The 43,226-nt window shown below is 60.3% G+C and carries 37 protein-coding genes; 26 read left to right on the top strand and 11 right to left on the bottom strand.

Annotation, left to right across the window (positions count from 1 at the left end):
- Positions 1 to 63 precede the first annotated feature (63 nt).
- Entirely contained in the window at positions 64 to 492 is a 429-nt protein-coding gene (locus tag H8S56_RS23470) for a DUF2269 family protein (protein WP_187519923.1), read from the top strand.
- Between the two features lie 12 nt (positions 493 to 504).
- Here the strand turns inward: H8S56_RS23470 and H8S56_RS23465 are convergent, their stop codons facing one another.
- On the bottom strand, positions 505 to 1,161 hold the full coding sequence (locus tag H8S56_RS23465; RefSeq protein ID WP_187519922.1) for a histidinol-phosphatase: 657 nt from the start codon (positions 1,159 to 1,161) through the stop codon (positions 505 to 507).
- Positions 1,162 to 1,303: 142 nt separating this feature from the next.
- Here H8S56_RS23465 and H8S56_RS23460 point away from each other — a divergent pair, with 142 nt between their 5' ends.
- Together H8S56_RS23460 and ptsP are read left to right on the top strand one after the other, a co-directional pair.
- Positions 1,304 to 1,783 (top strand): RNA pyrophosphohydrolase, encoded by a 480-nt coding sequence (locus H8S56_RS23460; protein WP_002555745.1) that lies wholly within the window; start codon positions 1,304 to 1,306, stop codon positions 1,781 to 1,783.
- A 21-nt stretch (positions 1,784 to 1,804) separates the two neighbouring features.
- The gene (gene ptsP / locus H8S56_RS23455; RefSeq protein ID WP_024685190.1) at positions 1,805 to 4,084 is read left to right on the top strand and encodes a phosphoenolpyruvate--protein phosphotransferase; all 2,280 of its coding nucleotides are present in this window, start codon (positions 1,805 to 1,807) and stop codon (positions 4,082 to 4,084) included.
- Positions 4,085 to 4,430: 346 nt separating this feature from the next.
- Here ptsP and H8S56_RS23450 read toward each other — a convergent pair whose 3' ends face one another.
- Positions 4,431 to 5,177: an NRDE family protein gene (locus H8S56_RS23450; RefSeq protein WP_187519921.1), complete on the bottom strand. Its 747-nt coding sequence runs from the start codon at positions 5,175 to 5,177 to the stop codon at positions 4,431 to 4,433.
- Between the two features lie 126 nt (positions 5,178 to 5,303).
- On the opposite strand from H8S56_RS23450, the gene lgt reads away from it, so the two are divergent.
- Both lgt and H8S56_RS23440 read left to right on the top strand, forming a co-directional pair.
- On the top strand, positions 5,304 to 6,116 hold the full coding sequence (gene lgt / locus H8S56_RS23445) for a prolipoprotein diacylglyceryl transferase (protein WP_024685286.1): 813 nt from the start codon (positions 5,304 to 5,306) through the stop codon (positions 6,114 to 6,116).
- Between the two features lie 51 nt (positions 6,117 to 6,167).
- Positions 6,168 to 7,139 (top strand): thymidylate synthase, encoded by a 972-nt coding sequence (locus H8S56_RS23440; protein WP_187519920.1) that lies wholly within the window; start codon positions 6,168 to 6,170, stop codon positions 7,137 to 7,139.
- Positions 7,140 to 7,190: 51 nt separating this feature from the next.
- Here the strand turns inward: H8S56_RS23440 and H8S56_RS23435 are convergent, their stop codons facing one another.
- Both H8S56_RS23435 and desA read right to left on the bottom strand, forming a co-directional pair.
- Positions 7,191 to 8,189: a GGDEF domain-containing protein gene (locus H8S56_RS23435; RefSeq protein ID WP_187519919.1), complete on the bottom strand. Its 999-nt coding sequence runs from the start codon at positions 8,187 to 8,189 to the stop codon at positions 7,191 to 7,193.
- A gap of 135 nt (positions 8,190 to 8,324) precedes the next feature.
- Positions 8,325 to 9,509, bottom strand: coding sequence for a delta-9 fatty acid desaturase DesA (gene desA, locus H8S56_RS23430; protein ID WP_187519918.1), 1,185 nt, complete (start codon positions 9,507 to 9,509; stop codon positions 8,325 to 8,327).
- A gap of 156 nt (positions 9,510 to 9,665) precedes the next feature.
- Between desA and dibA the strand changes: the two genes are divergently transcribed.
- The 6 genes from dibA (at position 9,666) to H8S56_RS23400 (ending at position 15,905) form a co-directional block, all read left to right on the top strand.
- Positions 9,666 to 11,597, top strand: coding sequence for a phosphodiesterase DibA (dibA, locus tag H8S56_RS23425; protein WP_187519917.1), 1,932 nt, complete (start codon positions 9,666 to 9,668; stop codon positions 11,595 to 11,597).
- Between the two features lie 201 nt (positions 11,598 to 11,798).
- Positions 11,799 to 11,981 (top strand): sulfur starvation response protein OscA, encoded by a 183-nt coding sequence (gene oscA / locus H8S56_RS23420; protein WP_024685281.1) that lies wholly within the window; start codon positions 11,799 to 11,801, stop codon positions 11,979 to 11,981.
- 128 nt (positions 11,982 to 12,109) lie between these two features.
- Entirely contained in the window at positions 12,110 to 13,120 is a 1,011-nt protein-coding gene (locus tag H8S56_RS23415) for a sulfate ABC transporter substrate-binding protein (protein WP_187519916.1), read from the top strand.
- Positions 13,121 to 13,217: 97 nt separating this feature from the next.
- The gene (cysT, locus tag H8S56_RS23410; protein WP_024685279.1) at positions 13,218 to 14,039 is read left to right on the top strand and encodes a sulfate ABC transporter permease subunit CysT; all 822 of its coding nucleotides are present in this window, start codon (positions 13,218 to 13,220) and stop codon (positions 14,037 to 14,039) included.
- 10 nt (positions 14,040 to 14,049) lie between these two features.
- Positions 14,050 to 14,922: a sulfate ABC transporter permease subunit CysW gene (cysW, locus tag H8S56_RS23405; RefSeq protein WP_024685278.1), complete on the top strand. Its 873-nt coding sequence runs from the start codon at positions 14,050 to 14,052 to the stop codon at positions 14,920 to 14,922.
- 2 nt (positions 14,923 to 14,924) lie between these two features.
- A complete protein-coding gene (locus H8S56_RS23400) occupies positions 14,925 to 15,905 on the top strand; it encodes a sulfate/molybdate ABC transporter ATP-binding protein (RefSeq protein ID WP_024685277.1) in 981 nt (326 codons plus the stop codon).
- Between the two features lie 145 nt (positions 15,906 to 16,050).
- On the opposite strand, the gene H8S56_RS23395 is transcribed toward H8S56_RS23400, so the two are convergent.
- Positions 16,051 to 16,575, bottom strand: a complete 525-nt coding sequence (locus H8S56_RS23395) for an Mpo1 family 2-hydroxy fatty acid dioxygenase (RefSeq protein ID WP_024685875.1) — start codon at positions 16,573 to 16,575, stop codon at positions 16,051 to 16,053.
- A gap of 84 nt (positions 16,576 to 16,659) precedes the next feature.
- On the opposite strand from H8S56_RS23395, the gene H8S56_RS23390 reads away from it, so the two are divergent.
- The gene (locus H8S56_RS23390) at positions 16,660 to 17,367 is read left to right on the top strand and encodes a Crp/Fnr family transcriptional regulator (protein ID WP_187519915.1); all 708 of its coding nucleotides are present in this window, start codon (positions 16,660 to 16,662) and stop codon (positions 17,365 to 17,367) included.
- A 59-nt stretch (positions 17,368 to 17,426) separates the two neighbouring features.
- Here H8S56_RS23390 and H8S56_RS23385 read toward each other — a convergent pair whose 3' ends face one another.
- Positions 17,427 to 18,419 (bottom strand): AraC family transcriptional regulator, encoded by a 993-nt coding sequence (locus H8S56_RS23385; RefSeq protein ID WP_187519914.1) that lies wholly within the window; start codon positions 18,417 to 18,419, stop codon positions 17,427 to 17,429.
- Positions 18,420 to 19,027: 608 nt separating this feature from the next.
- On the opposite strand from H8S56_RS23385, the gene H8S56_RS23380 reads away from it, so the two are divergent.
- From H8S56_RS23380 to H8S56_RS23365, 4 genes are all read left to right on the top strand, one after another.
- Positions 19,028 to 20,311 (top strand): MFS transporter, encoded by a 1,284-nt coding sequence (locus H8S56_RS23380; RefSeq protein ID WP_024695681.1) that lies wholly within the window; start codon positions 19,028 to 19,030, stop codon positions 20,309 to 20,311.
- A 213-nt stretch (positions 20,312 to 20,524) separates the two neighbouring features.
- Positions 20,525 to 21,106: an alpha/beta hydrolase gene (locus H8S56_RS23375; RefSeq protein WP_024685871.1), complete on the top strand. Its 582-nt coding sequence runs from the start codon at positions 20,525 to 20,527 to the stop codon at positions 21,104 to 21,106.
- Positions 21,107 to 21,186: 80 nt separating this feature from the next.
- Positions 21,187 to 22,134 carry a sigma 54-interacting transcriptional regulator gene (locus tag H8S56_RS23370; RefSeq protein WP_187519913.1) on the top strand — a complete coding sequence of 316 codons (948 nt, stop codon included), beginning with the start codon at positions 21,187 to 21,189 and terminating at the stop codon, positions 22,132 to 22,134.
- Positions 22,135 to 22,333: 199 nt separating this feature from the next.
- Positions 22,334 to 23,116 (top strand): MetQ/NlpA family ABC transporter substrate-binding protein, encoded by a 783-nt coding sequence (locus H8S56_RS23365; RefSeq protein WP_024685869.1) that lies wholly within the window; start codon positions 22,334 to 22,336, stop codon positions 23,114 to 23,116.
- 214 nt (positions 23,117 to 23,330) lie between these two features.
- Here H8S56_RS23365 and H8S56_RS23360 read toward each other — a convergent pair whose 3' ends face one another.
- The gene (locus tag H8S56_RS23360) at positions 23,331 to 26,429 is read right to left on the bottom strand and encodes an autotransporter domain-containing protein (RefSeq protein WP_187519912.1); all 3,099 of its coding nucleotides are present in this window, start codon (positions 26,427 to 26,429) and stop codon (positions 23,331 to 23,333) included.
- 354 nt (positions 26,430 to 26,783) lie between these two features.
- On the opposite strand from H8S56_RS23360, the gene H8S56_RS23355 reads away from it, so the two are divergent.
- From H8S56_RS23355 to H8S56_RS23310, 10 genes are all read left to right on the top strand, one after another.
- Positions 26,784 to 27,680: a TauD/TfdA dioxygenase family protein gene (locus H8S56_RS23355; protein ID WP_024686445.1), complete on the top strand. Its 897-nt coding sequence runs from the start codon at positions 26,784 to 26,786 to the stop codon at positions 27,678 to 27,680.
- Between the two features lie 13 nt (positions 27,681 to 27,693).
- Positions 27,694 to 28,575: an ABC transporter ATP-binding protein gene (locus H8S56_RS23350; RefSeq protein ID WP_235986855.1), complete on the top strand. Its 882-nt coding sequence runs from the start codon at positions 27,694 to 27,696 to the stop codon at positions 28,573 to 28,575.
- A 54-nt stretch (positions 28,576 to 28,629) separates the two neighbouring features.
- Positions 28,630 to 29,496 carry an ABC transporter permease gene (locus tag H8S56_RS23345; protein ID WP_024695689.1) on the top strand — a complete coding sequence of 289 codons (867 nt, stop codon included), beginning with the start codon at positions 28,630 to 28,632 and terminating at the stop codon, positions 29,494 to 29,496.
- Between the two features lie 45 nt (positions 29,497 to 29,541).
- Complete coding sequence (locus tag H8S56_RS23340; RefSeq protein ID WP_024686442.1) at positions 29,542 to 30,561, top strand: ABC transporter substrate-binding protein; 1,020 nt, start codon at positions 29,542 to 29,544, stop codon at positions 30,559 to 30,561.
- Between the two features lie 932 nt (positions 30,562 to 31,493).
- Complete coding sequence (locus H8S56_RS23335; RefSeq protein WP_024694366.1) at positions 31,494 to 31,706, top strand: DUF6124 family protein; 213 nt, start codon at positions 31,494 to 31,496, stop codon at positions 31,704 to 31,706.
- A 106-nt stretch (positions 31,707 to 31,812) separates the two neighbouring features.
- Positions 31,813 to 32,814, top strand: coding sequence for an RHS repeat-associated core domain-containing protein (locus H8S56_RS23330; RefSeq protein ID WP_187519911.1), 1,002 nt, complete (start codon positions 31,813 to 31,815; stop codon positions 32,812 to 32,814).
- 194 nt (positions 32,815 to 33,008) lie between these two features.
- Positions 33,009 to 34,016 carry an RHS repeat-associated core domain-containing protein gene (locus H8S56_RS23325; RefSeq protein WP_187519910.1) on the top strand — a complete coding sequence of 336 codons (1,008 nt, stop codon included), beginning with the start codon at positions 33,009 to 33,011 and terminating at the stop codon, positions 34,014 to 34,016.
- A 265-nt stretch (positions 34,017 to 34,281) separates the two neighbouring features.
- Positions 34,282 to 35,400 carry an efflux RND transporter periplasmic adaptor subunit gene (locus H8S56_RS23320; protein ID WP_024685711.1) on the top strand — a complete coding sequence of 373 codons (1,119 nt, stop codon included), beginning with the start codon at positions 34,282 to 34,284 and terminating at the stop codon, positions 35,398 to 35,400.
- Positions 35,397 to 36,467, top strand: a complete 1,071-nt coding sequence (locus tag H8S56_RS23315; protein ID WP_187519909.1) for an efflux RND transporter periplasmic adaptor subunit — start codon at positions 35,397 to 35,399, stop codon at positions 36,465 to 36,467. Before H8S56_RS23320 ends, H8S56_RS23315 begins: the two co-directional genes overlap by 4 nt.
- Positions 36,464 to 39,568: an efflux RND transporter permease subunit gene (locus H8S56_RS23310; RefSeq protein ID WP_187519908.1), complete on the top strand. Its 3,105-nt coding sequence runs from the start codon at positions 36,464 to 36,466 to the stop codon at positions 39,566 to 39,568. Before H8S56_RS23315 ends, H8S56_RS23310 begins: the two co-directional genes overlap by 4 nt.
- A gap of 278 nt (positions 39,569 to 39,846) precedes the next feature.
- On the opposite strand, the gene H8S56_RS23305 is transcribed toward H8S56_RS23310, so the two are convergent.
- The 4 genes from H8S56_RS23305 to H8S56_RS23290 are packed head-to-tail and all read right to left on the bottom strand — an operon-like array spanning position 39,847 to position 43,059.
- Positions 39,847 to 40,473, bottom strand: coding sequence for a class I SAM-dependent methyltransferase (locus H8S56_RS23305; RefSeq protein WP_024685722.1), 627 nt, complete (start codon positions 40,471 to 40,473; stop codon positions 39,847 to 39,849).
- 45 nt (positions 40,474 to 40,518) lie between these two features.
- Positions 40,519 to 41,163, bottom strand: coding sequence for a methionine ABC transporter permease (locus H8S56_RS23300; protein WP_024685721.1), 645 nt, complete (start codon positions 41,161 to 41,163; stop codon positions 40,519 to 40,521).
- Positions 41,153 to 42,274 carry a methionine ABC transporter ATP-binding protein gene (locus tag H8S56_RS23295; RefSeq protein WP_187519907.1) on the bottom strand — a complete coding sequence of 374 codons (1,122 nt, stop codon included), beginning with the start codon at positions 42,272 to 42,274 and terminating at the stop codon, positions 41,153 to 41,155. Before H8S56_RS23295 ends, H8S56_RS23300 begins: the two co-directional genes overlap by 11 nt.
- Positions 42,271 to 43,059 (bottom strand): MetQ/NlpA family ABC transporter substrate-binding protein, encoded by a 789-nt coding sequence (locus tag H8S56_RS23290; RefSeq protein ID WP_187519906.1) that lies wholly within the window; start codon positions 43,057 to 43,059, stop codon positions 42,271 to 42,273. Before H8S56_RS23290 ends, H8S56_RS23295 begins: the two co-directional genes overlap by 4 nt.
- Positions 43,060 to 43,226 lie beyond the last annotated feature (167 nt).

The following is a 43,226-nucleotide window of genomic DNA, read 5'->3' as shown; positions in this document are numbered from 1 at the left end:
GCCTGATCCAACAGGACGAACTGCTAGACTCAACCTGCCCCGATTCAAGAGGAAGACCCTGTAATGGAACCCGTCACGGCCCTGAAAACCCTTCACATTGCTGCGATCACGCTACTGCTGCTCAGCATTCTGTTGCTGGCCAGTGGTGTCATCAAGGTGCGTCTTGAGGGTGATGCGACCATTCAGACGCGTCTGCTCAAACGCCCACTGCTGTTTTTCTGGCTGCTGATGGCGTTGTGTCTGGCGATTCTGCCGTTCAGCGGCTGGTGGCTGGTGCACACCGTGGGGTTGTCGCTGGGGCAGACCTGGGTGCTGGGCAGCAGCGTGCTGTACACCGTAGGCCTGTTCAGTTGGGTCTGGCTGGTGGCGAGGCTAAACCGTTTGCGCCTGGGCAGCAAAACCGACAGGCGTAGTTTCACGCTCGCTCTGGCTGTGGTCAGCGGGGTGTGTTTCGTGGTGATCGCCGGTCTGATGGGCTTCAAACCGGCCTGATCACCGACTGAATCAATTGCGCAGCGTAATGACCGGCCAGCCGCGTCGCTCGGCTTCGGCGCGCAGCTTCGCGTCAGGATCGACCGCCACCGGATTGGCCACTTGCTCCAGCAGCGGCAGGTCGTTCATCGAGTCACTATAGAAGTAACTGTCGTCCAGGCTGAACGCATTCTCCTGCAGCCACAGATTGAGGCGCGTCACCTTGCCTTCGCGAAAGCACGCAATACCCGTGGTGCGGCCGGTATAACGGCCATCGACCATTTCGCATTCAGTGGCCAGCAGCGTTTCAATCCCCAGTCGCTCCACAATGGGCGCGGTCACGAAGCGGTTGGTCGCCGTGATCACCACCAGCTTGTCGCCTGCCTCGCGATGCTTGGCGATCAGTTCCATGGCCTTGGGCAGCATCATCGGCTCGATGCAATCGCGCATGAATTCGCGGTGCCATTGCGCCAACTGATCCATCTCGGTAGCCCCGAGAATCTCCAGCGTGAAGTTCAGGTAGTCGGTCATGTTTAACGTGCCGGCCAGGTAATCCTGATAGAACTCATCGTTACGCGTCTTGTAGGACGCGGTATCAAGGATGCCGCGTTGGCACAGGTAATCGCCCCAGGCGTGATCGCTGTCGCCACCCAGAAGTGTGTTGTCGAGGTCGAATAAAGCCAGGCGCATGCGGTTACTCGCTGAATTAGCTGAAAAAAGAGCCCAAGAATACGAGGTTTTCACAAGTCTTCACATAAGGTGATAAGCCTCGTTGCTGGTTTGATCGCCTTTGTGGAACAATGCGGCGACATGCGTCTGCGAGGTTGTTGCCGTGATCGACCCCGATGGTTTCCGTCCTAATGTCGGGATAATTCTGACAAACGATGCCGGTCAGGTCCTATGGGCCCGACGCATCAATCAGGACGCCTGGCAGTTTCCGCAAGGGGGAATCAACCCGCAGGAGACGCCGGAAGACGCGCTGTATCGTGAGTTGAATGAAGAAGTCGGGCTCGAACGACATGATGTGCAAATACTTGCCTGCACTCGGGGCTGGTTGCGTTATCGTCTGCCGCAACGACTGGTGCGTACCCACAGCCAACCGCTGTGCATCGGCCAGAAGCAGAAGTGGTTTCTCCTGCGCCTGATCTCCAACGAGCAGCGGGTGCGGATGGATTTGACCGGGAAACCGGAGTTCGATGGCTGGCGCTGGGTCAGCTATTGGTATCCGTTAGGCCAGGTGGTGACATTCAAGCGCGAGGTGTATCGACGCGCACTCAAAGAGCTTGCCCCGCGCCTTTTATCGCGCGACTGACACGGAGTTCGACCCCGAGCCATGCTCAATACGCTGCGCAAGATCGTCCAGGAAGTTAACTCCGCCAAGGATCTCAAGGCGGCGTTGGGCATTATTGTGTTACGCGTCAAGGAGGCCATGGGCAGCCAGGTCTGCTCGGTCTACCTGCTCGATGCCGAAGCCAACCGTTTTGTGCTGATGGCCTCCGAAGGCCTCAACAAACGGTCTATCGGCAAGGTCAGCATGGCGCCGAACGAAGGCCTCGTGGGTCTGGTCGGTACGCGTGAAGAACCGCTGAACCTCGAAAACGCTGCCGATCACCCCCGTTATCGCTACTTCGCCGAAACCGGTGAAGAGCGTTACGCATCGTTCCTCGGCGCGCCGATCATCCACCACCGTCGTGTAGTCGGGGTGTTGGTCATCCAGCAAAAGGAGCGTCGCCAGTTCGACGAGGGCGAAGAAGCCTTTCTGGTCACCATGAGCGCGCAACTGGCCGGCGTTATTGCCCATGCTGAAGCCACTGGCTCGATCCGCGGTCTGGGTCGTCAGGGCAAGGGTATTCAGGAAGCCAAGTTCGTCGGCGTGGCCGGTTCGCCCGGCGCTGCAGTCGGCGTGGCCGTGGTCATGTTGCCGCCTGCCGACCTGGAAGTGGTGCCGGACAAGACGGTTACGGACATCGCAGCCGAGCTGGCGCTGTTCCAGAACGCGCTGGAGGGCGTGCGCAATGATATGCGCACCCTGTCCGCCAAACTCGCCACGCAGTTGCGCCCAGAAGAGCGCGCGCTGTTCGACGTCTACCTGATGATGCTCGACGATGCGTCCCTGGGCAGCGAAGTCACCAACGTTATCAAGACCGGCCAATGGGCGCAGGGCGCGTTACGCTCGGTGGTCAACGAACACGTCAAACGTTTCGAGCTGATGGACGACGCCTACCTGCGCGAGCGGGCGTCGGACGTCAAGGACCTGGGCCGCCGTCTTCTGGCCTACCTTCAGGAAGCGCGGCAACAGGCGCTGGTCTACCCCGACAACACGATTCTGGTCAGCGAAGAGCTTTCCCCGGCCATGCTGGGCGAAGTGCCTGAAGGCAAGCTGGTCGGTCTGGTCTCGGTACAGGGTTCCGGTAACTCCCACGTTGCGATTCTGGCCCGGGCCATGGGCATTCCGACGGTCATGGGCCTGGTGGATTTCCCGTACTCCAAGGTTGATGGCATCGACCTGATCGTCGATGGCTATCACGGCGAGGTGTTCACCAACCCCAGCGACATCATGCGCAAGCAGTTCGGCAAAGTGGTCGAGGAGGAGCGACAGCTTTCCCAGGGCCTCGATGCGCTGCGTGAGCTGCCGTGCGTGACCCTCGACGGGCACCGCATGCCGCTCTGGGTCAACACCGGCCTGCTGGCCGACGTGGCGCGCGCGCAACAGCGCGGGGCCGAAGGTGTTGGCCTGTATCGCACTGAAGTGCCGTTCATGATCAACCAGCGCTTTCCAAGTGAAAAAGAACAGCTGGCGATCTATCGCGAACAACTGGCCGCGTTCCATCCGCTGCCAGTGACCATGCGCAGCCTGGACATCGGTGGTGACAAGTCGCTGTCGTATTTCCCGATCAAGGAAGACAACCCGTTTCTGGGCTGGCGCGGCATTCGCGTCACCCTTGATCACCCGGAAATCTTCCTGGTCCAGACCCGCGCCATGCTCAAGGCCAGCGAGGGCCTGAACAACCTGCGCATTCTGTTGCCGATGATCTCCAGCACCCATGAGGTCGAAGAGGCACTGCACCTGATCCACCGCGCCTGGGGCGAGGTGCGTGACGAAGGCACCGACGTGCCGATGCCGCCGGTAGGCGTGATGATCGAAGTCCCGGCCGCGGTCTACCAGACCCGCGACCTGGCCCGTCAGGTGGACTTCCTGTCGGTCGGCTCCAACGACCTGACCCAGTACCTGCTCGCTGTCGACCGCAACAACCCGCGTGTCGCCGACCTCTACGACTACCTGCATCCAGCGGTGCTACAGGCGTTGCAAAGCGTGGTGCGTGACGCCCATGCCGAGGGCAAGCCGGTCAGTATCTGTGGCGAAATGGCCGGTGATCCTGCAGCGGCCGTGCTGTTGATGGCGATGGGCTTCGACAGCCTGTCGATGAACGCCACCAACCTGCCGAAAGTGAAGTGGATGCTGCGTCAGATCAACCTCAGCAAGGCCAAGGATTTGCTGGCGCAACTGATGACCAACGACAACCCGCAAGTGATCAGCAGCTCGCTGCAACTGGCGCTGAAGAACCTGGGCCTGTCGCGGATGATCAACCCTGGGTCCGTGAAGGGGCACTAGGGTCTATTGATCGTCTGATCGCTCCGCTCCTGCGTGGTACGCCGCCCAAGGCGCTCCGCGTCCGCTCTCGAGTGTGATGCGGAGCGACGGGCATGATCAGTATCGAGGCAGGCTTGTGTACAGCAGTGATCTTCAGGAAAAGCCTTATTAAACAACCTGTTAAACACTGACGAAGCTCAATGTGTGGGAGCGGACTTGTCCGCGAAAAGGCCGGTACATCCGATGCAGATTCAGTCGCTGAAATACTGCATTCGCGGACAAGTCCGCTCCCACGACGCGCGGTGTTTGCTGCGCGACAGCGCTACGTCGAGGATGTGGCGGAGCCTCCCAAGGCGCTCCGCATCTGCTAAACCCTCAGTTCAACTTCACCCAACTGTCCACCCTGCGGCCCGAAGCTGTGTTCGATCATCTGTCGCGTGCCGTCAGCATTGACGATCAGCACGGTGCTGGCGCGGGTGCCGTAGTTGGGGCTGGCGATGAATACGCTGGACAGCAGCTTCTCGGTCACCAGGCCAACGCCTGTTTCAGGCAGCTCGGCGTCGGCGGCGGGCTCAGCATCGCGCAACAGGTTCAGCAACGCCTGAGGCTGTGGGTCATGCAACTGCGCAGTCAGCGCAGCTCTGGCCTTGAGCAGCTTGGGCCAGGGTGTGTTCAGTCCTGCATTGGACAGCCCGTACACGCCTTCACCCAGTAACTGAGGCGTCGGGTCGGCCGAGTTCAGGTAATACAACCGCCCGGCGTCACCCATCAGCAGGTTAAACCCGGTGTATTCACCCGCCCGCGCCGCAATCTCGGCCACGTAATCCTCAAGCACGTGTTCGCCCGCCAGAAACTTCGCGACCAGCTCGCCCCGGGAGCGCAAACCCAGGGTTTGACCCGGATCGCGAATGTTGGTCACGGCGGCGAAGCGGCCGTCCGCAGCGATACCCATCCACGTACCGCCCGCCTCAAGATCCCGGCCGGCATAAATGTTCGGCGCGTCCTCCCATTGGCTCAGGGGCCGGGCAGGGCGCGCATAAAATTCGTCACGATTGGCCGCCACAATCAGCGGTTGGGCCCGGAAGGGGTGCCAGGCGAATACGATCAGACACATTCGGTTCTCCTTTTTCCTGAACTGTACGCAGCTTTGATCGGTGTCTGCTAGAGCAACCGGCCGGGGTCCGGTAACATGCCCGCCTGATTCAGTCGCCCGCAAGGGCGTTCCAATTGAGGATTCGCAATGCTGCCTTACCCGCAGATTGACCCGGTGGCCGTCGCCATCGGCCCGCTGCAAATTCACTGGTACGGTTTGATGTACCTGGTCGGCATCGGCGGCGCCTGGCTGCTGGCGTCGCGTCGCTTGAACGCATTTGACCCGACCTGGACCAAGGAAAAGCTTTCCGACCTGATTTTCTGGCTGGCCATGGGCGTGATCGTCGGCGGGCGACTGGGCTACGTGTTGTTCTACGACCTGTCGGCCTATATCGCCAATCCATTGCTCATCTTCGAGGTGTGGAAGGGCGGCATGGCGTTCCACGGTGGCTTTGTCGGTGTGATGATCGCGGCCTGGTGGTTCGGCAGACGTAACGGCAAAACCTTCTTCCAGCTGATGGACTTCGTCGCGCCACTGGTGCCGATTGGTCTGGGTGCCGGACGCATTGGCAACTTCATCAACGCCGAATTGTGGGGCAAGCCGACCGACGTGCCGTGGGCCATGGTGTTCCCGCCGTTCAGCGACCCTGCTCAGCTGGCGCGCCATCCGTCGCAGCTGTACCAGTTCGCGCTGGAAGGTGTGGCACTGTTCATTATTCTTAATCTCTATGCGCGCAAACCTCGCCCGACCATGGCCGTTTCCGGCATGTTCGCGCTGTTTTATGGCATTTTCCGTTTCGTGGTCGAGTTCGTCCGCGTGCCGGATGCACAGCTGGGCTATCTGGCGTGGGGCTGGGTCACCATGGGTCAGATCCTGAGTCTGCCGATGATCATTGCCGGTCTGTTCCTGATCTGGCTGGCCTACAAGCGCGCTCCCGCGGCGACCAACGCAGCGGTCTAACACCGAAACGCCGGGTCACACGCCCGGCGCTTTCACCAATGCAGGTGATTTATGAAGCAATATCTGGAACTCGTCGCTCACGTGATCAAGCACGGGACGTTGCAGTCCAACCGTACTGGCGTGAACACCATCAGCTTTCCGGGTGCGATGCTGCGTTATGACTTGCAGGAAGGTTTTCCGGCGATCACCACGCGTCGCATGGCGTTCAAGTCGGCCATCGGCGAGATGGTCGGTTTTCTGCGTGGCGTGAGCAATGCGGCCGAATTCCGCGAACTGGGCTGCAAAGTCTGGGACCAGAACGCCAACGAAAACGCTCAGTGGCTGAACAATCCGTTCCGCAAGGGCGAAGACGATCTGGGTGAGATCTACGGCGTGCAATGGCGCAAATGGCCAGCCTACAAGCGTATCGATTCGTCCAATGTCGCGGCTATCGAGCTGGCGCTCAGCCAGGGTTATCGACAGATTGCCGAGTCCGAAGAAGACGGTCAGGCGTTCGTGGTGCTGTACAAGGCCATCGACCAGATTCGTCAGTGCGTCGACACCATCATCAACGATCCGGGCAGTCGCCGGATTCTGTTCCACGGCTGGAACTGCGCGCAGCTCGATGAAATGGCGCTGCCGCCGTGCCATCTGCTCTACCAGTTGCACCCGAACCCGCAGACGCGTGAAATCTCGCTGACGCTCTACATCCGCTCGAATGATCTGGGCCTGGGCACACCGTTCAACCTGACCGAGGGCGCTGCCCTGCTGAGCCTGATTGGCCGCCTGACAGGCTACACGCCGCGCTGGTTCACCTATTTCATCGGCGACGCCCACGTTTACGAGAACCATCTGGACATGCTCAACGAGCAGCTCACCCGCGAGCCGTTCCCGATGCCGACACTGAAAATCTCCGACCGCGTGCCGGAGTTTGCCAAGACGGGTGTGTATCAGCCGGAGTGGCTGGAACTGATCGAACCTTCGGATTTCTCACTGGAAGGCTACGAGCACCATCCGGCGATGACGGCGCCGATGGCGGTCTAAGCCCTGATGACCGGGCCCTGATGATCGTTCCCGCGCATGGGAACGATCAGGTCAGGCCAGGACGATCTGGTTCTTGCCCTGACGCTTGGCCTGGTACATCGCAGCGTCGGCGCGGCCGTAGAGGGCTTCCAGGCTGTGGTCGTCTTTGGTCAGGTTGGTCAGGCCCTGGCTGGCGGTGATGCTGAAGGTGCTGCTGCCGCACTGGAAACTCTGGCGCTGGATCTCACGTTGCAGGCGCTCGGCGATCTGCATGGCCATTTCCGGGGCGCAGCCGGGGAACACCGCCGCGAATTCTTCGCCACCAATACGTCCAAACAGGTCCGCGCGCCTTAGGGCAGAGCGGCCGCTTTCCGCAATCCGTTGCAGTACAGTGTCGCCTTCCTGGTGCCCGTAGGTGTCGTTCACCAGCTTGAAGTCATCGATGTCCAGCAACAGAAACGCCAGCGGCGTGCCATTGAGGCGCGCCAGTTCGAATTCTCGCTGAGCGCATTCGAAGAAATGGCGACGGTTGCTGCTCTGGGTCAGCACGTCGGTGGTCGCCAGGCGCTGCAGTTCGTCTTCGAGGTGCTTCTTTTCGGTGATGTCTTCGGCGATGCCTACCACGACCAGGCGCTGGGCATCATCGGTCTTGCGGCTGACAAAACACTTGTCGCTCAGCCAGCGCACCTCGCCGTCGGCGCGGATGATCCGGTACTCGCGGTCTTCGATGGCACCCTTTTCGATCACTTCGCTCAGGCTGCGCTCAGCGTAATTAAGGTCGTCCGGGTAGATGCTGTCGCGCCATTCGCTGTAATCCGCCAGCAGCAGCCCCGCAGAGCGTCCAAAGATGCGCTCGTAGGCAGGGCTGACATAGATCATGCGCTGGGTTTCCCAATCGAACGCCCACAGCACCGCATTGACGCTGACGAGCAGCGAGCTGAACAGTTGTTCGCGTTCGCTCAGCCGCGCCACCTCTGCCTGCGCGTGCATCAGGGCCAGCAAGGTCTCGGCGGCAGCAGGTATTTCGGTGATGGGAGTGTCGGGTGAAACGGTAGGGCTGTGCTTATCCATAGGGCGATGTCTCAAGCGGCGTACGGCAGGTGCCGCACCCTTTCCCGATCAGGTGTGGGAAAGTGAATGAGAGGCTTTTTGGGGCGGGAAGTTCCGAAATCGGCGCGCCAGCACGGGGCGCGCCGATCAATGGTGTCAGGCCTGAGCCGGACGCAGCGAGTAGGTTTTCAGCTGGTCGGCGAAGTCGCGCAGTGACTGAATGCCACTGGCTTCGGCCTCGTGAATCCACTCTTTCATGGCCGACAACATGTCGTGACCGTTGCTGCTGGTCTTGGCCCAGATCTGCTGCAATGCCAGGCGTTTTTCGTAGATCACCTTGAGGGCATGGCTGTGCTCCAGCATGGTCTGGATGCGCAGGTGGTGCTTGTCGTCCAGCAGGCTGGTCTCACGGGACAGCAGGCGCTTGGCGCGATGGAACTGATGACGGACCGACGCGTCGGCCTTGGCCAGTTCCTGTGCGACCAGCGGGCCGATCACGACCTTGCGGTACTGGGCCATGATCTGAAAGCGGTTGTTGAGAATCGCCATCGCGGTGTCCATGTCCAGGTGGCCCTTGCCCTCGACCCGATGGGCGATGGGCGCGACACGCTGAACCTTGGCCAGACCCAGGAAGCTGAACACCTTGATCCACGCCCAGCCCATGTCGAACTCCCAGCGCTTGACCGACAGCTTGGCCGAGTTGGGGTAGGTGTGGTGGTTGTTGTGCAGTTCTTCACCACCGATGATGATGCCCCACGGCACCAGATTGGTGGCCGCATCGCGGCATTCAAAGTTGCGATAACCGACCGCGTGACCCAGGCCGTTGACCACGCCTGCGGCCCAGAACGGAATCCACATCATCTGGATCGCCCAGACCGTGATACCGATAGCGCCGAACAGCGCCAGGTCGATGACCGCCATCAGGGCGATACCCAGCATCTTGTAGCGTGAGTACAGATTGCGCTCGATCCAGTCCTCGGGGCAGTTCTTGCCGTAGATACGCAGGGTGTCCTGGTTCTGGGCCTCTTCGCGATACAGTTCGGCGCCCTTGCGCAGAACGGTCGACAAGCCTTTGACGACCGGGCTGTGCGGGTCATCGACGGTTTCGCATTTTGCATGATGCTTGCGGTGGATGGCGGTCCACTCGCGTGTGTTCTGCGCCGTGGTCAGCCACAGCCAGAAACGGAAGAAGTGCTTGAGCCCCGCGTTGAGTTCCAGGGAGCGGTGAGCTGAGTAGCGGTGCAGATAGACCGTGACGCCGACAATGGTCACATGGGTCATGGCCAGGGTGACTGCTATTACCTGCCAGACGGAAAGGTCGAGCAAACCGTTGTACCACATAGGCTGTTTGGCCCTCGAAAAGATACGCGTGAAGAAAAAAGTAACAAACGCATTATCACTGACATCCCACAGAAAACCAGTCACGCTTTTAGATAAGAGTCGCAGGATGTTTCTTGTTCTATAATCCCTTGTTTTCGTAAGGCTGTATGTTTTCTTATGACGCAATCAACGTCCGGCGCGCTGCGAACCGCCATTCTGTACGGGCTGCTGTCCGTTGTATGGCTAGTGGCCTGCGATGGTCTGCTGCCCCTTCTTATCGAAGATCCGGTCCAATTGGCCATTGCGCAGCGGACAGGCGGTTATGGATGGGTATTGCTGAGCGCGGTCATGCTCTTCGTTGCGCGTGACCGTTTGATGAAGGCCATTGGTGGCAAGGCGCGGGCCGAGCGTCGGCAGGAAGACCTTGACCGGCTGCGACTGGCGGCAGCGGTGTTCGACAGCACCCTTGAAGGGGTGTTGGTCAGTGATGCCGAGGGCCGGATCATTCACGTCAACCGCGCTTTTGTGGACATCACCGGCTATCAGCCGGAGGAGGTGCTGGGTTTCAACCCCAGCACGTTCAAGTCCGGCCGACACGGACCTGAGTTCTACCGGCAGATGTACCGCTCGATTCTCAGTGCCGGGCAGTGGAGCGGCGAAATCTGGAATCGGCGCAAAAGCGGCGAGGTCTATCCGCAGTGGCAGACCATCCGCAGTATCAAGGGCGACGACGGCCAGCCCCGGCATTTTGTCGCCGTCTTTTCCGACATGACGGCGATCAAGCGCACCGAGCGTGAACTGGCGCAACTGGCCCATTACGACGCCCTGACCGGTCTGCCCAATCGTTTGTTGCTCACCGACCGCATCAGCCAGGCGCTGGTGTCCGCGCGCTCCAGCAAGCGCGGCTGCGCGTTGCTGCTGATCGACCTCGATCATTTCAAGATCATCAACGACAGCCTGGGTCACCGCGCTGGCGATGAAGTGCTCCGTGCCGTGGCCGAGCGCCTCAATGGGCTAGTCGAGAGTGACATGACCCTGGCGAGGCTGGGTGGCGACGAGTTCGCCTTGCTGGCCAGGCACTGCCAGCAGATGGTGCAGGCTGCGGCACTGGCGCAGCAGGTGATTGAATTGATGAAGGCTCCGTTCGTCATTGACGGCCAGCCACTGTTCATCAGTGCCAGTCTGGGCATCAGCCTGTTTCCCGGTGACGCGCTCACCGACGGGCAATTGCTGCGCAATGCCGACTCTGCATTGTTCAAGGCCAAGAGCAACGGGCGCGACGGCTATGCGCTGTATACCGAGGAACTGACGGCTCACGCCCGCCAGCGTGTGCAGTTGGCCAGCGAGTTGCGTCGCGCCATCGAGCAGCAGGAATTGCGCGTGTTTTATCAGCCGGTTCACGACCTTGCGACTCGCCGGATCGTGGGTGTCGAGGCGCTGGTGCGCTGGCAGCATCCTTCGCGCGGAATGGTTTCGCCTGCCGAGTTCATTCCCATCGCCGAGCAGAGCGGGCTGATCGCCGATATCGATGCCTGGGTGCTGGACGCCGCGTGTCGACAGATGCAGCATTGGCTGGCATCCGGCGCTGCGGTCAACTTCGTTGCGGTGAATGTTTCCAGTCGGCTGTTCAGTCAGGGCAATCTGGACCACAAGGTAGCGCGGGTCCTGCGTGACACGGGCCTGAACCCTGCTTTTCTTGAGCTGGAAGTGACCGAAAGCGCGGTCATGGATGACCCTGAGCAGGCGATTGAGCAACTGCATCGTCTGCGCGAGCTGGGCCTGAGGCTGGCCATTGATGACTTCGGCACCGGTTATTCCTCGTTACTCAGGCTCAAGCGGATGCCGGTCCAGAAACTGAAAATCGATCAGGGTTTCGTGGCCGGGTTGCCGGGTGATGAGGACGATATCGCGATTGTCCAGGCGGTTATCGCGCTTGCCGGCAGCATGAACATGCGCGTTCTGGCCGAAGGCATCGAGCAGGCAGATCAGGCCGCCTTCCTCCTGGACAATGGCTGCGAGCTGGGTCAGGGCTACTGGTTTGCGCGGCCCATGCCGCCTGAATCGATTGACTGGACGCACGCTCCGGCCTTCGTTGCCGCCACCCTTTGACCGCCTGACGGCGCCAGAAACACAGGTTTGCGGGGCGTGCAACGCGCTGCGCAGATGCCTGGCAGTCGTTAATTTCTTTTGGTTATATCTGCATTCTTAAATAGTCTTTTTAAGAATATCCGCGCCTCACTACTATTGCCTCATCGCCATACGCCAACGCCCGGTCGCGACGGCAGGCTCCCATATTCAAGGAATACGATAATGAGCGCATCTCTACGTAGTGTTGACGGTCAGGACGAAGCGGCAATTTTGCGTGAAATTCAGAGTGCGTTGCGTGACCTGCGTTTTGGCGCCGTCGAAATCACCGTGCATAACGCACAAGTGGTGCAGATCGAGCGCAAGGAAAAGTTTCGTTTGCAAAACCCCGCTAACAAGCCGAGCTGATAGAGCGCCGGACGAATTAACGCGATGCGATGCACCCTGACAAGCAGTGCGCCAATGTGACTAACGCCCTGGCGTGCGACGAAGAAATCAAAAAAAGCCGACACACAGCATTTCCAGGAGCTTCACCTATGTCCATTCGCCGTTTTGCGCTGGCCGCGCTCGCCAGCGCCGTATTTGCAGGTTCCGCAGTCGCCAAGGACTACGAGCTGCTCAACGTGTCGTATGACCCGACGCGTGAGCTCTATCAGGAATACAACGCAGAATTCGTCAAGCACTGGAAACAGGCTCACCCCGATGACAGCGTGAAAATCCAGCAATCGCACGGCGGCTCGGGCAAGCAGGCCCGTGGCGTGATCGACGGCCTGCGCGCCGACGTCGTGACCCTGGCACTGGCGGGTGACATCGATGAAATCGCCAAACTGGGCAAAACCCTGCCCGAAAACTGGCAGACCCGTTTGCCGGATGCCAGCACGCCTTACACCTCCACCATCGTCTTTCTGGTGCGCAAGGGCAATCCCAAAGGCATCAAGGACTGGGGTGACCTGATCAAGAAAGACGTGTCGGTGATCACGCCCAACCCGAAAACCTCGGGCGGCGCGCGCTGGAACTTCCTGGCTGCCTGGGCCTATGGCCTGAAGGCGGGCGGTGGCGACGAAGCCAAGGCCAAGGAATACGTGCAGACCCTGTTCAAGCACGTACCGGTTCTGGATACCGGTGCACGCGGTTCGACCATTACCTTCGTCAACAACGGTCAGGGTGACGTGTTGCTGGCCTGGGAGAACGAAGCTTTTCTGGCGCTGAAAGAAGATGGCGGCGCGGACAAGTTCGACATCGTCGTGCCTTCGCTGTCGATCCTGGCCGAGCCGCCTGTCGCCGTCGTCGACAAGAACGCGGAAAAGAAGGGCAACACCGCCATCGCGACCGAGTACTTGAAGCACCTGTACAGCAAGGAAGGTCAGGAAATCGCCGCGAAAAACTTCTATCGTCCACGCGATAAAGAGATCGCCGCCAAATACGAGAAGCAATTCCCGAAACTGGATCTGGTCACTATCGACAAAGACTTTGGCGGCTGGAAAACTGCGCAGCCGAAGTTTTTCAATGACGGCGGCGTGTTCGACCAGATTTACCAAGCGCAGTAAACCGAGTGACGATACCGCCTGTGCAGGCGGTATCGCACGTTGCTTAAACAGCCCGGATTGACGTCCGGGCTTAGTGCAAGTGAAACCAGGGACTTTTATGTCGCGTCGTATCTCCCCCGTCATACCCGGCTTCGGGCTGACGCTGGGCTACACCTTGGTGTACCTCAGTCTGATTGTGCTTATACCGCTGGCCGCCATGTTCGTGCATGCGTCACAGCTCACCTGGGATCAGTTCTGGACCATCATCACCGCGCCCCGCGTGCTGGCGGCGCTGAAACTGAGTTTCAGCACGGCGTTTTACGCCGCTGTCATCAATGGCGTGATCGGTACGCTGCTGGCATGGGTACTGGTGCGCTACACCTTCCCGGGCCGCAAGATCATCGATGCGATGATCGACCTGCCATTCGCCCTGCCGACCGCCGTGGCCGGTATCGCCCTGACAGCGCTGTACGCGCCTAACGGCTGGGTCGGGCAGTTCGCCACCGACCTGGGCTTCAAGATCGCCTACACACCGCTGGGTATTACCCTGGCGCTGACCTTCGTCACGTTGCCCTTCGTGGTGCGCACGGTTCAGCCGGTGCTGGCCGATATCCCCCGTGAAGTCGAGGAAGCCGCCGCCTGCCTGGGTGCGCGTCCGTTTCAGGTGTTTCGCCATATCCTGGTGCCTGCGCTGCTGCCTGCGTGGCTGACCGGTTTTGCACTGGCATTCGCCCGTGGCGTGGGCGAGTACGGCTCGGTCATCTTCATCGCCGGCAACATGCCGATGAAAACCGAAATCATGCCGCTGTTGATCATGGTCAAGCTTGACCAGTACGACTACACCGGCGCGACCTCCATTGGCGTTCTGATGCTGGTGGTTTCCTTCATTCTGTTGCTGCTGATCAACCTGCTGCAGCGGCGCATCGAAACCCCATCCTGAGGAGGCGAGCATGTCTTATTCATCAGTATCCGCTGCGGCCTCCGCCAACGACGCACGTCGTGGCAGCGCTGTAGCACGTCGTATCCTGATCGGTCTTGGCTGGCTGATCTTCGCTGCTTTTCTGGGCCTGCCGCTGTTCATCGTGGTCTCGCAAGGCCTGAAAAACGGTCTGGGGGCGTTCTTTGCGGCAGTGCTTGAGCCGGATGCATTGTCGGCGCTGAAGCTGACCGTCATCGCCGTCTTGATCTCGGTGCCGCTCAACCTGGTGTTCGGCGTCAGCGCCGCGTGGTGCGTGAGCAAGTACTCGTTCCGCGGCAAGAGCATTCTGGTCACGCTGATCGACCTGCCGTTCTCGGTGTCGCCGGTCATTGCGGGTCTGGTCTACGTGCTGATGTTCGGCGCACAGGGCCTGTTCGGGCCATGGTTGCAGGATCATGACATCCAGATCGTCTTTGCTCTGCCGGGCATCGTGCTGGCGACCATCTTCGTGACTGTGCCGTTCGTGGCGCGTGAACTGATCCCGCTGATGCAGGAGCAGGGCACGCAGGAAGAAGAGGCGGCGCGCCTGCTGGGTGCCAATGGCTGGCAGATGTTCTGGCACGTCACGGTGCCCAACATCAAGTGGGGCCTGATCTACGGCGTGGTGCTGTGTACGGCGCGGGCGATGGGTGAGTTCGGCGCAGTGTCGGTGGTGTCCGGCCACATTCGCGGCGTCACCAACACCCTGCCGCTGCACGTCGAGATCCTCTACAACGAATACAACCACGTCGCAGCCTTCGCGGTGGCGAGTCTGTTGCTGGTCCTGGCGCTGTTCATCCTGCTGCTCAAGCAGTGGAGCGAATCCCGTATTAACCGTCTGCGCCAAAGCGCGGCGGAGGAATAATCATGTCGATCGAAGTCCGTAACGTCAGCAAGAACTTCAACGCCTTTCGGGCCTTGGACAGCATCAATCTGGACATCCAGAGTGGCGAACTGGTCGCCTTGCTCGGCCCGTCAGGCTGCGGCAAGACGACATTGCTGCGCATTATCGCGGGTCTGGAAACACCGGACCTGGGCAGCATCGTGTTCCACGGCGAAGACGTCTCCGGGCATGATGTGCGCGATCGCAATGTCGGGTTCGTGTTCCAGCACTACGCATTGTTCCGCCACATGACAGTGTTCGACAACGTCGCGTTCGGCCTGCGCATGAAGCCCAAGCGCGAGCGTCCCAACGAGACGCGAATCGCCGAGAAAGTCCACGAACTGTTGAACATGGTGCAACTGGACTGGCTGGCCGACCGTTATCCCGAGCAGCTTTCCGGTGGTCAGCGCCAGCGCATTGCCCTGGCGCGCGCGCTGGCGGTCGAGCCCAAGGTGTTGCTGCTGGACGAGCCGTTCGGTGCGCTGGACGCCAAAGTCCGCAAGGAGCTGCGTCGCTGGCTGGCGCGCCTGCACGAAGACATCAACCTGACCTCGGTATTCGTGACCCACGATCAGGAAGAGGCCATGGAAGTGGCGGACCGCATCGTGGTGATGAACAAAGGGGTGATCGAGCAGATCGGCTCGCCGGGTGAAGTCTACGAGAACCCGTCCAACGACTTCGTCTACCACTTCCTGGGCGACTCCAACCGCCTGAGCCTGGGCGACGAGGGCCACGTGTTGTTCCGCCCGCATGAAGTGTCTCTGTCACGTCAGGAACTGGAAGACCACCACGCCGCTGAAGTCCGCGATATCCGCCCGCTGGGCGCGACCACGCGCGTCACGCTCAAGGTCGAAGGGCAGGGCGAACTGATCGAGGCCGAGGTGGTGAAGGATCACGACAGTCTGGTGGGTCTGGCGAGGGGCGAAACGCTGTTCTTCAAGCCCAAGGTCTGGCAGAAGTTGTGAGGCATTCAAGCTCATCGTGCTCTCTGCTTGAGTGAATAACCTGCGGGAGGCGGCTTGCCGGCGATGCATTTTCCGGCGCGACGTATCAGTAACTGAACGGACGCCATCGCCGGCAAGCCGCCTCCCACAGTGCATTGGCTGTGATTTAAACCGCAGCCTTGCGTACGTTGCGCCCTACCGGTCCTGAGCGTTGTTCGATGGCGTGCTGCAAGGGTTTGAGGAGGCCCATCAGAAAAGCCAGTTCTGCCACCACGAACAGCGGGCCGATGATCAGGCCGGTCACGTCGTCGATGAACGCCGGTTTACGGCCTTCGTAATAATGGCCGATGAACTGGATGATCCAGCCGATCACAAACAGGCCCACGCCTGCACTCAGCCAGACCATGGTCGTCTGTTGCGCCAGATTCGCCCCCGCCCAGATGCACAGCAGCAAAAGCGCAGCCATCACCACGCCGAGTACACGATCCAGTCGCAGATAGAAAACCGTTGATGCCAGTGCCACCAGTGCTGCAGGCGACATCCACAGACCGCCCACCGCCCAGCCTGGCCGGGACAACAGCACGGCGACCGCCAGGACAATCAGTGGGATGCCTATGAAGTGGGTCACGATATTGCGCGAGTCTCGGTGGTAAGACGCATATTGGCTGAGATGATCGACAAGGGTTTTCATTATTATTCCTGCCTGAGACGATGATCGGATCAAGTGCCGAATCGTATTCTGCGACGCGAATGCTTGGAAAAAAAGGGAGCAAACATGACAAATGGAGTGCTTTGGCGGTCAAGACTGCTGTCTGACTACTGGTTTTCTCAATTGCCTGCTGGTTTGCAGGATAGCCTGCTGGACGCGGCCCGCCAGGTTCGCAAGACGCCCGGGAAATCTTTGATCGAAAAAGGCGCTTCGCCCTGCGGCCTTTATGTGTTGCTCGAAGGGAATGTGCGCGTGGGCGATGCGCATGAGCAGCGGCTGGTGCCTCGTCTGGAGCCGGTCCGGCTGCCGTACTGGTTTGGTGAGGTTTCGCTGTTTGACGGGCTGCCGCGCCGGCTCGATGTGGTGTCGCTGGACCAGACCATTTTTCTCCACGTGCCTCAGCCGGTGCTGGTCGAGTTGCTTGATCGGCAACCGGCCTACTGGCGCTCGTTCGCGGGGTTGCTCAGCCAGAAACTGGGCCTGCCGATCCTGTCCCCCGAAAAGCTGGACCAGTTGCCCGACAGGCCCTGGGTTGCCTGGCGGTTGTTGATGCTGTGCGAGGGCTACGGCCACCTGAGCCATGCCCGGCGTCTGATCACGCTCGATGAACTTCAGTCGCCCCGCAACCTTGCATCTGCAGTACTGCTTGAGGTGCTAAAGGACCTGCACGAGCGCAAGATCGTGCGTCTGGACGACGGTCAAGTGGAAGTCTTCGATGTGGACAAACTGCGTAAGGTGGCGAACTTCTCCAAGGCTAAAGCGGTATGCCAATAGCCCGGACTGTTGATGCAGGTTGATGATGTCGACGCGTGCAGGGCGCAACCCCTGCCAGGCTAGCGCATCATCTCGTTTCGGTACTGCCCCGGCGTCAGGCCGGTCCAGCGTTTGAAGGCGCGGCTCAGGCTGTCGGCGTCGGCAAAGCCCAGCAGATAGGCGACTTCGCTCAGCGAGCTGCGCGGATCGTTCATGTGCAGCAAGGCCAGATTCTGGCGGCATTGATTGAGCAGCAGGTCATAACGACAACCTTCATCAGCCAGGTGGCGCTGCAGACTTCGTGCGCTCAAATGCAGTGCATCGGCAATGCTTTCGGCAGACGGCTCACCGTCGGGCAGCAGGGTCTCGATGGCCGAGCGCACGCGCTGCTCCCATATCATTGAGGGTAAAGGCTCGCCGTTCGCCACGTGCTCGGTCAACTGAACCGGCCCGTCATCCAGATGGCTGTCGAAGTCATCACCGGCGAACTCCAGCAGGTTTTCCTGTGCCGAAAAAAACAGCGACGAGCGGAACAGGTCATGCCAGGGTTGAGGGTTTGCGGGTTCGGGACGCCGCAGGTGGACCGCCAGCGGCGCGTAGTTCTTGCCCAGCCGGCTGCGGCACGTGCGCACATAAATGGCTGCGAAGGCATCCAGCACTTCATGGGTCGTCGACTGGCAACTGCGAGGGGCGTCGAAGCGAAAGGCGTAGCGCTCCTCAACAGGGCGGAAATCCAGTTCCAGCGAGTCCTCGGCCATCGAGTGGTAGCGCACGATGCGCTCGAACACTTCACGTAGCGAGCCGCTGGCCACCAGCGTGTAACCCAAGGCATGAAACGTGGTGGGGCTGACAAAACGGGCCACACGCAGGCCAAGTGCCGGGTCGCCACTGGCCTGTACCGCCATGTGCCAAAGCCGGGCGCTGGCGTTTGCCGGGAAGGCCGCAGCCGGATCATTGATCAGATCTGGATCGACGCCTGCGGCCTGACACATCCCGGCGCTATCAAGCCCAAGCGCGTCGAGTTGCCTGCGCAAGGCGCGGTTCCAGCTGGCGAGGCTGTTTGGCTCAGGCATGCGGGCGACCTTTCCTGTCATGGGTGGGCGATCAGCGTCGGTCCAGGCCGACAGGGCATCAAAGGGCAACTCCTTTGCCTGACGCCGCCTTCAGAGAATGAAAGCATTTATGACATTTGTGCAAGTCCTCCTTGACTGAATGCATCGGCAAGATGCGCAACACACGCGCTCGTCACAGGGTTTTTGCGGATATTTTTTCAGTCATCGTATGACAGCTGCTCAGCGCCTTTGTCGCCATTACAGCTTTATAGGTGCGTCATCGGGCGATCTATGCGAATCCGTCATTTGACACCGTGTGGGCAAATGACTATAAATGCGCCATGTTGTACGACAACGTACGGCTTTTAAAAATTACAACCATAAAAATAATTCCAAGAGTAACAAAGCCCATGGCTACCTCACATTTCTCCTTTTCAGCAGTAGACACATTGATCGATAAGGCCTTTATAAAGGCCAATCCTCGGCAATCGTGTACGCAAAGACCATCCATAATTTCCGTAACCTGAAGTTACAAAATCCAGCCGACTCACGTTCATGATCGTGAGGCGCTCGTCGCCAATCCAAGAACAAAAGGTGAAGAGATGAAAGTAAAAGGCATTCGGTGGTGGATGGTCGGGCTGGTCACAGCCGGTCTGGTCGTCAATTACCTCGCTCGCAACACGTTGTCTGTCGCAGCGCCGACGCTCATGAGTGAACTGAGCATCTCGACCGAGCAGTACGCACACATCGTGGTCGCCTGGCAGATGTGCTACGCGCTGATGCAGCCGGTGGCCGGTTACATCATCGACGCCATCGGCACCAAAATGGGCTTTGCGATCTTCGCCGTGGCCTGGTCTGCGGCCTGCGCGGCTGCTGCGTTTGCCACCGGCTGGCAGAGTCTGGCGATCTTTCGCGGCCTGCTTGGCCTGACCGAAGCTGCGGGGCTGCCGGCAGGCGTGAAGGCCACCACTGAGTGGTTTCCGGCCAAAGAGCGTTCGGTTGCCATCGGCTGGTTCAATATCGGCTCCTCGTTCGGTGCCTTGCTGGCACCGCCGCTGGTGGTATGGGCGATCCTGCACAGCGGCTGGGAACTGGCGTTCCTGATCGTGGGCGGTCTGGGGATTGTCTGGAGCGGTGTGTGGCTGCTGCTGTACAAGCACCCTCGTGATCAAAAGCGTCTGAGCGATGCCGAGCGCGATTACATCCTCAGCGGCCAGGAAGCGCGTCTGAAGGATGCACCCGCGCAAAAGGGCAGCTGGAAAAAACTGTTCAAGAACCGCAACTTCTACGCCATCGCCTCGGCACGGATTCTGTCCGAGCCCGCCTGGCAGACCTTCAACGCCTGGATTCCGCTGTACCTGATGACCGAGCGGCACATGAACATCAAGGAAGTCGCGATGTTCGCCTGGCTACCGTTCCTGGCGGCAGACATCGGCTGCGTGCTGGGCGGCTACCTTAGCCCGCTGTTTCACAAGTACTGCAAGGTCTCGCTGTTCACCTCGCGCAAGATGGTCATGCTGTTCGGCTGCTCCTGCATGATCGGCCCGGCCTGCATCGGGCTGGTTGAAAGCCCGTATACCGCCATCGCCCTGCTGTGCATCGGCGGCTTTGCCCACCAGACCCTGTCGGGCGCGCTGTACTCCATCACCTCGGACTCGTTCGGCAAGAACGAAGTCGCCACGGCGACCGGCATGGGCGGGATGTTCGGCTTTCTGGGTGCCGCCGCGTTCACGATGGTGTTCGGCGTGCTGGTGACCAAGATCGGCTACAGCCCGCTGTTCGTCGTGTTGGCCATCTTTGACGTGATCGCAGCCATCGTGGTGTGGACCGTGGCGCGTGAAGTGACCCAGAAAGACGATCCGGTGATCGTAGACTCGATCGATCCAGGCAGTCGTTCTCTGCCCGCCACCTGATTGGCCGTCGCAAGGTTGTCACAAAGACCGGTTAACCTTTGCTCAATGTGATTTTTTATTCAGGGTCGTTCCTTCAAGGCAGGGAGCGGCTCTTTTTTTGCGTTCAGGTTTATATGCCTTTTGGGAATTAATAAATAGCTTCTTATTCCTTAAAGAATATATGTTCACGCCCTATACTCGCCCCATGAACGCATACGTGCAGGAGGCGAATCCATGCATAACGAGTCGATCCGGTATCTGATCCTGCCAGGCTGGCAGGGGTCTCCTGATGATCATTGGCAAACCCACTGGCAGAACAGCCTGCCCAATAGCGTGCGCGTGGAGCAGGCTGACTGGCTCAAGCCGCGTCGCGAAGACTGGGTGGGTGAATTGCAGCGCACCATTGCTGCGCAAGACACGCCGGTGATCCTGATCGCTCATAGCCTGGGTTGCATCACGGTCGCGCATTGGGCGCAACTGGCGCCGCTGGAAACCCTGCGTCAGGTGCAGGGCGCGCTGCTGGTGGCACCGGCCGATGTGGATCGCCCGAACTGCCCGCCTGCGTTGCGCAATTTTGCCCCGATACCTGCCGACCTGCTGCCGTTCCCGACCCAGATTGTCAGCTCCGACAATGACCCTGCCGTCAGCTCGCAACGCGCGCTGGAAATGGCGCGTCACTGGGGCGCGGAACTGGGCTTTCTGAGCGAGGCCGGGCACATCAACGTCAAGTCCGGTCATCAGCGCTGGGAGCAGGGGTTCGCCTATCTGTACCGTCTGCAAAACCGTCTGGAACAGCACGCGCGTCGTCGCGCATGACCGGATTGCCTTGTACTGCGGGCCATCCGGCCCCTTTTTTTAACGCCTGAGACCCTGTGCGGCTCGGGCGGGAGTGCGTCATGAGTCACGAAACGTTCGGCCAGCCGCTGTTGACCTTCCCCGATGCCGAAAAAAGCCCGCTGAGCATACGGGCCAAGGCACTGGTATTCATCGACCCGCGCTCACGCCAGTTGCGTGAAGAAATGGAACTGCTCGCGCCGCGTTCGCTGCCGGTGCTGATTCGTGGTGAGTCCGGGACCGGCAAGGAATTGCTGGCGCGGCACATTCATCGCGGCAGTGATCGTTCTGGCCTGTTCGTGTCTGTGAACTGCGGTGCCATCAGCCCGACCTACGCCGATGCCGAGCTGTTCGGCTATGCAGCCGGGGCGCACAGCGGTTCGGTCAGCAGCCGTGCAGGCTGGTTCGGTTCGGCCAATGGCGGCACTTTGTACCTGGATGAAATCGGCGATCTGCCGTTGCCCATTCAGGTCAAATTGCTGGCAGCGCTGGAAAATCACGAAGTCACCCGAGTTGGTGCGCATCAGCCGAGCCCGGTCGATGTGCGGCTGGTGGCGGCTACCAGTATCGATCTGGCCCAGGCTGTGGCAGCGGGGAAATTCAATGAACGGCTCTATCACTACCTGAGCGAAGGGCGACTCGACTTGCCCGCATTGCGCGAGCAGCCCGGCAACATTCTGCCGTTGGCCGAATACTTCGTCGGTATCTACAGCCAGCGCCTGAACCTGCCGGTGCAGCTCATCAGTGAAGCGGCGCAGAAAACGCTCGAGGCGCACAACTGGCCGGGCAACACCCGTGAACTGGAAAACGTGATTCACTTTGCGTTGCTGGTCAGCCGTGGCGACGAGATTCAGTCCGAGGATATTCACCTGCCTGAGCCTGGCAGCCCGTTGACGCAAATCGAGCATCAGGCCCAACGACTGATCGCCGAGGGCGATCCTGAGCAGCTCGCGGCACTCAAGCGTTTATTACAGGCCGTGACGCATAGCGTGGAGCAGCATACGGCGTAACCCTTGCTCTAGAGCGCTGCGGACGAGTCGGAAGCCGGGTTTGCGAAAAAAAGCATAAGCATTAACTTAAAAAGTATTTTCTCGGAATAAGAAATCTCGGTAATGTCCACATGATGTCGCAGCGCGGGATAACGTTGCGGCAAACCACTGAAAAAACGTCATTTTTTGTGACGCTCACGGATTCGCTAAGGACATTTGCATGAAAAAGACGTTGTTGATGACCGCGCTGGCGGCTGCATTCTCGATTGGCCTGGCGCACGCCGGCGAAAAACTGGTCGTGGGCGCAACGCCTGTGCCGCACGCGGAAATCCTTGAGCTGATCAAGCCGACCCTGGCCAAAGAAGGCGTGGACCTGGAAATCAAGGTCTTCACCGACTATGTTCAGCCGAACGTGCAGTTGAACGAAAAACGCCTGGACGCCAACTACTTCCAGACCAAGCCTTACCTGGACGGCTTCAACAAAGGCAAGGGCGCCAAGCTCGTGACCGGCGTGGGTGTGCACGTCGAACCGTTCGGCGGCTATTCCAGCAAGTACAAGACCCTCGCCGAACTGCCTGAAGGCGCCACCGTTGCCATCCCTAACGAAGGCAGCAACGCCGGCCGTGCACTGCTGCTGCTGCAAAAGGGCGGTCTGATTACCCTGAAAGACCCAACCAATGCACTGGCCACGCCGAAAGACATCGCCACCAACCCGAAAAAACTGAAATTCCGCGAACTGGAATCGGCTGTACTGCCGCGTGCGCTGAGCCAGGTTGATCTGGCCATGATCAACACCAACTACGCGCTGGAAGCCAAGCTCAATCCGAAGAAAGACGCGCTGATCATCGAAGGTGCCGATTCGCCGTACGTGAACTTCCTGGTCACCCGTGAAGACAACGCCAACAGCGACGCCATCCAGAAACTGTCCAAGGCCCTGACCAGTCAGGAAGTCAAAGACTTCATCAACAAGAAGTACGACGGCGCAGTGCTGCCGGCGTTCTGATTGAACTGATCTGGATACCGCGGCCTCTTCGAGGCCGCGATGTCTCGCAGCAAACTTCGTGGGAGCGGACTAGTCCGCGAATGCAGCAGCTCGGCCACTGCATCGTCATCGGATGTACCTGTCTTTTCGCGGACAAGTCCGCTACCACAGGGCGCTCAGCCAGTTTCTTCCGTTTATCGGGGAGCTTCAGGGCGCGCTCAGACGCCCATACCCCTCAAAACGCCAGTGTTACCCGCGCGTTCAACGCCTGATCGGTCGTGTCGCTGCCGAGCTGTCCGTTGTAGCTCACGCCCACGCTCAAACGTTCGCTCAACCCCAGGTCCACACCCGCTCCCAGCACCGCTGCGTTACGGGCAATCGGTGCGCCGGAGAGGGCAAAGGTGTCGCCGCCGCTGAAGGCTGCGCGGCTTTCGGGTGTCACGTCGCCGAACGCACGACGCCAGCCGAGGGTGGCGTTGGGTTTGACGTCAACGCTGCCCACGTTCAGGTGCGTGGCTGCCCGCAGGCCCAGTGTGCTGAAGGTGACGTGGTTTTCCTCGGACTTGTTGCGCAGGCTGATGGCGTTGCTGTTTTCGTCGAAGCCGTCGGTGTCCAGCCTTACATGGGCAAGGTTGGCGAAGGGTTCGAGCTGCGCGTCGCCCAGTTCAATGGCATAGCCGAGTTCACCGAATACCTGATTGGTCGCAGCCTGATAGTCCTGCTTGAAGCGCTCGGAAGCGCCCGGCAATTCCAGCGTGCGTTTGGAGGTCAGGTCGTGCCAGGTGCGCACTGCGCCCAGACGCAGGCCCAGTTGGCCCCATTTCGCGCCGCCATAGACACCCACGTGATAGTTGTCACTGTCGCTGGAACCGGACGTATTGCGCAGGTCGAAACTGCTGCGGCTGAAGCCTGCCAGCGCACCGACGCGCCACGTGTCGTTGACCGGCACGTCTGCGCCGAACAACAGGCCGCTGGTGTGGCTGTCCAGGCCAGAGGCGTCTTGCGTGCTATCGGTTCGGCCGGTCGCGCCAATGGCCTGAGTCCAGACCAGACCGCGAGAGGCATCACCCGCCAGGGTTTGCGAAGCACCACCGGATGCCTGTGCAGATTGCGATTGCTGCAGTCGGTCTGCAATGGCGTTGCGCACCAGGCGACTGTCTTCAATCAATGCAGACTGAGTCGAGGCATGCAGTTCGTTCGATAACGCGTTGAAGGTCGCTTGCGCGGTTTGCGCGTCTTGCTGCACAACGCTTCTCCACAGCGCATTACCTGCGCCTGCGCTGTCCAGTCCCTGAGCGACTGCCTGGGCATTGCGACTGGTCGCGAGGCTGGCGAAACTCTGGGCATTGCGATCGAGCGTCAGGCCGACATCGGTCGCCGTGTAGTTGAGGGTCGGCGTCAGGAACGCGAAGTTCGATTGCACGGTGTTGAACGTGCCGCTGATGCCGCCCGCTGCCGAGAGAATCGAGTAACGGCTCGCCGCCGCCCAGTTGCCGCCCTCGACCAGCGAAACGGTGGCGTTGTTCAGCGTGGCGCGCCCCGTGGCGACAATGCGGTCGGCGTTACCGGCAGCATCCGATTCGACCTGATAGACCGAACCCTGAGCGAAATTGACGTTACCGTTGACGTTCAACTGGCCCACCGAATTGCCCGGCGCGACCACACCGCCTGAAGCAGCGTTGATGCCGCCCACCGAGCCATTGCCGCCCAGTACCGCGCCTGAATTGACGGTCACGACCGAGTTGCCGAGGTTGCCATTCACCGCCAGACGCCCGGCCTGAACGGTGGTCGGGCCGGACAGGCTGCTGTTGCCGGTCAGGTTCAGCGAGCCTGCGCCTTGCTTGATCAAGGCACCGTTGCCAGTGATGGCGTTGCTGAAGGTGTCGTTGGTCGATTGGTCGAGCACCAGCGTTGCGTTGTCGGTGATTGTCCCGCTGCCGAAGGCTTTGGCGTGGCCGGTCAGCACGCCGCCGTTGATTACGGTGCCGCCTGAATAGCTGTTGTTGCCAGTCAGCATCAGGTTGCCGGTGCCGTTCTTGATCAGGCCGCCGCTGCCGGAGATGTCGTTGCGCCAGGCGTCGATGGCGTTATAGCCGCCCAGGCTGGCGTTCATGTCGACCGTGACGTTGGAATTGAATGCGCCATAACCGTCACCTGCAGCGTACAGGTTCAAACGGCCGTAACCGTTGGACTGGTCGATCACCGCGTAGCCCGAAGAAATCTCGGTGGTGCCCAGAATCTCCCGGCGCTGGCTGGCGTCCAGGTACGGAAAGCGGGTTTCCAGCAGCACTTCAGAGTTGACCGGCACAACAGGCGCCAGGTTGGTCGGACCGACGGGGTCGAAGCCGTAAGTCATGCGGGCGGTGTACAGCGCCTTGTCCTGTGCGTGCTGAGAAGTGCGGTCGGTGGCCGGGTCGATCTTCGCCATGCAGTTATTGATGTCGCCGCCGCACTGCGCGGTGAAGTATGCCAGCGACTGAGCGCGGGCATCGGCGCGTAACTGGGCGTTGGCCGGGTTGGACAGGTTGTCGATGGCGAAATAGGTGGCCGTGATGCGCCCGCCCATCACGTCGAAGGGCGAGTGCATGCCGGCTTCGATGCGGTTGTCGCCGATGTCCGATGCCCTCAGCATCAGTTCGCTGTAGCGCTCGGGAATCGCATAAGCCAGAGCAATGGACGACAGGTACGCCGCATTGGTGTGACCGCTGGGGAAGCCCGAGTCGCTGGCCGGAGTGGGGCTTTTGGCCGGGCGCAGGGACGGTTGCACCACAAATTCCAGGTTCTGGCCGTCCAGCGTCTGCCGCCACGGGCGCGGGTACAGATAATGGGATTTGGCGGGCGTGGTGGACGCGTCATTGCGCACCGCGCCGACCAGATCGACAACCTTGCCCAGCGCCGAGGACGAACTGCCTGCACCGTTGCCTTTATCGTCGTACTTGATGGTTTTGTTGCTGTCGTCGAACTGCGTGATGGTCGTGAATGCTCCGGAGCCTGCCTTGTATGCATCGCTCAACGAACCCAGGCCGCTGATGACGCTGTAGCTCTGGTCGCGTCGGTCATCGAAATACGCGGCGGTTTCCTGTGCGAGCGTGCGCGAGTTGGCGCGGTCGAGCACCAGTTGCAGGTTGCGCTTGAGCAGGCTCTGGCCCAGCGCGGTCGGCGTGCCGGTGTCCCAGGTTGCGCCAGTCGTCCACAGGGTGTCGAATCCGGACAGCAGGTCAACGCCGTTGATGCGGTCATCCCCCGAACGGCCTGCTGCATGGACCGAAACGGCAAGCAGCGAAAGTATCAATGTCGATACCACAACGTGGGTGGTGGGCTTGTAGCACGGCATATCTCAATCCTTCACGCTTTCCAAATGAGGCGCTGACGCTAGCAAGCCGTTCTTACAACCGGATGTATCAGCCGTGACACATTTGTGTGACCTGTTGGATCTTTGTGGGAGCGAGCTTGCTCGCGAAGGCAGTGGCACAAACCCTGAAGATGCAGTGCCTGGCCAGTCGCTTTCGTGAGCAAGCTCACTCCCACCCGCGTTCAGCCAGCAGGTTTAACTGAGTCTGTCGCGCAGGCTTTACGATCTGCACGCTATCCCATTCCACACTATGCATATTCCCTAACGGTATTTAAATTCCGTTTCTTATATCTATACAGTTCTCTACCTCAGTCACATTCTGGAGTCGGAGTTCTCATGCCAGCAGCCTCCCTCGCTTCATCGTCCGCACCACTCGCGTCGCAATCGTTCGAGGTACGTCCATTCGCCGAAAAGGTGGGCGCTGAAATCGTCGGGCTGGATCTGTCCCGTCCCCTGAACGACGTCGACTTCGCGCGTGTTCATCAGGCGCATCTGGATTACCACGTCATCGTGTTTCGCGATCAGCACATCACGCCGCAGCAGCAGATCGATTTCAGCCGCCGTTTCGGTGTGTTGCAGATTCATGTGCTCAAGCAGTTCCTGCTCGCCAACCACCCGGAAATCCTGATCGTCTCTAATATCGTCGAAGACGGTCAGCCGGTCGGTCTGGGCGATGCAGGCAAGTACTGGCATTCGGACCTGTCGTACAAGGAACTGCCGAGCCTGGGTTCGATGTTGCATGCGCAGGAATTGCCCAGCGAAGGCGGTGACACACTGTTCGCAAACATGCATCAAGCCTGGGACACGCTGCCGCAGCACCTGCGCGATGCAGTCGAAGGGCGTTCTGCCGTTCACAGCTACACCGCGCGTTATGCAGAGGGCCACAACGCGGTCAATTGGCGTCCGACCCTGACGGCCGAGCAACTGGCGCAGGTCGTGGAAGTGAGCCACCCCATCGTGCGCACCCACCCTGAAAACGGTCGCAAGGCGCTGTTCGTCAGCGAGGGTTTCACCACGCGCATTCTTGGCCTGCCGGAAGACGAGAGCCGCCAGATTCTCAACGAAATCCATGCGCACAGCGTTCGCCCCGAGCACATCTATCGCCATCAGTGGCAGCCCAACGACATGGTGTTCTGGGACAACCGCTCGCTGATCCATCTGGCGGCGGGCTGCCCGGCGCACCTGCGACGCAAGCTGTATCGCACGACCATTCAAGGCTCAGCGCCGTTCTGATGGAGAACCGTTCATGAATGCTGCTCTGCAAAGCCACACGGCTAGCCAGAACACCCCCTCGCAATTGGCTGCTCAGCACACCACTGAAGCGTTATTGCAGGTTCGCGGCGTCAGCCTCGAATACCGCACGCCCGAGCGCGTGGTGCGGGCGACGCATCAAGTCAGTTTTGAAGTCGACCCGGCTGACCGTTTCGTCCTGCTCGGCCCCTCGGGTTGTGGCAAATCCACGCTGCTCAAGGCGGTGGCCGGTTTCATTCAGCCCAGCGAAGGCGAGATCAGGCTGGCGGGCAACACGGTGCGCGAGCCTGGGCCTGACCGCATTGTGGTGTTTCAAGAGTTCGACCAGTTGCCGCCCTGGAAAACCGTGATCGAGAACGTCATGTTTCCGCTGCTGGCGTCGCGCACCTTGAAGCGTCCCGAGGCGCTGGAGCGTGCGCGCTATTACCTGGAAAAGGTCGGGCTCAGCGCCTTTGCCGACGCGTATCCACACACCTTGTCCGGCGGCATGAAAGCACGCGTGGCCATCGCCCGGGCGCTGGCGATGCAACCGAAAATCCTGCTGATGGACGAACCCTTCGCCGCGCTCGATGCCCTGACCCGTCGCAAGATGCAGGAAGAGCTGCTGGAGTTGTGGGACGAAGTGCGCTTCACCCTGCTGTTCGTCACGCACTCCATCGAGGAAGCATTGGTGGTGGGCAATCGCATTCTGCTGCTGTCACCGCATCCGGGCCGCGTGCGTGCCGAGATCAACAGCCATCAATACGATCTGAAAAGCCTTGGCGGCGTCGGTTTTCAACAGACTGCGCAACGCATTCATCGCCTGTTGTTCGATGAAGATGAAGCAGGGCAGGGCGATGAAGAACTGAATTTTCAGGACATCCGTATCGCGTACTGATCGTTCCCACGCTCTGCGCTCCGCGCTCTACCTAACACCAGGGAATCGAACACCATGAGCCTCGCACCTCCCGCTCGCGAAGAATACGAAATCACGCTGCAGCCCTTCACCCAGGAAGACCTGGCCCGCGATCTGCCGTTGGCCCAGCGCATCTGGCAACTGAGCTGGGTGCGCAAGACCGTGATCATGGTCGCGCTGGCCGTGATCTGGGAACTCGCTGCACGCCTTCAGAACAACGACCTGCTGCTGCCCAGCTTTCTGCAGACCGCCGCTGCTTTTTACGACGGCATTGTCAGCGGCGAACTGCCGGGCAAGGTCTGGATCTCTTTGACGGTGCTGATTCAGGGGTATCTGATCGGCATCGTTCTGGCGTTCGGTCTGACCACGCTGGCAGTGTCCACCCAACTGGGACGCGACCTGCTTGGCACCTTGACCGCCATGTTCAACCCGCTGCCCGCCATTGCGCTGCTGCCGCTGGCGCTGCTGTGGTTCGGGCTGGGGCAGAACAGCCTGATTTTCGTGCTGGTGCATTCGGTGCTATGGGCGCTGGCGCTCAATACCTACGCGGGCTTTCTCGGTGTTTCGGAAACGCAGCGCATGGCCGGTCGCAACTATGGGCTCAAAGGGCTGCGCTTTGTCTGGCACATCCTGATCCCGGCTGCACTGCCGTCGATCCTCGCAGGCCTGAAAATCGGCTGGGCGTTTGCCTGGCGCACGCTGATTGCTGCCGAACTGGTGTTCGGTGCGTCGTCCGGCAAAGGCGGGCTGGGCTGGTACATCTTTCAGAACCGCAACGAGCTGTACACGGACAAGGTGTTTGCCGGGCTGGCTGCCGTGATCCTCATCGGCCTGCTGGTGGAGAACCTGTTGTTCGCCAACATCGAGCGTCTGACCGTCAAGCGCTGGGGCATGCAGCGCTGAAGCAACCTTCACAACCACTTTTTGAACCACTACGGTGAGCACTTCATGGCAACTCCTTTCAAGCGTCCGGTGCTGACGGCACTGGCAGCAACACTCGGTCTGTTCGGCGCGCTGCTCAGCAGCGGCGCGCAGGCCGAAGGCAAGATCAGCATCGCCCAGCAGTTCGGCATCGGTTACCTGATTCTCGACGTGGTGCGTGATCAGAAACTGATCGAAAAGCATGGCAAGGAGCAGGGCCTCGACATTAAGGTCGACTGGAACAGCATCTCCGGTGCAACGGCCATGAACGAGGCGTTGCTGGCGGGCGCGCTAGACGTGGTGTCGGCGGGCGTGCCGCCGATGCTGACCGTCTGGGACCGCACCAAGGGCAAGCAGAACGTCAAGGCCATCGCCTCGCTGGGCTCGATGCCCAACTACCTGCTGACCAATAATCCCGACGTGAAAACCATCAAGGATTTCACCGACAAGGACCGCATCGCAGTACCGGCCGCGGGCGTGGGTTTCCAGTCGCGCACCTTGCAGATCGAGACCGCCAAGGTGTTCGGTGACGCCAACTACAAGAAATTCGACAACATCTCGGTCAGCCTCGCGCACCCTGATGCCACCGCTGCGTTGCTCGCGGGCGGCTCGGAAATCAACTCGCACTTCTCCAGCCCGCCGTTCCAGTATCAGGCGCTGGAAAACCCGAACGTGCACAAGGTGCTCAGCTCCTATGACGTGCTGGGCGGTCAGGCCAGCTTCAACGTGCTCTACACCACCCAGAAATTCCACGACGAAAACCCCAAGACCTACAAGGCGTTCTACGACGCACTGGCCGAGGCCGAGAAGATCATCAAGGCCGACAAGCCAGCGGCTGCGCAAACCTACATCCGCGTCGAGCAGTCCAAATTGCCATTGCCGCTGGTGGAGAAGATCGTCTCCGACCCTGAAATCGACTTCACCATCACCCCACAGCGCACCTTCATCTACGCCGAGAAGCTGCACGAATTGGGCGTGCTGAAGAATAAGGCCGCGAGCTGGAAAGATTACTTCTTCGAAGAGGCGCACGGTGGTGCAGGCAGTTGAGTGCCGGAGATGTAGGCGTGAGCGCGCTCGCTGAATGGGCGGGCGTCACGGCGAGCAGCCCGTTGTAACCCACTGAAGAAAAGCGATTCGGTGGGAGTGAGCTTGTTCACGAAAGCGATTGGCCAGGCGCTGCATCTTCAGAGTGTGTGCCGCTGCCTTCGCGAGCAAGCTCGCTCCCACGACGCCCGGTGTTTGCTGCGCGACAGCGCTATGTAAAGCCTGCGCGTTAGATTCAGTTAAACCTGCTGGCTGAACGCAAGCTGGTGGGAGTGAGCTTGCTCACGAAAGCGATTGGCCAGGCGCTGCATCTTCAGAGTGTGTGCCGCTGCCTTCGCGAGCAAGCTCGCTCCCACGACGCCCGGTGTTTGCTGCGCGACAGCGCTATGTAAAGCCTGCGCGTCAGATTCAGTTAAACCTGCTGGCTGAACGCAAGCTGGTGGGAGTGAGCTTGCTCACGAAAGCGATTGGCCTGGCGCTGCATCTTCAGGCTTTGTGCCAATGCCTTCGCGAGCAAGCTCGCTCCCACGACGTTCGGTGTTTGCTGCGCGATCTGTGTTTGACAATAAACGCGCGTTCCGCGCCTTGTGTGTTGGAGCGTATGTGTTACTTAAGCTAACGAAAAACCGGTTTTGAAGGACCTGTCCTTCAGGGAATTCCCTTTCATCAGTACGAACTTTCCTAGAAAATCCCGGGCCCTTGTGCACATGAATTCTGGACACTAGGCTGCGTCGGTCGCTGAGTTTCAGCGATCGGGTTTAGCAGCCTGTTTAGAGTCATGAATTCAAGAACCGCTTGATGGCGGCTTTGCGTGGGGCACCTTCGGGTGCGCCGGGTTTCGTGTTCTCTACCGGTCTGCTAACCCGCGTCAAAGCCGCCACCCTTGTTCGTTTAGCAGCGAATGCGAGGTGGCCTTACCAGTAGAGACCACAGCAATGACCAGCTCAACACCCGCTCCTCCTCACAAATCCCTTGAAGACTCCCTGATACAGGTCAGCGACATACTGCGCTGCGCCTCTGCGGCCGCCTACGAAACCGGCGACGCCCTCAGTGGCGCGAAACGCGATCTGGCGTTCTCGGTGGTCCACCTCATCGACATCGCCAGAACCCGGCTTGATCATTCGCTGGAGGATGTGGCCAGCCGTTGAACGCTACGACGAGCCTATTATTTTTACGAGTAGTTAAGGCCTGCCCAGCGGTTCATGGTAATGGCGTCGCTTGCACGCACTGCGCTCAACCTCCCGAGGACTCGTCATGCCGCAGCACGTCACCGTTTGCCGCTATCACTACGACCCTCTGGACAGGCTCGCGAGCCGTGCGCCTTTGGCTGGCGCCATCACTCAAGGCTTTTATAAAGCCGACACGCTGGCAACCGAAGTTCAGGGAGGCAAACACCGCAGTTTTCTGCGTCATGAACATCAATGGTTTGCCTGTAAATCCTCCAGTACTGCGCTGCTCACGTCTGACCGACAACACAGTGTACTGAGTGCTTCGGTAGCCGGAGATCCAGCCAGCATGGCCTATACGCCCTATGGGCATCGTGAGCGGCTGGCCAGCCTGCCGGGTTTCAACGGTGAGTTTGCAGACCCTGTGACCAACCGTTATCTGCTGGGCAATGGCTATCGTGCCTACAGCCCGATCCTGATGCGTTTCAACAGCCCCGACAGCGTGAGTCCTTTTGGCAAGGGCGGGCTGAACGCTTACGGTTATTGCGCCGGGGACCCTGTCAATCGAAGCGACCCCGGAGGACATGATTGGCTTGATACTGTGCTATCGGCTGCCTATATCGGTGCTGGTCTGGCGACGGCTGGAATCGGTCTGGCAATGGCTCGGCCCTCGTTGAAAGCAGTGTTCAAAGGGGTAAAAACGAAACCTCCGGCCGCCGACGTGAGCCCGCCATCACCCGCGCCCAGACGGCCAGCCAATACAAGCGAGAAGCTTTCGGCTGTCGTCGCAGTAGGCGCAGTGACCGCCGGTGCTGTCTGGGGCTCCGCGTTCGTTGTCAAAAACGTGGCCCCCGACTCACCGCTGCAACAGCCTCTGGCCGGACTTGCGGTGGCACTGAGCCTTTCCACGCTGGGTTTTCGGGGATTTAATTTCGCTCGCGCCGAAATGGCAAAACGTACGGCCGGGCGTGCGACTGCCGCAGCAGTCAGCCCCCTCCGACGCACCATTGGCGTCCAGACGACCGGCAGCATCAGTAGCCAATCCGCGAGCGTGCGGGGTAATGAGCTTGTGGAAGAAACAAGGCTCTGACCTGGATTCGAACAACACCGGGACGCTCAAGAGGCTTCCATTGCCGCCAGCCGTAAAAGGCGTCTGCATGCCTGCTCGTCCATCAGGTTTGTTTGCGCTCGGCCTTGCCGCTGCTGCGTTGGTGTTTCTATCAGTGGACCTGCACAGCGGGCCGGCGCACGCTTGAGTTCTGTCTTAATCATAGGGACATGATCATGACCATTCTTTGCACCTACACCTACGATCCGCTGGATCGAATCGCCACACTGGGCCCCTTGGCTCAGGCACTCACCCAACGCTTCTACTGCGAAAGACGAATGATCACTGAGCTGCAGGGAGGTCTTCAATGGACGGTGCTCCAGGCAGGCGGCCATCTGTTAGCGCAACGCAATCGGGATGCCGATGGAGAGTCTATCGGTCTGATCGCCACGGACCAGCAGAACAGCGCTCTGGGTGTGACCACCGCAGCGCAACAGACCGATATCGCTTATTCGCCTTACGGCCATCGTGAAGCTGACTTGTCTGGCGCTGCGCTGCCGGGTTTCACCGGCGCACAACCCGAGCGGGTGACCGGCCATTACGTGCTGGGCAATGGTTATCGCGCCTTTAACCCGACGCTGATGCGCTTCAATAGCCCGGACAGTCTGAGCCCGTTCGGTAAGGGCGGGGTGAATGCGTATGCCTATTGTGTGGGGGATCCGATTAACCGCATCGATCCGACGGGGCATTTGAGTTTCATTTCACTAGGGGCTATAGCAGGCTTGATACTCACGACTGCTGGTATTGGAAGCGCTGTAGCCAGCGCGGCGACTAAAGAGTCAAACCCGGAACTCGCCAAGCCACTGATGATAGCGGGGATCGTGACTGCAGCCCTGGGCGTGGCAGTACTAGGCGGTTCGGTCGGTGCGGCGCTTGTCAAAAGAGCCGCATCAAGACCCTCTGCATTACCTGTGGGGCCAAGGTATGGCGCGAGGCCAAGGCATGGCGCGGGGCAAGGTCGTAGGAACGCTATTTCTAGACACCCTGATTCTCCTGATGACCTGCCGCCACCGACCTACAATCAGTTGTTTGAGCTGGAGTCGCCTCCACCTTCTTACGTAGAGGCTACTCGAAAGCCAGTGCGTCCCATTGAGTTTGTCAGGTCAAGTCAGATCAGATCAGATCAGATCAGATCAGATCAGATCAGAAACTCGAGTCTAAGTGTGATTCAGGCAGTTGCCTGAAAGAGACAGAGCGCGGTTTCTCGCCTGCCTGCTGCTGACGTTCAGTGCAGGCAGGCGCATTAGCTTTTGTATCACGTCATGGGCGCTTGCAGCCGGTCCTGGTACCCGGGCATCTTGCGCTACGATAGAACCTGCCCTTCCAGTCACATAGACCTGCGCTCCGAAGAGCCGCCAAGGAACCCTCCCGCGCGCCAACAGTCGCATGTTCACGTTATTCTCTCGTTCCCCCTACGCTTGCACCCTGGCATCCGCAAAAGGAGTCTGCATGCCTGCTCGACCTTCAAGTTTGTTGACCCTCGGCCTTGCCGCTGCCCTGGCGTTGCTGGCGGGCTGTGGCGAGGAAAAACCGGCAGCCCCTGAACTGCCTCGTGTGTACGTGCAGCCGGTAAAAACCGCCGGGTTCGCCGCCAGCGTGGCGCTGACGGGTGATATTCAGGCCCGTGTGCAGACGCAGCTTTCGTTCCGGGTCAACGGCAAGATCATTCAACGCAGTGTGGATGTGGGCGACCGGGTGAAAGCCAGTCAGGTGCTGGCACGGCTCGATCCCAAGGACCTGCAGGTCAACGTTGATTCGGCGCAGGCGTCGGTTGCCGCCGAGCAGGCGCGGGTCAGCCAGACCCGGGCGGCCTTCGTGCGTCAGCAGAAACTGCTGCCCAAGGGTTACACCAGCCAGAGCGAATATGACTCGGCGCAGGCCGCCGTGCGCGGCAGCGAAAGTTCGCTGAAGGCTGCTCAGGCGCAACTGGCCAATGCTCGCGAGCAACTGAGTTATACCGCGCTGGTCGCAGAGGCGCCTGGTGTGATTACGGCTCGTCAGGCCGAAGTCGGGCAGGTGGTGCAGGCCACCGCGCCGATTTTTACCCTGGCACGCGACGGCGAGCGCGATGCCGTGTTCAACGTCTACGAATCTCTGTTCGTGCAGCCACCGAGCGACCAGCCGGTGCAGGTGACGTTGCTCGACAACCCGGCCATCAAGGTCAGCGGCAAAGTGCGTGAAGTGACGCCTGCGGTGTCGGCGCAAACCGGCACGCTGCAAGTCAAGATCGCGCTCGACCCGCTGCCCGACGGTATGGACCTTGGTTCGGTGGTCAGTGTTGCGCTGAGCAAACCGGCCAATGCCAGCGTCGAGTTGCCGTGGTCGGCCTTGACCAAGGACCTCGGCGAGCACTTGGGCAAACCTGCCGTGTGGGTCGTGGACCCGCAAGGCAAGGCCAATCTTCGCCAGGTCACGGTAGCGCGTTACCTGACGTCCAGCGTCATCATCAGTGACGGCCTCAAGGCCGGAGAAAACGTAGTGATCGCAGGCGGCCAGTTGCTGCACCCCGACATCCAGGTGGAAATCGCCCAACAACCTCAGTCGCAGACTACTCAGGTGCAACCATGAAGCGTGTGTCGTGCCTCGTATTGAGTGGCGTGCTGTTGGCGGGCTGCGGCAAGGATGAAGCGCCACCTGAGCCTGTACGCCCGGTGGTGTTCGTCGAAGCCCAGCCTGATTCGACACAGGATTTCGGACGTTTTGCGGGCAATATCGAGGCGCGCTACCAGAGCGTGCTGGGCTTTCGCGTGCCGGGCCGCATCGCGCGGCGCAACGTGGACGTCGGCAGCGAAGTGAAAAAGGGCGACCTGCTGGCGACCCTCGACCCCACGGATCAACAGAACAACGTGCGTGGCCGTCAGGGTGATCTGGCCCGCGTTCAGGCGCAGTGGATCAATGCCCAGGCCAATGCCCGTCGTCAGCAGGAGCTGTTCGACCGGGGCGTCGGCGCACAGGCGCAACTGGACATCGCCCTGACGGACTTGAAAACCAGTCAATCCTCGCTGGATCAGGCGAAGGCTGCCGAGCAGCAGGCCCGTGATCAATTGAGCTACAGCGAACTGCGCAGTGATCACGACGCGGTGGTCACCGAATGGAAGGTCGAGGCCGGGCAGGTCGTTTCGGCAGGCCAGGAAGTGGTGACGCTGGCGCGGCCCGATATCAAGGAAGCGGTGATCGATTTGCCTGCACAACTGGCCGATCAGTTGCCCGCCGATGTGGTGTACACCGTGGCCAGCCAGCTCGATCCCGAGGTGAGCACCACGGCCACGCTGCGTGAAATCGAACCCCAGGCCGATCGTTTGACGCGCACCCAGCGCGCACGTTTTTCCCTGACCGAAACACCACCCTCGCTGCGCCTCGGCACAGCGATCAGCATCAGCCTCAGCTCGGCCATTGCGCCGCGCATGCGCTTGCCGCTCAGCGCGTTGCAGGAGGTCGATGGCAAGCGCCAGATCTGGGTCATCGATCCGCAGCGTCACACCGTCAACCCCAGGGTCGTGAACGTCGTGGCTCAAGAGGGCAGCAGCTTTTTGCTGGCGAGCGGTGTCAGTGCTGGCGAAAAAGTGGTCAGTGCGGGCGTCAATAGCCTCAAGCCCGGTCAGAAAGTCAAAGTCGATGAGGAAAACCCACGATGAAAGGGAATTTCAACCTGTCCGAGTGGGCACTCAAGCATCAGTCGTTTGTCTGGTATCTGATGTTCGTCGCGCTGTTGATGGGCGTCTTTTCCTACATGAAGCTGGGACGTGAAGAAGACCCGTCCTTCACCATCAAGACCATGATCATCCAGACCCGCTGGCCGGGTGCGACCATGGACGAAACGCTGGAGCAGGTGACTGACCGCATCGAGAAGAAACTCGAAGAGCTGGACTCTCTGGACTACGTAAAAAGCTACACCCGGCCCGGCGAATCGACCGTGATGGTCTTCCTGCGAGACACCACTGATGCCAAGGGGATACCGGAAATCTGGTATCAGGTGCGCAAGAAGATCGACGACATTCGTGGGCAGTTTCCTCAGGGCTTGCAAGGCCCCTCGTTTAACGATGAGTTCGGCGACGTGTACGGGTCCATCTATGCGTTCACGGCGGACGGCTTCTCGATGCGTCAGTTGCGCGACTACGTCGAGAAGGTCCGCGCGGACATCCGCGAAGTGCCGGGGCTTGGCAAGGTCGAGATGATCGGCCAGCAGGACGAAGTGATTTACCTGAATTTCTCGACCCGCAAGCTGGCCGCCCTGGGGCTCGATCAGCGACAGGTCGTGCAGAGCCTGCAGGCGCAGAATGCGGTCACGCCTGCGGGCGTTATCGAGGCAGGGCCGGAGCGAATTTCGGTGCGGACCTCTGGGCAGTTCGCGTCCGAGAAAGACCTGGCGGCCGTCAACTTGCGCCTCAACGATCGTTTCTATCGCTTGAGCGATATCGCCGACATTACCCGTGGCTACACCGACCCGCCCAGGTCGCTGTTTCGCTTTGACGGCAAGCCTGCCATCGGTCTGGCCATCGCGATGCAGAAAGGCGGCAACATTCAGGCTTTCGGCAAGGCGCTGCACGAGCGCATGGACGCCACCACGGCCGAATTGCCGGTGGGCGTTGGCGTGCACAAAGTGTCGGACCAGGCCGAGGTGGTGGACAAGGCGGTAGGCGGTTTTACCAGCGCCTTGTTCGAAGCGGTGATTATCGTGCTGGTGGTCAGCTTCATCAGCCTCGGGATGCGCGCCGGTCTGGTGGTGGCGTGTTCCATACCGCTGGTGCTGGCGATGGTGTTCGTGTTCATGGAATACAGCGGCATCACCATGCAGCGGATTTCCCTCGGAGCGCTGATCATCGCCCTCGGTCTGTTGGTGGACGACGCAATGATCACCGTCGAAATGATGGTCACGCGGCTGGAAATGGGCGAGACCAAGGAGCAGGCGGCGACCTACGCCTACACCTCCACGGCCTTCCCGATGCTGACCGGCACGCTGGTCACGGTGGCGGGTTTTGTGCCGATTGGCCTGAACAACAGTTCGGCGGGGGAATACACCTTCACGCTGTTTGCGGTCATCGCGGTGGCGATGCTGGTGTCCTGGGTGGTCGCCGTGCTGTTCGCGCCGGTGATCGGTGTTCATATTCTGAGCAGCAAGGTCAAACCCAAATCCGAAGAGCCGGGCCGCGTGGGGCGGGCCTTCAACAGCAGCATGGTCTGGGCGATGCGTCATCGCTGGCTGGCGATTGGCATCACGCTGGCGCTGTTTGCCGGGTCGCTGTTTTCAATGCAGTTCGTGCAGAGCCAGTTCTTCCCCTCGTCTGACCGGCCGGAGATTCTGGTTGACCTGAACCTACCGCAGAACGCCTCGATCAACGAGACCCGCAAGGTGGTCGATCGCTTCGAGGCGAGCCTCAAGGACGACCCGGACATCGAGCGCTGGAGCACCTACATCGGCCAGGGCGCGTTGCGCTTCTATCTGCCGCTGGACCAGCAACTGGAAAACCCGTTCTACGCCCAGCTGGTGATTGTCAGCAAAGGCCTGGAAGAGCGGGGCGCGTTGACGGCGCGTCTACAGAAACGTTTGCGTGACGATTTCGTCGGCATCGGCTCCTACGTGCAGCCGCTGGAAATGGGGCCGCCGGTCGGGCGTCCGTTGCAGTACCGCGTCAGCGGCGATGACGTCGACAAGGTGCGTCAGCACGCCATCGAGCTCGCCACGCTGCTGGATCAGAATCCGCATGTGGGCGAGGTGATCTACGACTGGAACGAGCCGGGCAAGGTGTTGCGCATCGACATCAATCAGGACAAGGCGCGGCAGTTAGGCTTGTCTTCCGAGGACGTCGCCAACCTGATGAACAGCGTGGTCAGCGGATCGGCCGTGACTCAGGTGCGTGACGATATCTACCTGATCAACGTGGTCGGCCGCGCCGAAGACGCCGAGCGCGGCACGCCGGAAACCTTGCAGAACCTGCAGATCGTCACGCCGAGCGGGGCGTCCATTCCGTTGCTGGCGTTTGCGACCGTGGGCTATGAGCTTGAGCAGCCTTTGGTGTGGCGTCGTGATCGCAAGCCGACCATCACGGTGAAAGGTGCCGTGCGCGATGAGATTCAGCCAACGGATCTGGTCAAGCAGTTGAAGCCCGAGATCGATAAATTCGCCGCCGGCCTGCCGGTGGGCTACAAGGTCGCCACCGGCGGCACCGTGGAAGAAAGCAGCAAGGCGCAAGGCCCGATTGCCAGCGTGGTGCCGTTGATGCTGTTCCTGATGGCGACGTTCCTGATGATCCAGCTGCACAGCGTGCAGAAGATGTTCCTGGTCGCCAGCGTTGCACCGCTGGGGTTGATTGGCGTGGTGCTGGCGCTGATCCCGACCGGAACGCCGCTGGGCTTTGTGGCTATTCTGGGCGTGCTGGCGTTGATCGGGATCATCATCCGCAACTCGGTGATTCTGGTGACCCAGATCGACGCCTACGAACGCAGCGGTTATCTGCCGTGGGATGCCGTGGTCGAAGCGACCGAACACCGCCGCCGCCCGATCCTGCTGACCGCTGCGGCGGCGAGCCTGGGCATGATCCCGATTGCGCGGGAAGTGTTCTGGGGGCCGATGGCCTACGCCATGATCGGCGGCATCATCATTGCGACGCTGCTGACGCTGTTGTTCCTGCCAGCGCTGTACGTGGCCTGGTACAGGATCAAGGAACCGACCGAAGCACAGCGTCGTGAGGCCGATGAGAAGAAGGAACAGAGTGGAGAGCTGGCGACGGGGCATTGAGTGAGCCGCGCGCAGGCTGTGGAATCGGACGCGGAGTGTCCTGGCGGGCATTCCCACGCAGGAGCGTGGGAACGATCACGCATAAGCCGGTAACAACGCTAACTGACTGAGTGGACGCGATTTCTGTGGGAGGCGGCTTGCCGGCGATGCGGTTTTTGAAGCGCCATATCAGCGACCGAATGGACGCTATCGCCGGCAAGCCGCCTCCCACAGTTTGATGTCAACTGCAGCCTATGCTGTATCTCACAGAGTATTGTGGTTGTTTGAAAAACGTCGGCTTACACCCTGCGCCAGACGCTCGCCAGCCACGGCTGTTGCTCTCTTGGCAGTCCGGCGGGGCGGTAGTAGTGTTCCAGTTCGACGAACCCGGCTTCGGTCAGCAAGGCGCGCCATGATTCCAGGTCGTGGTAGGCACCGTAGCGCTCACCGTTCCAGCCTTCCTGGTTCTGCCCACGCGGGTTGGAGCTGAACAGCACGCCGCCTGGCTTGAGTGTGGCGTGCAGTTGAAGCAGTACGCGAGGCAGTTCCTGAAGCGGCACGTGAAACAGTACGGCGTTGGCGAAGATGCCGTCGAAGCGTGCGTGCGGCAGGTCGAGTTCGAGGAAGTTTTGCTGCAACACCTCGCAGCCGGTCTCGGTGCGTGCCATTTCGGCGAAGCGCTCGGAGCCATCCAGCCCGACCGCGACATGACCCATCGCGGTAAAGGTCTTCAGGTCACGCCCCGGCCCGCAGCCGAAGTCCAGAATCTGCCACGGCGTCGGCCCTTCGATATGGCGCAACAAGGCGTCGATGTTCTGGCTGACGTCATGGTCCCGCGTGCCTTCGCGAAAGTCGTCGGCAACGCTATTGTAGTGTCCCACCGTGGTCGTGGTGATCTGGGCGAGGGTCTGGGGATCGAGTTTCATCAAAGGCGGTCCGGTCCGGGAAGGCCGCTAATATACCCCGGACCGTCAACGCTTGTTCAACCGCACCGCCAGCCTGTCCCCGCCCAGTTGAATGACCGCCACCAGCACCACCAGCACTACGATCACGGTCAGCATCACTTGTGTGTCGAAACGCTGATAGCCGTAGCGATAGGCGATGTCGCCCAGGCCGCCCGCGCCTATTGCGCCCGCCATGGCCGAGGAGTTGATCATGGTCACCAGGGTGATGGTGAAGCCGCCGACGATGCCCGGCAGCGCTTCGGGCAATAGCACGTGCCAGACGATATGCCAGCGGCGGCAGCCCATGGCCTGCGCGGCTTCGATCAGGCCGTGGTCCACTTCGCGCAAGCTGACTTCAGCGATGCGCGCGAAGAACGGCGTGGCGGCAATGGTCAGCGGGACGACGGCGGCCCAGACCCCGTAAGTTGTGCCGACGATCAGCCGGGTGAACGGTATCAGCGCGACCATCAGAATCAGAAACGGCACAGAACGGAAGATGTTCACGAACGCGCCCAGCACGCGGTTGACGTTAGGCGCTTCGAAGATCCCGCCCTTGCCGCTGGTAACCAGAATCACGGCCAGCGGGATACCCAGAATCAGCGCAAGCAGCGATGACACCCCAACCATCAGGAACGTGTCGATAATCCCTTGCCATAAACGATCAAGCCACATAACCCAGTACCTGTGCGTGTTGCGCCTGTGTGCGGGCGCGAGTGAGCAGCTCTTCGACGGACAACGGCGAATGGCTGATGGCGAGCAAAAGGTGTCCCAGCGCACGGCCTTGAATGCGCTCTACACCGCCATGCAACAAACTGACGCGCCCGCCGAATGCGCTGAACAACGCAGACAAGTCAGGCTCCTGGGCCGTGCTGCCCGTGAACTGCAGGTCGAGCACGACGCTGGAATGTTTGTCAGCAGGCTGCGGCTGCAAGCGGGCCTGCAGGTCCTCGGGCAACGCGTGTTGCAAGGGTGCCAGCAGGGTTTTGCTGACCTCATGTTGAGGATCGCCGAACACGTGCCAGACCGGGCCTTGTTCAACGATCTGGCCGCGCTCAAGCACCACCACGCGGTCGCAGATTTCCCGTATCACGGCCATCTCGTGCGTGATCAGGATGATCGTCAGGCCCAATCGCTGATTGATTTCACGCAATAAAGAAAGAATCGACTGCGTGGTTTCCGGGTCGAGCGCCGAGGTGGCCTCGTCGCACAGCAGAATGGCCGGGTCGTGCACCAGCGCGCGGGCGATGCCGACGCGCTGCTTCTGCCCGCCGGACAACTGCGCGGGATAGGCGTTGTGTTTGTCCTGCAAACCCACCAGTTCCAACAGTTCTGCGACCTTGCGCTGACGTTGCTCCTTGGGCACGCCTGCGACCTTGAGGGGCAGCTCGACGTTCTTCCAGACGGTCTTGGCCGACATCAGGTTGAAGTGCTGGAAGATCATGCCGATGCGACGGCGCAGCTCCACCAGCTTGTCTTCGTTGAAGTCGCCGATGTCCACCTGATCGACCAACACCCTGCCGCTGCTTGGCTGTTCCAGGCGGTTGATGGTGCGGATCAGCGACGACTTGCCCGCGCCACTGCGGCCGATGATGCCGAAGATTTCGCCGCGCTGGATCGCCAGATCGATGTTGCCCAGCGCCTCCACCGGGCCTTGTCGGCCCTGATAGGTCTTGCCCAGGTTGATGAAGCGCACGTGGGCATGGTTCAGGTCCGGGTGCAGCTCGGTCTGTCGCGCCGAAGGTTTGACGTCCGGCTTCCAATGTCGTTGAGCGATGGCCGTCATTCTTTCCACCCCACCTGATAGAGCTTGCCGTTGACCTTGTCCAGCGCGGCGCGGACCACCGGCGAGTGCTGATAGATGTCGACGAACTTCGCCAGACGCGGATCGTCCTTGCGCTCGGGTTTGATCACGAACTGGATGACGTACTCAGGGTGATCCATGCCGTCGAACAGAATCGCCGAATCGGCCGGGAAGGTCTTGGCCAGGCGAATGTAGGCCGGGTAGCCCTGCACGAGATCGGCATCGTCGTAGGCGCGCACCAGTTGTACGGCCTCGACCTGGATGAGCTTGAGTTTTTTCGGGTTGGCGGTGATGTCGTCTTCGGTCGCCTTGTAGCCAACGCCTTGCTTGAGTGTGATCAGCCCGGCCTTGGCCAGCAGTTGCAGGCCGCGCCCGCTGTTGATCGGGTCGTTGGCGATCGCCACGGTTGCGCCGCTCGGCAGCTCGTCGAAGCTTTTGTACTTTTTCGAGTACAACCCGACGTTATTGATGATGCCCGGCGCATACGGCACAAGGCCGAAACCTGCGGCTTCGTTGGCGTTGGTCAGGAACGGAATGTGCTGAAAGTAGTTCACGTCGATGTCGCCCGCTGCGAGGGTGACGTTGGGCGCGATCCAGTCGGTGAACTCGACCAGCTCGACCTTCAGGCCCTGCTTGCCGGCCTCCTCGACGGCGGCCTCAAGCGGAATGGCGAAGGCTGCGGTGGTACCGACCTTCAAAGGCGCATCGGCGGCGTGAGCGGTCAGGGTCAACAGGCCAAAGGCCAGGGCTGCGAGGGTTTTGGTCATGGTGCATTCCGTTGAAATGACGGGTTATTGAGGTGATCAACATCCTGTGGGAGCGAGCCCGCTCGCGAACCGGCCGATGCCGACGCTAGAGGCGTAGCGTTTGAAAAATGGCCTTCGCGAGCAAGCTCGCTCCCACAGGTTTTAGCTATTCGGTACAACCTGTATTG

It is taken from the genome of Pseudomonas triticifolii (genome assembly GCF_014358015.1).
GTDB classification, from domain to species: Bacteria; Pseudomonadota; Gammaproteobacteria; order Pseudomonadales; family Pseudomonadaceae; genus Aquipseudomonas; species Aquipseudomonas triticifolii.
The sequence above is the reverse complement of the archived record's forward strand: the minus strand, read 5'-3'. Positions and strand labels throughout refer to the sequence as shown.

Bases quoted from the DNA above. Each gene is read 5' to 3' on its own strand.
- H8S56_RS23400 (WP_024685277.1), top strand. From the start codon at position 14,925: ATGTCGATCGAAGTCCGTAACGTCAGCAAGAACTTCAACGCCTTTCGG.
- H8S56_RS23395 (WP_024685875.1), bottom strand. From the start codon at position 16,575: ATGAAAACCCTTGTCGATCATCTCAGCCAATATGCGTCTTACCACCGA.
- H8S56_RS23290 (WP_187519906.1), bottom strand. From the start codon at position 43,059: ATGACCAAAACCCTCGCAGCCCTGGCCTTTGGCCTGTTGACCCTGACC.
- H8S56_RS23415 (WP_187519916.1), top strand. From the start codon at position 12,110: ATGTCCATTCGCCGTTTTGCGCTGGCCGCGCTCGCCAGCGCCGTATTT.
- H8S56_RS23320 (WP_024685711.1), top strand. From the start codon at position 34,282: ATGCCTGCTCGACCTTCAAGTTTGTTGACCCTCGGCCTTGCCGCTGCC.
- lgt (WP_024685286.1), top strand. From the start codon at position 5,304: ATGCTGCCTTACCCGCAGATTGACCCGGTGGCCGTCGCCATCGGCCCG.
- oscA (WP_024685281.1), top strand. From the start codon at position 11,799: ATGAGCGCATCTCTACGTAGTGTTGACGGTCAGGACGAAGCGGCAATT.
- H8S56_RS23335 (WP_024694366.1), top strand. From the start codon at position 31,494: ATGACCAGCTCAACACCCGCTCCTCCTCACAAATCCCTTGAAGACTCC.
- H8S56_RS23380 (WP_024695681.1), top strand. From the start codon at position 19,028: ATGGTCGGGCTGGTCACAGCCGGTCTGGTCGTCAATTACCTCGCTCGC.
- H8S56_RS23355 (WP_024686445.1), top strand. From the start codon at position 26,784: ATGCCAGCAGCCTCCCTCGCTTCATCGTCCGCACCACTCGCGTCGCAA.
- H8S56_RS23350 (WP_235986855.1), top strand. From the start codon at position 27,694: ATGAATGCTGCTCTGCAAAGCCACACGGCTAGCCAGAACACCCCCTCG.
- H8S56_RS23300 (WP_024685721.1), bottom strand. From the start codon at position 41,163: ATGTGGCTTGATCGTTTATGGCAAGGGATTATCGACACGTTCCTGATG.
- H8S56_RS23365 (WP_024685869.1), top strand. From the start codon at position 22,334: ATGAAAAAGACGTTGTTGATGACCGCGCTGGCGGCTGCATTCTCGATT.
- H8S56_RS23375 (WP_024685871.1), top strand. From the start codon at position 20,525: ATGCATAACGAGTCGATCCGGTATCTGATCCTGCCAGGCTGGCAGGGG.
- dibA (WP_187519917.1), top strand. From the start codon at position 9,666: ATGACGCAATCAACGTCCGGCGCGCTGCGAACCGCCATTCTGTACGGG.
- H8S56_RS23330 (WP_187519911.1), top strand. From the start codon at position 31,813: ATGCCGCAGCACGTCACCGTTTGCCGCTATCACTACGACCCTCTGGAC.
- H8S56_RS23385 (WP_187519914.1), bottom strand. From the start codon at position 18,419: ATGCCTGAGCCAAACAGCCTCGCCAGCTGGAACCGCGCCTTGCGCAGG.
- H8S56_RS23440 (WP_187519920.1), top strand. From the start codon at position 6,168: ATGAAGCAATATCTGGAACTCGTCGCTCACGTGATCAAGCACGGGACG.
- H8S56_RS23345 (WP_024695689.1), top strand. From the start codon at position 28,630: ATGAGCCTCGCACCTCCCGCTCGCGAAGAATACGAAATCACGCTGCAG.
- H8S56_RS23295 (WP_187519907.1), bottom strand. From the start codon at position 42,274: ATGACGGCCATCGCTCAACGACATTGGAAGCCGGACGTCAAACCTTCG.
- H8S56_RS23435 (WP_187519919.1), bottom strand. From the start codon at position 8,189: ATGGATAAGCACAGCCCTACCGTTTCACCCGACACTCCCATCACCGAA.
- cysW (WP_024685278.1), top strand. From the start codon at position 14,050: ATGTCTTATTCATCAGTATCCGCTGCGGCCTCCGCCAACGACGCACGT.
- H8S56_RS23360 (WP_187519912.1), bottom strand. From the start codon at position 26,429: ATGCCGTGCTACAAGCCCACCACCCACGTTGTGGTATCGACATTGATA.
- H8S56_RS23450 (WP_187519921.1), bottom strand. From the start codon at position 5,177: ATGTGTCTGATCGTATTCGCCTGGCACCCCTTCCGGGCCCAACCGCTG.
- H8S56_RS23310 (WP_187519908.1), top strand. From the start codon at position 36,464: ATGAAAGGGAATTTCAACCTGTCCGAGTGGGCACTCAAGCATCAGTCG.
- H8S56_RS23325 (WP_187519910.1), top strand. From the start codon at position 33,009: ATGACCATTCTTTGCACCTACACCTACGATCCGCTGGATCGAATCGCC.
- H8S56_RS23370 (WP_187519913.1), top strand. From the start codon at position 21,187: ATGAGTCACGAAACGTTCGGCCAGCCGCTGTTGACCTTCCCCGATGCC.
- H8S56_RS23465 (WP_187519922.1), bottom strand. From the start codon at position 1,161: ATGCGCCTGGCTTTATTCGACCTCGACAACACACTTCTGGGTGGCGAC.
- cysT (WP_024685279.1), top strand. From the start codon at position 13,218: ATGTCGCGTCGTATCTCCCCCGTCATACCCGGCTTCGGGCTGACGCTG.
- H8S56_RS23340 (WP_024686442.1), top strand. From the start codon at position 29,542: ATGGCAACTCCTTTCAAGCGTCCGGTGCTGACGGCACTGGCAGCAACA.
- H8S56_RS23470 (WP_187519923.1), top strand. From the start codon at position 64: ATGGAACCCGTCACGGCCCTGAAAACCCTTCACATTGCTGCGATCACG.
- H8S56_RS23305 (WP_024685722.1), bottom strand. From the start codon at position 40,473: ATGAAACTCGATCCCCAGACCCTCGCCCAGATCACCACGACCACGGTG.
- H8S56_RS23390 (WP_187519915.1), top strand. From the start codon at position 16,660: ATGACAAATGGAGTGCTTTGGCGGTCAAGACTGCTGTCTGACTACTGG.
- desA (WP_187519918.1), bottom strand. From the start codon at position 9,509: ATGTGGTACAACGGTTTGCTCGACCTTTCCGTCTGGCAGGTAATAGCA.
- ptsP (WP_024685190.1), top strand. From the start codon at position 1,805: ATGCTCAATACGCTGCGCAAGATCGTCCAGGAAGTTAACTCCGCCAAG.
- H8S56_RS23315 (WP_187519909.1), top strand. From the start codon at position 35,397: ATGAAGCGTGTGTCGTGCCTCGTATTGAGTGGCGTGCTGTTGGCGGGC.